The 57,671-nt window shown below is 61.7% G+C and carries 49 protein-coding genes and 1 tRNA gene (2 of these 50 running past the window's edge); 25 read left to right on the top strand and 25 right to left on the bottom strand.

All coding sequences use genetic code 11. The features are described from left to right. A protein-coding gene (locus IU367_RS20935; protein ID WP_274452991.1) for a methyl-accepting chemotaxis protein crosses the window boundary here: on the top strand, positions 1-14 show its 3' portion. 1,840 nt of this gene lie to the left of the window's left edge; only the last 14 of its 1,854 coding nucleotides appear in the window; the start codon falls outside the window, past its left edge; the stop codon is at positions 12-14. A gap of 71 nt (positions 15-85) precedes the next feature. On the opposite strand, the gene mgtE is transcribed toward IU367_RS20935, so the two are convergent. The 6 genes from mgtE to IU367_RS20905 all read right to left on the bottom strand — a co-directional run bounded on the left by mgtE (position 86) and on the right by IU367_RS20905 (position 8,024). Further along, a complete protein-coding gene (gene mgtE / locus IU367_RS20930; RefSeq protein WP_021138458.1) occupies positions 86-1,510 on the bottom strand; it encodes a magnesium transporter in 1,425 nt (474 codons plus the stop codon). A 152-nt stretch (positions 1,511-1,662) separates the two neighbouring features. Next, entirely contained in the window at positions 1,663-3,069 is a 1,407-nt protein-coding gene (gene cysG, locus IU367_RS20925) for a siroheme synthase CysG (RefSeq protein ID WP_274452990.1), read from the bottom strand. A gap of 12 nt (positions 3,070-3,081) precedes the next feature. After that, positions 3,082-3,888 (bottom strand): nitrite transporter NirC, encoded by an 807-nt coding sequence (gene nirC / locus IU367_RS20920; RefSeq protein WP_274452989.1) that lies wholly within the window; start codon positions 3,886-3,888, stop codon positions 3,082-3,084. A 51-nt stretch (positions 3,889-3,939) separates the two neighbouring features. Then, on the bottom strand, positions 3,940-4,257 hold the full coding sequence (gene nirD / locus IU367_RS20915; protein ID WP_274452988.1) for a nitrite reductase small subunit NirD: 318 nt from the start codon (positions 4,255-4,257) through the stop codon (positions 3,940-3,942). After that, entirely contained in the window at positions 4,257-6,803 is a 2,547-nt protein-coding gene (nirB, locus tag IU367_RS20910) for a nitrite reductase large subunit NirB (protein ID WP_274452987.1), read from the bottom strand. The genes nirD and nirB overlap by 1 nt, the downstream gene beginning before the upstream one ends. Before the next feature lie 300 nt (positions 6,804-7,103). Then, entirely contained in the window at positions 7,104-8,024 is a 921-nt protein-coding gene (locus IU367_RS20905; protein ID WP_274452986.1) for a LysR family transcriptional regulator, read from the bottom strand. Positions 8,025-8,220: 196 nt separating this feature from the next. On the opposite strand from IU367_RS20905, the gene IU367_RS20900 reads away from it, so the two are divergent. Further along, positions 8,221-9,663, top strand: coding sequence for an MFS transporter (locus tag IU367_RS20900; protein WP_274452985.1), 1,443 nt, complete (start codon positions 8,221-8,223; stop codon positions 9,661-9,663). A gap of 20 nt (positions 9,664-9,683) precedes the next feature. On the opposite strand, the gene hslU is transcribed toward IU367_RS20900, so the two are convergent. The 4 genes from hslU to argS all read right to left on the bottom strand — a co-directional run bounded on the left by hslU (position 9,684) and on the right by argS (position 14,391). Continuing rightward, the gene (hslU, locus tag IU367_RS20895; RefSeq protein ID WP_043142767.1) at positions 9,684-11,012 is read right to left on the bottom strand and encodes an HslU--HslV peptidase ATPase subunit; all 1,329 of its coding nucleotides are present in this window, start codon (positions 11,010-11,012) and stop codon (positions 9,684-9,686) included. A gap of 54 nt (positions 11,013-11,066) precedes the next feature. Beyond that, positions 11,067-11,615 (bottom strand): ATP-dependent protease subunit HslV, encoded by a 549-nt coding sequence (hslV, locus tag IU367_RS20890; RefSeq protein ID WP_043142765.1) that lies wholly within the window; start codon positions 11,613-11,615, stop codon positions 11,067-11,069. A 187-nt stretch (positions 11,616-11,802) separates the two neighbouring features. Next, positions 11,803-12,642: an SPOR domain-containing protein gene (locus IU367_RS20885; protein ID WP_274452984.1), complete on the bottom strand. Its 840-nt coding sequence runs from the start codon at positions 12,640-12,642 to the stop codon at positions 11,803-11,805. 3 nt (positions 12,643-12,645) lie between these two features. Continuing rightward, positions 12,646-14,391, bottom strand: a complete 1,746-nt coding sequence (argS, locus tag IU367_RS20880) for an arginine--tRNA ligase (protein ID WP_043142759.1) — start codon at positions 14,389-14,391, stop codon at positions 12,646-12,648. A 313-nt stretch (positions 14,392-14,704) separates the two neighbouring features. Between argS and IU367_RS20875 the strand changes: the two genes are divergently transcribed. The 3 genes from IU367_RS20875 (at position 14,705) to IU367_RS20865 (ending at position 16,646) form a co-directional block, all read left to right on the top strand. Next, complete coding sequence (locus IU367_RS20875; protein WP_043142757.1) at positions 14,705-15,271, top strand: LON peptidase substrate-binding domain-containing protein; 567 nt, start codon at positions 14,705-14,707, stop codon at positions 15,269-15,271. A gap of 132 nt (positions 15,272-15,403) precedes the next feature. Continuing rightward, entirely contained in the window at positions 15,404-15,973 is a 570-nt protein-coding gene (locus IU367_RS20870; protein WP_042035936.1) for a sigma-70 family RNA polymerase sigma factor, read from the top strand. Then, positions 15,966-16,646, top strand: coding sequence for a ChrR family anti-sigma-E factor (locus tag IU367_RS20865; protein WP_274452982.1), 681 nt, complete (start codon positions 15,966-15,968; stop codon positions 16,644-16,646). Before IU367_RS20870 ends, IU367_RS20865 begins: the two co-directional genes overlap by 8 nt. Before the next feature lie 61 nt (positions 16,647-16,707). On the opposite strand, the gene bacA is transcribed toward IU367_RS20865, so the two are convergent. From bacA to galE, 6 genes are all read right to left on the bottom strand, one after another. After that, entirely contained in the window at positions 16,708-17,523 is an 816-nt protein-coding gene (gene bacA, locus IU367_RS20860; protein ID WP_098981591.1) for an undecaprenyl-diphosphate phosphatase, read from the bottom strand. Positions 17,524-17,662: 139 nt separating this feature from the next. Next, positions 17,663-18,658: an aldo/keto reductase gene (locus IU367_RS20855; RefSeq protein ID WP_274452981.1), complete on the bottom strand. Its 996-nt coding sequence runs from the start codon at positions 18,656-18,658 to the stop codon at positions 17,663-17,665. Between the two features lie 175 nt (positions 18,659-18,833). Further along, a complete protein-coding gene (galM, locus tag IU367_RS20850) occupies positions 18,834-19,832 on the bottom strand; it encodes a galactose-1-epimerase (protein WP_274452980.1) in 999 nt (332 codons plus the stop codon). A 64-nt stretch (positions 19,833-19,896) separates the two neighbouring features. Beyond that, the gene (galK, locus tag IU367_RS20845) at positions 19,897-21,045 is read right to left on the bottom strand and encodes a galactokinase (protein WP_274452979.1); all 1,149 of its coding nucleotides are present in this window, start codon (positions 21,043-21,045) and stop codon (positions 19,897-19,899) included. Next, a complete protein-coding gene (locus tag IU367_RS20840; RefSeq protein WP_274452978.1) occupies positions 21,042-22,100 on the bottom strand; it encodes a UDP-glucose--hexose-1-phosphate uridylyltransferase in 1,059 nt (352 codons plus the stop codon). The genes galK and IU367_RS20840 overlap by 4 nt, the downstream gene beginning before the upstream one ends. An 82-nt stretch (positions 22,101-22,182) precedes the next feature. Beyond that, entirely contained in the window at positions 22,183-23,196 is a 1,014-nt protein-coding gene (gene galE, locus IU367_RS20835) for a UDP-glucose 4-epimerase GalE (protein WP_241279312.1), read from the bottom strand. 203 nt (positions 23,197-23,399) lie between these two features. Between galE and IU367_RS20830 the strand changes: the two genes are divergently transcribed. From IU367_RS20830 to IU367_RS20805, 6 genes are all read left to right on the top strand, one after another. Then, complete coding sequence (locus tag IU367_RS20830; RefSeq protein ID WP_042870263.1) at positions 23,400-24,404, top strand: substrate-binding domain-containing protein; 1,005 nt, start codon at positions 23,400-23,402, stop codon at positions 24,402-24,404. A gap of 218 nt (positions 24,405-24,622) precedes the next feature. After that, the gene (locus IU367_RS20825; RefSeq protein WP_274452976.1) at positions 24,623-27,688 is read left to right on the top strand and encodes a beta-galactosidase; all 3,066 of its coding nucleotides are present in this window, start codon (positions 24,623-24,625) and stop codon (positions 27,686-27,688) included. Between the two features lie 235 nt (positions 27,689-27,923). Next, the gene (gene mglB / locus IU367_RS20820) at positions 27,924-28,910 is read left to right on the top strand and encodes a galactose/glucose ABC transporter substrate-binding protein MglB (protein WP_043142734.1); all 987 of its coding nucleotides are present in this window, start codon (positions 27,924-27,926) and stop codon (positions 28,908-28,910) included. Positions 28,911-28,964: 54 nt separating this feature from the next. Then, entirely contained in the window at positions 28,965-30,485 is a 1,521-nt protein-coding gene (gene mglA / locus IU367_RS20815; RefSeq protein ID WP_043142972.1) for a galactose/methyl galactoside ABC transporter ATP-binding protein MglA, read from the top strand. 16 nt (positions 30,486-30,501) lie between these two features. Further along, positions 30,502-31,512, top strand: a complete 1,011-nt coding sequence (gene mglC / locus IU367_RS20810; protein WP_042870254.1) for a galactose/methyl galactoside ABC transporter permease MglC — start codon at positions 30,502-30,504, stop codon at positions 31,510-31,512. A 51-nt stretch (positions 31,513-31,563) separates the two neighbouring features. Further along, on the top strand, positions 31,564-33,297 hold the full coding sequence (locus IU367_RS20805) for a methyl-accepting chemotaxis protein (protein ID WP_274452974.1): 1,734 nt from the start codon (positions 31,564-31,566) through the stop codon (positions 33,295-33,297). Between the two features lie 601 nt (positions 33,298-33,898). Here IU367_RS20805 and IU367_RS20800 read toward each other — a convergent pair. The 3 genes from IU367_RS20800 to IU367_RS20790 all read right to left on the bottom strand — a co-directional run bounded on the left by IU367_RS20800 (position 33,899) and on the right by IU367_RS20790 (position 35,193). Further along, on the bottom strand, positions 33,899-34,267 hold the full coding sequence (locus IU367_RS20800; protein ID WP_043142730.1) for a hypothetical protein: 369 nt from the start codon (positions 34,265-34,267) through the stop codon (positions 33,899-33,901). 1 nt (position 34,268) lies between these two features. After that, entirely contained in the window at positions 34,269-34,916 is a 648-nt protein-coding gene (locus IU367_RS20795) for a nucleotide-binding protein (protein ID WP_043142728.1), read from the bottom strand. A gap of 100 nt (positions 34,917-35,016) precedes the next feature. Next, positions 35,017-35,193 carry a hypothetical protein gene (locus IU367_RS20790; RefSeq protein WP_103472280.1) on the bottom strand — a complete coding sequence of 59 codons (177 nt, stop codon included), beginning with the start codon at positions 35,191-35,193 and terminating at the stop codon, positions 35,017-35,019. Between the two features lie 747 nt (positions 35,194-35,940). On the opposite strand from IU367_RS20790, the gene arcA reads away from it, so the two are divergent. The 4 genes from arcA to IU367_RS20770 all read left to right on the top strand — a co-directional run bounded on the left by arcA (position 35,941) and on the right by IU367_RS20770 (position 40,786). Beyond that, a complete protein-coding gene (gene arcA, locus IU367_RS20785) occupies positions 35,941-37,161 on the top strand; it encodes an arginine deiminase (RefSeq protein WP_042870246.1) in 1,221 nt (406 codons plus the stop codon). A gap of 62 nt (positions 37,162-37,223) precedes the next feature. Beyond that, positions 37,224-38,150: a carbamate kinase gene (gene arcC / locus IU367_RS20780; RefSeq protein WP_274452973.1), complete on the top strand. Its 927-nt coding sequence runs from the start codon at positions 37,224-37,226 to the stop codon at positions 38,148-38,150. 102 nt (positions 38,151-38,252) lie between these two features. Then, positions 38,253-39,257 carry an ornithine carbamoyltransferase gene (gene argF / locus IU367_RS20775; RefSeq protein WP_042870242.1) on the top strand — a complete coding sequence of 335 codons (1,005 nt, stop codon included), beginning with the start codon at positions 38,253-38,255 and terminating at the stop codon, positions 39,255-39,257. A 122-nt stretch (positions 39,258-39,379) separates the two neighbouring features. Then, complete coding sequence (locus tag IU367_RS20770) at positions 39,380-40,786, top strand: YfcC family protein (protein ID WP_043142720.1); 1,407 nt, start codon at positions 39,380-39,382, stop codon at positions 40,784-40,786. Between the two features lie 167 nt (positions 40,787-40,953). On the opposite strand, the gene IU367_RS20765 is transcribed toward IU367_RS20770, so the two are convergent. The 4 genes from IU367_RS20765 to IU367_RS20750 all read right to left on the bottom strand — a co-directional run bounded on the left by IU367_RS20765 (position 40,954) and on the right by IU367_RS20750 (position 43,866). After that, positions 40,954-41,445, bottom strand: coding sequence for an arginine repressor (locus IU367_RS20765; protein WP_042870238.1), 492 nt, complete (start codon positions 41,443-41,445; stop codon positions 40,954-40,956). A gap of 201 nt (positions 41,446-41,646) precedes the next feature. Beyond that, the gene (gene pyrI / locus IU367_RS20760; RefSeq protein WP_005318436.1) at positions 41,647-42,111 is read right to left on the bottom strand and encodes an aspartate carbamoyltransferase regulatory subunit; all 465 of its coding nucleotides are present in this window, start codon (positions 42,109-42,111) and stop codon (positions 41,647-41,649) included. Positions 42,112-42,128: 17 nt separating this feature from the next. Then, on the bottom strand, positions 42,129-43,049 hold the full coding sequence (pyrB, locus tag IU367_RS20755; RefSeq protein ID WP_181003674.1) for an aspartate carbamoyltransferase: 921 nt from the start codon (positions 43,047-43,049) through the stop codon (positions 42,129-42,131). A gap of 274 nt (positions 43,050-43,323) precedes the next feature. Then, positions 43,324-43,866, bottom strand: a complete 543-nt coding sequence (locus tag IU367_RS20750) for a hypothetical protein (protein WP_274452972.1) — start codon at positions 43,864-43,866, stop codon at positions 43,324-43,326. 201 nt (positions 43,867-44,067) lie between these two features. On the opposite strand from IU367_RS20750, the gene IU367_RS20745 reads away from it, so the two are divergent. The 3 genes from IU367_RS20745 to IU367_RS20735 all read left to right on the top strand — a co-directional run bounded on the left by IU367_RS20745 (position 44,068) and on the right by IU367_RS20735 (position 47,978). Beyond that, positions 44,068-44,144 (top strand) — tRNA-Trp (locus tag IU367_RS20745). Between the two features lie 318 nt (positions 44,145-44,462). After that, the gene (locus tag IU367_RS20740; protein ID WP_043554166.1) at positions 44,463-45,833 is read left to right on the top strand and encodes a phosphatidylserine decarboxylase family protein; all 1,371 of its coding nucleotides are present in this window, start codon (positions 44,463-44,465) and stop codon (positions 45,831-45,833) included. Between the two features lie 255 nt (positions 45,834-46,088). Continuing rightward, entirely contained in the window at positions 46,089-47,978 is a 1,890-nt protein-coding gene (locus IU367_RS20735; protein WP_274452970.1) for a methyl-accepting chemotaxis protein, read from the top strand. Positions 47,979-48,041: 63 nt separating this feature from the next. Here the strand turns inward: IU367_RS20735 and IU367_RS20730 are convergent, their stop codons facing one another. Beyond that, the gene (locus IU367_RS20730) at positions 48,042-48,554 is read right to left on the bottom strand and encodes a lipocalin family protein (RefSeq protein WP_274452969.1); all 513 of its coding nucleotides are present in this window, start codon (positions 48,552-48,554) and stop codon (positions 48,042-48,044) included. 17 nt (positions 48,555-48,571) lie between these two features. Beyond that, on the bottom strand, positions 48,572-49,474 hold the full coding sequence (locus tag IU367_RS20725; RefSeq protein ID WP_043142706.1) for an AraC family transcriptional regulator: 903 nt from the start codon (positions 49,472-49,474) through the stop codon (positions 48,572-48,574). A 145-nt stretch (positions 49,475-49,619) separates the two neighbouring features. Between IU367_RS20725 and yqhD the strand changes: the two genes are divergently transcribed. The 7 genes from yqhD to IU367_RS20690 all read left to right on the top strand — a co-directional run. Then, positions 49,620-50,783, top strand: coding sequence for an alcohol dehydrogenase (gene yqhD, locus IU367_RS20720; protein ID WP_274452968.1), 1,164 nt, complete (start codon positions 49,620-49,622; stop codon positions 50,781-50,783). Between the two features lie 507 nt (positions 50,784-51,290). Next, positions 51,291-52,814, top strand: coding sequence for a Re/Si-specific NAD(P)(+) transhydrogenase subunit alpha (locus tag IU367_RS20715; protein WP_021139838.1), 1,524 nt, complete (start codon positions 51,291-51,293; stop codon positions 52,812-52,814). A gap of 11 nt (positions 52,815-52,825) precedes the next feature. Next, positions 52,826-54,310 (top strand): Re/Si-specific NAD(P)(+) transhydrogenase subunit beta, encoded by a 1,485-nt coding sequence (pntB, locus tag IU367_RS20710; RefSeq protein WP_059111821.1) that lies wholly within the window; start codon positions 52,826-52,828, stop codon positions 54,308-54,310. Between the two features lie 96 nt (positions 54,311-54,406). After that, a complete protein-coding gene (locus IU367_RS20705; protein ID WP_274452967.1) occupies positions 54,407-55,159 on the top strand; it encodes a substrate-binding periplasmic protein in 753 nt (250 codons plus the stop codon). 185 nt (positions 55,160-55,344) lie between these two features. Continuing rightward, positions 55,345-56,013 (top strand): helix-turn-helix transcriptional regulator, encoded by a 669-nt coding sequence (locus IU367_RS20700; protein WP_016352294.1) that lies wholly within the window; start codon positions 55,345-55,347, stop codon positions 56,011-56,013. Positions 56,014-56,038: 25 nt separating this feature from the next. Continuing rightward, entirely contained in the window at positions 56,039-57,346 is a 1,308-nt protein-coding gene (locus IU367_RS20695; protein ID WP_172955251.1) for an L-cysteine desulfidase family protein, read from the top strand. Between the two features lie 237 nt (positions 57,347-57,583). Continuing rightward, a protein-coding gene (locus IU367_RS20690; protein WP_274452965.1) for an L-cystine transporter crosses the window boundary here: on the top strand, positions 57,584-57,671 show its start. Its footprint extends 1,313 nt past the window's final position; 88 of the gene's 1,401 nt are visible here — the first part of the coding sequence; it begins with the start codon at positions 57,584-57,586; its stop codon lies beyond the right edge, outside the window.

Here is a 57,671-nt window from a genome sequence, read left to right as displayed (position 1 = left end):
AGTACCGGGTCTAGCGGCCAGACCCCTGGAACAGCAAAAAGGGAGCCGTGCAGGCTCCCTTTTTCATCGAGACGACTCGCCCCTACTAGATGAGGAACAGGGTCGCCAGCCCGAGGAAGATGAAGAAGCCGCCGGTGTCCGTGATGGCGGTGATCATCACGCTGGCACCGATCGCCGGATCCCGGCCGAGACGCGACATCGTCATGGGGATGATGACCCCCATCAGGGCGGCGACCAGCAGGTTGATCATCATGGCCAGCGTCATCACGGCGCCCAGCGCCGCATCCTGATAGAGGGCATAGGTGGCCAGCCCCATGGTACCGCCCCACACCAGACCGTTGATCAGTGCCACCCCCAGCTCGCGCCACAGCAGGAAGGAGACGTTGCCCGCCTGTATGTGCTGCAGCGCCAGCGCCCGCACTATCATGGTGATGGTCTGGTTGCCCGTGTTGCCGCCGATCCCCGCGACGATTGGCATCAGGGCCGCCAGCGCCACCAGTTGCGATATGGTGTGCTCGAACAGGCCTATGACCCGGGAGGCCACGAAGGCGGTACAGAGGTTGATGGCGAGCCAGGCCCAGCGGGTCTTGACCGCCTTGTTGACAGGCGCGAATACGTCTTCATCTTCGCTGATCCCCCCCATGCGGCGCAGATCCGTGTCGCTCTCCTCATACACCAGATCCACCACCTCGGCGACTGTGAGGCGGCCCATCAGCTTGCCGCGGCCGTCGATGACGGCGGCGGAGACCAGGTCGTCCCGCTCGAAAGTACGGGCGGCGGCTTCATCGTTGTCCTCCGGATCGAAGGTGACAGGATCCCGCTCCATCACCTCGCCGACCAGGGTCGCCGGCTTGTGCAGCAGCACAGTGGTGAGCGGCAGCTCCCCCTGCAGCCGGTTGCGCCTGTCGATGACGAACAGCTTGTCGGTGTTGACGGGGATCTTGCCGCGCAGGCGCAGGTAGCGCTGCACGGTCGCCAGGCTTACCTCGGCGCGCACCGTGATGAGCTCGAAGTCCATCATGGCGCCGACCGTGTGCTTGCCGTAGCGGATCACCTCCCTTACCTGGTCGCGCTGGGGGGGCGCCATGGAGGTGAGCAGTCGGCCCATCAGGTTGCGGGGCAGGTATTGGCCCAGATAGATCTGATCGTCTATGTCCAGGGTACGCAGGGCGTGCAGCAGCGCCTTGTCGCTCATGCCGCTGATCAGGCTGTCCCACACAGTCTCCGAGGCCTCAACCAGCACCTGGCCATGTTTCTCCGGGTCTACCTGCTGCCAGAGCACGTGGCGCTCATCCGGCGGCAGGGATTCCAGCGCATCGGCGATGTCGGCGGCCGGCAGGCTGTTGACCAGCCGCGTCAGCTCGCTGGTCTGATCTCGCAGCTCGGCATCCTGTACCGTCTGCGGATCCAGCAGGCTGTCGGTGAGGGCATCATCGGCCAGCAGCAGGGTGAGAATGCGCGATCTGTCTTGTTCACGCTGCTTGGCGCTGTTCTTGACGGGGAGAGACATGAAACAGAATTCCTGAATTCGGTTGGCCGGATGACCTTCCCCATAGGATACCAGACTCAAAACAAGAGGTTATGACCATGAATGCGGTAAGTGCGGATAAAAAAACCGCCACCATGGTGGTGACGGTCTCAATGGCGAGGCTGACGGCTGGCTCAGGCCAGTGCGGCGGCCTGCGAGGGGGCACCAGTCTGACCGAACCAGGCGAGCTGGTCGGCCAGGGTGACCACGGATCCCACCATGATGAGAGCCGGACTCTCTACCCCGACGGCCAGCTCAGGCAGCTGGTCGAGCGTGCCGCGGATGACCCGCTGGCTAGGTTGGGTGCCGCGCTCGATCAGCGCCACCGGAGTGGCGCCGCCCTTGCCGTGGGCCATCAGCTGCTCACGGATGGTGGCGCAGCTTGAGAGTCCCATATAGAACACCAGGGTCTGCTTGTCCCGGGCCAGCAGGGGCCAGTCCAGATCCTGGGTGCCGCCCTTGCCGTGGGCGGTGACGAAGCGCACGCTCTGGGCATGATCCCGGTGGGTGAGCGGGATGCCGGCGTAGGCGGCGCAGCCGCTCGCCGCCGTGATCCCCGGCACCACCTGAAAGCCGATACCGCTGCCGACCAGGGTCTCCAGCTCCTCGCCGCCACGGCCGAAGATGAAGGGGTCGCCCCCCTTCAGCCGCACTACCCGCAGCCCCTTGCTGGCTTCCTCCAGCAAGAGTTGGTTGATGCCCTCCTGGGGCACGCAGTGGTTGCCCGCCTGCTTGCCGACGAAGATGCGTTTGGCATCCCGTCTGACCAAGGCCATCACCTCGTCGGAGACCAGACGGTCATGGACCACCACGTCCGCCTGCTGCATCTGGCGCAGGGCGTGCAGGGTGAGCAGACCGGGATCGCCCGGGCCTGCGCCCACCAGGATCACTTCACCCTGGCTGGCCCCCTCCTCGGCAAACAGAGCGTCGGCCAGCTGATTAGCCGAGGCCTGATCCCCTCGGGCCAGCGCCTGACCGAGGCGGTCGGTGCCGAGCAGGCGCTCCCAGAATTGGCGGCGCTCCCCCATGGTGGCGAAGCGAGCCTTGACCCTATCCCGCAGGCCACCGGCGAAGGCCGCCACGGCGCCAAGATGCTGGGGTAATAGCGCCTCCAGCTTCTCGCGCAGCAGGCGGGCCAGCACCGGCGCCTTGCCGCCGGAGGAGATGGCCACCATCAGCGGCGATCTGTCGATGATCGACGGCATGATGAAGCTGGAGCGCTTGGGGTCATCCACCACGTTGGCGAAGATGCCCGCCTGGTTCGCGCTCTGGTACACCAGCGCATTGACATCGCGCCTGTCGGTGGCGGCCACCACCAGCCACTTGCCCGCCAGCTGCGCCGGCTCGAACTCGCCGGCCAGCCAATCGATAGTCCCGGCATCGGCAAGGGCCGCCAGCTCGGGGGCGAGCTCGGGAGACACCACCGTCAGGTGGGCACCGGCGTCCAGCAGCAGGCGCACCTTGCGCTCCGCCACTTCGCCGCCGCCGACCAGCAGCACGGGTTTGTTATCGAGTCGACAGAAGATGGGCAAGTAGTCCATGGGACCTCCGGATCAGGCTGTTTGGGTCTGGCTGACGGTGTTCTCGGTCACGGCAACCGGGCGCTCCGCCTTGGGGGTGGCATACCAGTAGCCCAGACCCATGAAGAGGGCGCCGGAGACGGTATTGCCGAGGGTCACCCACAGCAGGTTGTGGCCTATGCCGCCCAGGGTGTAGGCGTCTGAGTGAGCACCAAACCAGGAGAGGGCGAACAGGGTCATGTTGGCGACCGAGTGCTCGTAGCCGGAGGCGATGAAGGCCAGCAGACACCACCAGATGGCGATGAACTTGGCCGCGCCCTCGGTGCGCAGCGCCATCCAGATGGCGAGGCAGACCAGCCAGTTACACAGTACGCCCTTCATGAACAGGGTCAGGGCCGGCGCCTGGGTCTTGGCCAGCGCCACCTTGTGGGCCAGGCTGCCCGCGTCCGGCAGCAGGCTGCCGCCGTAGGAGTAGATTAGCGCCACCGCGATGGAGCCGAGCAGGTTGCCGGCCCAGGTCTGGGGCAGGATGCGCAGCAGATCCCCCATGGAGATCTTGCCCGCCTTCACCCCGAAGGTGAGGAACATGGTGTGGCCGGTGAACAGCTCTGAGCCGGCGATGATCACCAGGGTCAGGGCGATGCCGAAGGTGGCTCCCATCACCAGCGGACGCACGCTGGCATCCACCAGGTTGCCCAGGGTGAAGATGAGGATGATGCCGAGGCCTACATAGGCCCCCGCCATGGCGGAGCTGAGCCAGAAGCCGAGCTTGTCGCTGCGCTCGAAGCGGTTGATGCGGGCCGCGTTGGCGGCGCACTTGTTGATGCTGTCGGTATACATGTTGATTCTCTTTAGAGGGGCCGCCCGCGGGCAGCCCTGATATTCATGGTGTTAGACGGCGACCCAGACCTGCTGGTCGCGCACTTCGACTGCATAGCTTTGCACGGACATGGCTGCATTTTCGAGGCAGTGGCCGTCGCTCAGACGGAAGTGTTGCTTCTTGAGCGGGCTGGCGACCCAGAGCTCGCCCTCGTGTTCGCAGATGATGCCCCGCGACAACACGTTGGCGGCGAAGAAGGGGTCCCGGTTGTCGATGGCGAACACCTCGGCCGCTTCGCTCGGGCGGAACAGCGCGATCTGGCGACCCTCGATCAGGGCGCAGACGCCGGTGCCCGGAAAAATCTCATTGAGTTGACAGGCTAATTTCATCACTTTGCCTCCACTTCGATCTGATAGACGGGAATGCGCTCGGCCGGGGTGGCCGGTCTGTGCTGGTCGCGTTCGGTGACGAACTGCACGTCCGGGTCACGTTTGCCGCTGTTGATGAAGTGGCTGAAGCGCTTGAGCTGCTCCTCTTCATTCAGGGTGCGGGACCACTCGCACTCGTAGCTGTCGATCAGCACCTGGATGTCGCGTTCCAGGGTGGCATTCAGTCCCAGCTTGTCGTCGACTATCACCTCGCGCAGGTAGTCGACCCCGCCCTCCAGGTTGCCGAGCCAGACCGAGGTGCGCTGCAGTTTGTCGGCGCTGGTGACGTAGAACATCATAAAGCGGTCGATCAGCTTGATGAGGGTCTCGCGGTCGAGGTCAGAAGCCAGCAGGTCGGCGTGGCGCGGTTTCATGCCGCCGTTGCCGCCCACATAGAGGTTCCAGCCCGCGTCCGTGGCTATGATGCCGACGTCCTTGCCTTGGGCTTCCGCACATTCGCGGGTACAGCCGGAGACACCGAACTTCATCTTGTGGGGGGTGCGAATGCCCTTGTAGCGGTTCTCGAGGAAGACCCCGAGGCCGACGCTGTCCTGCACACCGAAGCGGCACCAGGTGCTGCCGACACAGGTCTTGGCCATGCGCAGCGCCTTGGCGTAGGCCTGACCGGTTTCGAAGCCGGCGGCCAGCAATTTGCGCCAGATGGCGGGCAGATCGTCCTTCTGGGCACCAAACAGGCCGATGCGCTGGGCACCGGTGATCTTGGTGTAGAGCTTGTAGTCGCGGGCCACTTCGGCCACCGCCAGCAAGCCTTCCGGGGTCACCTCACCACCGGCCATGCGCGGGATGACGGAGTAGCTGCCGTCCTTCTGCATGTTGCCGAGGAAGATGTCGTTGGTGTCCTGCAGCTGGGTATTGAGCGGGCTCAGCACATAGCCGTTCCAGCAGGAGGCGAGGATGGAGCCGACCGTGGGCTTGCACACCTCGCAGCCATAGCCGTGACCATGTTTGGCCAGCAGCTCGTCGAAGCTCTTGATCCCTTCCACCTTGACCAGGTGGAACAGCTCCTGGCGAGAGTGGGGGAAGTGGGCGCAGAGGTGGTTGTTGACCTCTATGCCCTGCTTCACCAGTTCGGCGTTGAGCACCTGGCTGATGAGGGGCACGCAGCCGCCACAGCCGGTACCGGCCTTGGTGTGCTGCTTGATGGCGGCCAGGGTGGTGTGACCTTCGGCGACCGCATTGGCTATGTCGCCCTTGGAGACGTCGAAGCAGGAGCAGATCTGGGCGGTGGACGGCAGGGCATCCACCCCCAGGGTCGGCTTGGCACCGGCATAGGCGGGCAGGATCAGGGTGTCCGGGTGGGCGGGCAGCGGCATGGCGTTGAGCATCAGCTGCAGCAGGTTGCCGTAGTCATCCACATCGCCAACCAGCACGGCACCGAGCAGGCGGCTGTTGTCTTCGCTCACCACGATACGCTTGTAGACGCCGGCCTGATCGTCCTGGAACACATAGCTGTGGCTGCCGGGCGTGCGGCCATGGGCATCGCCGATGGAGCCGACGGAGACGCCGAGCAGCTTGAGCTTGGCACTCATGTCCGCCCCTTCGAAGCGGCTGTCACCGCCGAGCAGGTGGTCGACCGTGATCTGGGCCATCTTGTAGCCGGGCGCCACCAGGCCGAAGAAGCGGCCCTGCCAGGCGGCGCACTCGCCGATGGCATAGATGTCGGGGTCGGAGGTGAGGCAGTGATCGTCGATCAGCACGCCGCCGCGCTCGGCGATGGCCAGTTCACAGTAACGGCCGAGTGTATCCTGCGGGCGTATGCCGGTGGAGAAGACCACCACGTCCACTTCAAGCTGGCTGCCGTCGGCGAAGGCGAGGCGATGCTGGGCGTCACGACCGCCGTGCATCAGGATCTCGCTGGTGCTCTTGCTGGTGTGAACCTGCACCCCCATGGATTCGATCTTGCGACGCAGCAGCTGGCCACCCTGACCGTCGAGCTGTTCCGCCATCAATACCGGAGCAAACTCCACCACATGGGTCTCGAGACCGAGCGCCTTGAGGGCGCCGGCCGCTTCGAGGCCAAGCAGGCCGCCCCCAATGACAACACCACTCTTGCCGCTCTTGGCGGCGCTGCGGATGGCTTTCAGATCCTCTATGGTGCGATAGACGAAGCATTCGTGGTGCTGACTGCCCGCAATGGGCGGCACCCAGGGGTAGGAGCCGGTGGCCAGCACCAGCTTGTCGTAGCCGACCACAGTGCCCTTGTTGGAATGCACTTCGCGGGCCGCCCTGTCGATTTTTTTCACCGCTTCGCCGAGCAGCAGGCGGATGCCGTGCTTCTCGTAGAAACCGGGTTTGACGAGGGAGAGATCTTCGCTGGTGTGGTGGGAAAAGTAGGAGGAGAGATGGACACGATCGTAGGCGGGACGCGGTTCTGCACCGAAGACGGTGATCTCGAACCGGTCCGGATCGGACCGCTCGATCAACTCTTCGATGAAGCGGTGCCCCACCATGCCGTTCCCTATGACGGCCAGCCTGACTTTGCTCATGATTGCCTCTAGTTTGGAGTAATAAAACATCATTCTGAGGCTAGGCTACCCAGTCGCAGGGGCGGGACGATTGATGCAAATCAAGTGTCTATTTATATATCTCCTCAGGGGTAATTCGATACAATTCAAAGCTATACATAAATAGGTATACCAGTAGTGCATTCTGGGCTTTGGTTGTCATGGAGCAAGGGGGGCAAGAGGGGTGGCTCGTCTGGCCAGGCATGATGAAAGAAAGCACCTCGGCAGAGGTGCTCTCACTGTGCGGCATCCGGGTGGCACGGCGGGTTATGGCGGCGCAGATCAGCGCTCTTTCTGGATGGCCTGATAGGGGGCGCGGGCGCAGGTTTCACGGATGAGGGTGCGCAGCCAGCGGTGGGCCGGATCGGCGTCCAGCCGTGGGTGCCAGAGCAGGGCCAGGGTGATCCCGGGCAAGGGGAAGGGCAGGGGCAGGGTCACCAGATCGGCGTGCAGGGAGGCGCAGTGCAGGGCGGGTACGGTCGCCACCAGATCGCTGCCCCGCACCAGCGCCAGCGCAGTGGCAAAGCCCGGCACCAGAGTGGCGATGGCACGCTCCAGCTTCAGGGCGGCGAGCGCCTCGTCGACGGGGCCGTGCTCCTGCCCGCGCCGCGACACCAGCACATGGCGGGCGGCGGCATAGCGGACCGCGGTCAGGGGCCCCTCGCACAGTGGATGGCCCGGCCGCACCACGGCGACGAAGCGATCCTGGAACAGCGCCTGGGTATGCAGCTCGGGTGCCGTATTGGTGCCGATCACGCCGGTTTCAAAATCCAGCTCACCGCCGCGCAGGGGCTGACTCTCCTTGTCGGGCTTGGCCATGAAATGCAGACGCACCCCGGGCGCCTCGGCGGCGAGCCGCGCCAGCAGGGCGGCCCCGACACTTTCCACGAAACCGTCGCTGGATCTGAGGCGAAAGGTGCGCACCAGGTGAGCCGGATCTATCTCCTGCTGGGGGCGCAGCACGGCTTCGGCCTCCTGCACCAGCTGGCTGACCCGTTCGCGCAGGGCCAGGGCGCGCGGCGTGGGCACCAGCCCCCGGCCCGCCCGTACCAGCAGCGGATCCCCGGTCGTCTCACGCAGGCGGGCCAGCGCCCGGCTCATGGCGGAGGGGCTGAGGCGCAGCCGTCTGGCGGCGCCGGCCACGCTGCCCTCATCGAGCAGCGCATCCAGGGTGATCAGCAGGTTGAAATCAGGGGTGCTCATGGTCGTGCCCTCGCCGGCCTGGTATGCGGGGTGATCAGCCGATGGCGATCATATCTGTGCGTTGACTCATCATACGCGAGAATCCATGGCTTCATATGGCGTGTCGTGCAGCTATAAGCTGCATATCGTGCGTCTTCCGCCGGATCAGCGTCAGGGCTAGCCTTGTGGTCATCCTGGTTCGCTTGAGGTCACATCCATGTCATACCCCAGCATAATTCCCTCTCCCTGGGTTCGCCGTGCCGGCTTGCTGGCGCTCGGTTTGGCCACCCTGTTGCCCATGCTGGCGGGGAGCATGGCCAACATGGCGCTGCCCGCGTTGGGACAGGCGTTTGCCACCCCCTTCGCCAGCCTGCAGTGGGTGCTGGTGGCCTACCTGCTGGGGATCACCTGCCTGACCCTGGTGGCTGGCCGGCTCGGCGACAGGTTTGGCCGGCGCCGCCTGTTGCTGGGGGGCGTGGCGCTGTTTGCGCTGGCATCCCTGCTGTGCGCCCTGGCGCCGACCATAGGCTGGTTGATTGCGGCGCGTGTCCTGCAGGGGGTCGGTGCGGCCTGCATGCTCTCTCTGGCGCTGGCCATGGTGGGGCAGCTTGTACCTGCGGCGCAGCGTGGCCGGGGCATGGGGCTGCTCGGTACCCTCTCGGCCTGCGGCACTGCCCTTGGTCCCTCGTTCGGTGGCCTGCTGATCGGCGGGTTTGGCTGGCAGGTCCCCTTCCTGCTGCTGGTACCCGTCAGCCTGCTGGCGCTGGGTGCCGGCATGGTCGGCCTGCCACCTGAGGGGGCTTTGCCACAAAGAGAGAGGGTGACGCTGGCGAGCCTGTCGATGCTGGTGGTGGCGCTGCTCTGCTACGGGCTGGCACTGACCTCGGGGGGCGCTCTGGCGCTGGGCTGGTGGGCGGGAGCACTGCTTGGCACTGCCTTGTTCGTTCGCCGCGAGCGCCGTGCCCGTTTCCCCCTGCTGCCGCTGGCACTGCTGGCCGACTCCCGGCTCAAGGGTGGCCTGCTCGCCAGTGCGCTGGTGGCCAGCGTCATGGTGCTGACCCTGCTGATCGGCCCCTTCTACCTGCACGGCGTGTTCGAGCTCGACATGGCGACGGTCGGGCTCATGATCTCCGGCGGACCCCTGCTGGCGGCCTTGACGGGCATGCCTGCCGGCTGGCTGGTGGACAGGTTAGGTTCGCGCCGGGTCGCTCGGCTGGGGTTGATGGCCATGATGAGCGCGCTCCTCGGGCTGGCCACCCTGAGCGCCGGATATGGCCCGCTCGGTTATCTGCTGCCCATACTGCTGCTGACCGCCGGCTATGCCCTGTTCCAGACCGCCAACAACAGCGCAGTGGTGGGGGCGGCAACCGAACAGGCGCGGGGATCCGTGGCCGGCTTGCTGACCCTGTCGCGCAATCTGGGCCAGCTGACGGGGGCGGCCGGACTCGGTGGCCTGTTTGCCACCCTGGTGGGAACGCCCAACCTGGCCACGGCCATGCCGGCGGATCTGGTGTTCGGCATGCAGACCAGCTTTGCCCTGAGTGGCCTGCTGATTGGTGGCGCGATCTGGCTGACGGGAAGAGGCCACAGTGGCGCACCGGTCGAAACGATCCAGGAGGGAGCCGAAAACGAAGACGCCTCCGCAAGGGAGGCGTCTTGAATGATAACGATAGGGCGCGCTTACAGGATAAAGCGGCTCAGATCCTCGTCCTCGATCAGCGCCCCGAGGTGGGCGTTGACGTAGTCGGCGTCTATGGTGAAGGTCTCGCCGGACTTCTCGGAGGCGTCATAGGAGATGTCTTCCATCAGTCGCTCCATCACTGTGTGCAGGCGGCGGGCACCTATGTTCTCGGTGCGCTCGTTGACCTGCCAGGCCGCTTCGGCCAGACGGCGGATGCCATCCTTGGTGAACTCGATCTTGACCCCTTCGGTGGCCATCAGCGCCTGGTACTGATCGGTGAGCGAGGCGTTCGGCTCGGTCAGGATGCGCTCGAAGTCATCCGTGGTGAGCGCGGTCAGCTCGACCCGGATCGGCAGGCGACCCTGCAGCTCGGGGATGAGATCCGACGGGCGGGCCACCTGGAAGGCACCGGAGGCAACAAACAGAATGTGGTCTGTCTTGACCATGCCGTGCTTGGTATTGACGGTGCAGCCTTCCACCAGCGGCAGCAGGTCGCGCTGTACCCCTTCGCGGGAGACATCCGGGCCCGAGCTCTCGCCACGCTTGCAGATCTTGTCGATCTCGTCGAGGAAGACGATGCCGTTGTTCTCGACCGCGGCGATCGCCTTCTGCTTCAGCTCTTCCGGATTGACCAGACGGGCCGCTTCCTCTTCGATCAGCGCCTTCATGGCCTCTTTGACCTTGATCTTGCGCTTCTTCTTCTGGTTCTGACCCAGGTTCTGGAACAGCCCCTGCAACTGGCTGGCCATCTCTTCCATGCCCGGCGGGGTCATGATGTCGACGCCCATGGGGCTGGCTGACAGCTCGAGTTCTATCTCCTTGTCATCCAGCTGGCCTTCCCGCAGCTTCTTGCGGAAGATCTGGCGGGTGTTGGAGTTGTCGGCCTTCTCCTCCTCGCCCCAGCTGTTGCGCGGGTTGGGCAGCAGGGCGTCGAGGATGCGCTCCTCGGCGGCTTCCTCGGCGCGGTATTTCATCTTCTCCATCTCGGTCTCGCGCACCAGCTTGATGGCAACGTCGGTCAGATCGCGGATGATGCTGTCCACTTCCTTGCCCACATAGCCCACCTCGGTGAACTTGGTGGCTTCCACCTTGATGAAGGGAGCGTTGGCCAGCTTGGCCAGACGACGGGCGATCTCGGTCTTGCCGACCCCGGTCGGGCCTATCATCAGGATGTTTTTCGGGGTCACCTCGTGGCGCATCTCTTCATCGAGCTGCATCCGGCGCCAGCGATTGCGCAGGGCGACGGCGACGGCACGCTTGGCGTCGGCCTGACCAATGATGTGTCGGTCCAGCTCGTGGACGATTTCTCTCGGGGTCATCTCGGACATGATGGCATTCCTGTATCCGGGGCGGGCAGGGCCCACCCCTTGCAAATGGGGGGCTTACTTGGGCTCGGCTTCTTTCGGATCGTAATTCAGCACTTCGACCGTGTGATGCTGGTTGGTGAAGACGCAGATGTCGCCCGCGATCTTGAGGGACTTCTCGACGATGCTCTTGGCGTCGAGATCCGTGTTCTCCAGCAGGGCGGTGGCGGCGGACTGGGCGAAGTTGCCGCCCGAGCCGATGGCGATCAGATCATGCTCCGGCTGCACCACGTCACCGTTGCCTGTGATGATGAAGGATTTGTTTTCATCGGCGACCGCCAGCAGGGCCTCAAGACGGCGCAGGGCGCGATCGGTGCGCCAGTCTTTGGCCAGCGCCACGGCGGCGCGTTCCAGATTACCCTGATGGGCCTGCAGTTTGGCTTCGAAGCGCTCGAGCAGAGTGAAGGCATCGGCGGTGCCGCCGGCGAAACCTGCCAGCACCTTGCCGTTATAGAGACGATGAACCTTGCGGGCGTTGCCCTTCATGACGGTGTTGCCGAGGGATACCTGGCCATCACCACCTATCACGACTTGGCCGTTGCGGCGGACAGAAACTATGGTAGTCACTTTACTTACCTCGCTTGAGCCGAATAACGGCCTGACTGTGCATGGCAAGAAAGATGGGGATGGGGTTGGCGCTTTTCAACCCTGGCGGATTATCCGCAACGGGTCGACTTCCGTTGGGACGCGTGGCGCAGAAAAGAAAAGGGCCGAGTCTTCAACCCGGCCCTGATCACTCATCCGCTGGCGGCGGTCACCCCTTTTTGGGGATGCAGCCGCTGATGCCGGAGCCTTGCAGCTTGCGGTTGGCCGCATCGACGGCCGCCTTGCCGCTGAAGGGACCCACCATCACCTTGTAGACGGTGCCGTTGGCGCCATTCACCACCTGCAGGCTGGAGGAGAGGCCGGCACCGAAGGCGATACGTGCCTTGAGCGACTCGGCAGAATCCTGCGAGCGCAGGGCGGCGCACTGCATCATGTAGCGACCGCTGTCCGCCGTTGCGGTTTGCGCCGGCTGGGTCGCTGCCTGAGCCCTGGCGGATTCGGCGCGTTCCCGTTCCAGCTCGGCCCGCAGTTCACGCTCCATCCGCTCCCGCTCGGCCTTGCGGTCGATCACCTGCTCCTGGGCACTGGCCACTGGGGCTGGCTTGGCGGGTTGAACCGGTTGCGGCTTGTAAGGCTGCACCTGACCTATGGGCGTACCCGGCTGGGGGATGTCGGTCGGCACCGGCTGCGGCAGTTTCTCCGGCTGCAGGGTCAGGGTCTGGGCAGGGGGCGGTGGCAGCACGCCCGGTTGGGGGGGCGGCTCAGTGATATCGACCTGCTTGTTCTCCAGCCGTTCGATATAGCTCCACTTCTCCTGCGGCAAACCGTTGTTCTGCGCCTTGGGCTTGTTGGCCTTGACCTGTTCTTCAATGGTGGGGGCATCGCTGCCCTTGCCGTTGATCATGTAGAGGAAGCCGCCGAACCCTGCCAGCAGCACCCCGGCCAGCAGTGCCGGGATAACAGGAAAGCGGCGAGGTGCCGCTTTCTTGGTGTTACGACCACCGGCCCGTCTTCTCGGGCTGTTGCCGACGTAATCCCGGGTTGCCATCTATTACATGCGCTCCAGGGTATGGATACCCAGCACGCCCAGACCCAGTTTCAGGACCTTGGCGGTGGCTGCGCACAGCAGCAGACGGCTCTGGCGGGTGGCTTCGTCGACGCCATCCTTGTTGATCGGGCAGGCTTCGTAGAAGGTCATGAAGTTGCCGGACAGCTCGTACAGGTAGGTACAGAGCAGGTGCGGCATACCCTTGTCCGCCACGCCGTTGACCGCATCGGAGAACTGGATCAGCTTCTGGGCCAGCACCTCTTCGGCTTCCTCGTTCAGGGTCACAGTACCGGTCAAGGTCTCGGCATTGACACCGGCCTTGCGGAAGATGGACTGGATCCGGGTGTAGGCGTATTGCAGGTACGGGGCCGTGTTGCCTTCGAACGACAGCATCATGTCCCAGTCGAAGATGTAGTCTGTGGTGCGGTTCTTGGAGAGATCCGCATACTTGACCGCACCCATGGCGATGGCGTGGACCACTTCGGCCTTCTCTGCGGCGGAGAGATCGCTGTTGCGGTTCTCCAGCAGGGCGCTCGCGCGCTCCTCGGCTTCGTTGAGCAGGTCGACCAGCTTGACGGTGCCGCCGGAGCGGGTCTTGTAGGGACGGCCATCCTTGCCCAGCATCATGCCGAAGGCGTGGTGTTCGAGCGGCACGGATTCCGGCACATAGCCCGCCTTGCGGGTGATGGTCCAGGCCTGCATCAGGTGCTGGTGCTGACGGGAGTCGATGAAGTACATCACCCGGTCGGCGCCCAGGGTCTCGTAACGGTACTTGGCACAGGCGATGTCGGTGGTGGTGTAGAGGAAGCCGCCATCGCTCTTCTGGATGATGACGCCCATGGGCTCGCCATCCTTGTTCTTGAATTCGTCCAGGAAGACGACAGTGGCCCCTTCGCTCTCGACCGCCAGCCCGCGGGCTTTCAGGTCATCGACGATTTGCGGCAGCATGTCGTTGTACATGGACTCGCCCATTATGTCCTTGTTGGTCAGAGAGACATTCAGGCGGTCGTAGTTGATCTGGTTTTGCTCCATGGTCATGTCGACCAGCTTCTTCCACATGGTGCGGCAGTATTCATCGCCACCCTGCAGCTTGACCACGTAGTTGCGCGCACGCTCGGCGAAGGCTTCGTCTTCGTCGTAGCAACGCTTGGCCTGGGTGTAGAAGGCTTCGAGATCCTTGAGCGCCATGTCGGAGGCGTGCTCGTTGGCCATCTTCTCCAGATAGGCGATCAGCATGCCGAACTGGGTGCCCCAGTCACCTATATGGTTGGCGCGTACCACCTTGTGGCCGAGGAATTCCAGGGCACGGGCGGCTACGTCACCGAGCACGGTAGAGCGGATGTGGTGCACCGCCATCTCTTTGGCCACGTTCGGCGCCGAGTAGTCCACCACCACTGTCTGCGGGGTCGGCAACTTCACGTTGGCGTTGGCAGAGGTCACCATGGCTTCCACCTGACCGGCCAGCCAGCGCTGGTCGAAGAAGAAGTTGATGAAGCCGGGGCCGGCGATCTCGACCTTGGCGATCAGGTCCGAGGCGGGCAGGTGCTCTATGATGGCAGCGGCCAGCTCACGGGGGTTCTTGCGGGCCGGTTTGGCCAGCAGCATGGCCAGGTTGGTGGCCAGGTCACCGTGAGCCTTCTCCTTGCATCGGTCTACTTGCACCCGGGCTTCCAGGTCCGCCGGCAACACGCCCGCTGACTTGAGATTGGCTACCGTTTGTTCAAGTAGATGATGAATATGCTCTTTCATAACTGACCACCAAGGTTGCGCGTCGAAAAATGACTGATATATAAGGGCGTGAATTTTACCCGCATCGGCCCGAGAAAACTATAGGGACGGCCCGCCGGAGTTGGTCGGGCGGATATTTCACTGCATTTGTCACCAGTATCCAGAATATTCAATGGATTAAATGGTGCTTATCCATTTCTACTGCATATCGAAGCGGCTTGTCCAGGCTATTTTCCCCTGATTGTTAAGGGTTTTTTTATTCCAACTCGGTCTGAATGATCTGCCCGTCCACGGCGGTCGTATCAACAGGTATCTTCCACAGAGGAATATCCTGATGAAACTGGCGCTGTTTCCCCTCTCGGCTCACCTGCTGCCCGGTGGCATCATGCCGCTGCGCATCTTCGAGCCCAGATACCAGCGCATGATCGCCGAGGCGGGAGATCAGGGCTTCGTGCTCTGCATGCTAGACCCCCGCCAGCCCGATGCGCTGCGCAACATGTACCCCATCGCCACCCGGGTGCGGATCATCGATTTCGATCAACTGCCGGACGGTCTGCTGGGCATTACCGTGCTCGGCATGGAGCGGGTCAGGATCGTCGATTTGTGGCAGGAGCCCGACGGGCTGAGGGTCGGCGAGGTGGCACTGCTGCCGCCCTGGCAGACGGGCAGGCTCAATGCCGATCAGCACTCACTGGCCAGGGCGCTGCAGGAGGTGTTCAACGACTACCCGGAATATGCGGCCCTCTACCATGATCCCGACTGGGACGATGCCAGCTGGGTGGCCCAGCGCTGGCTGGAGGTGCTGCCCATTCCCGTGGAACAGAAGCAGTGGTTGCTGGCGGCGGACGACAACCAGCCTGCGCTCTCCCTGCTGAGCGGCCTGCTGGTTGCTAGCCATTGAGTGCCAATTTGCGGCCCGCCTGTGATCCTTTTGCCACGCCCGGCGTAATGGTGATGACCACAACATTCAAGGCATGGCGCAATGGCATATACTGGCCAACCCCAATCGACTCAGCGCAGGATATCGCCCCCCATGGACAATCCAGATGGCGATCTGAAGTCTCTTCTCATCCGGGTCGCCGAGCAGGCCGACAAGGCCGCCTTCGCCCGCCTGTTTCATCACTTCGCGCCGCGCATCCGCAGCTATGGGCTGCGTCACCTCGGCAGCGAGGCCAACGCCATGGAACTGGTGCAGGAGACCATGCTGCTGGTGTGGCAGAAGGCCCGCCTCTACCACCCCGAGAAGGGGGCGCCGACCACCTGGATCTACACCGTCATGCGCAACCAGAGCTTCGACATGCTGCGCCGTCGCCGCGCCAGCAAGGAGGATCTCTGCGCCGAGGAGCTGTGGCCCATGCTGGAGTTCAGGGCGGAAGAGGAGCACCTGAGCGGCGGTGAAGATGCCGTGCTGACCCGCCAGATGGCGCACTACCTCGCCACCCTGCCGGAACCGCAACAGCAGGTGGTGCGCGGCATCTATCTGCAGGAGTTCTCCCAGCAGGAGCTGGCGGAGCGACTCGGCGTGCCGCTCGGTACCATCAAATCCCGCCTCAGACTGGCATTACAGAAATTGAAAGAGCAAGTGGAGCAAGGCCATGATTAAAACCCATCCGACTCACGCCATGTTGCGCGCCTTCGCCGCCGACGAGCTGCCCCTGCCGCTGGCGGTCGGTGTCTCCGCCCACTGCGAGCTCTGCCCCGAGTGTGCTGCCAGTCTGCGAGCCTGCGAAGAGGAACTGGCCCGCCAGTATCTGGAGCCGGCAGAAGATCAGCCGGCAACGATGAGCGAGAGCATGCCGGTGGCACTCGATGCCATGCTGGCCGGCATACTGCAGCAGCCGGTCGCCACTGTGGCGGAACTCAGCCAGTTGGCACCCCCCCAGCCCGAGTTGCAGGTGGCGGGCCAGTCATACCGCTTGCCCAGGGTGCTGGCGCGTCACCATGCCCCCAAGTGGCGTCACATTGGCGCCATTCGTCAGCACAGTCTGCCGCTGGACGAGCTGGGGGCTCGCGCCAGCCTGCTGCACATAGAAGCCGGTGGCCGCATCCCCGAGCACACCCATCAGGGCTATGAGCTGACCCTGCTGCTGGCAGGCACCATCGAAGATGGCGACACCTGCTATCAGGCGGGGGACTTCATCTGGCGCGATGCCAGCCACGCCCACAGTCCGCACACCCCGGACGGCTGCCTCTGCTACACGGTGCAGGATGCGCCGGTACAGTTCACCAAGGGGCTGTCGCGGCTGCTCAACGGCATCAGCCATCGCCTCTATTGAGGACGGGCAACAATAGAAAAAGGGACCGACAGGTCCCTTTTTTCATGGTGTCGCGGCCGGATCAGGCAACGAATACCAGGTAGACGGCGAAGGCCACCACGAAGCGGTAGATGGCAAACGGGATGAAGTCGAGGCGACGGATTAGCGCCAGGAAGGTCTTGATCGCTATCATGGCGACCACGAAGGCGGTGACGAAGCCCACCGCAAACATGGGGAAGTCGGCCATGGAGAGCAGGTCGCGGCTCTTGTAGAGATCCAGTCCACTGGCGGCCACCATCATGGGCACCGCCAGGATGAAGGAGAACTCGGCCGCCGCCTGGCGACTGATCCCCATCAGCATGCCGCCGCTGATGGTGGCGCCTGAGCGCGAGAAGCCGGGCCAGAGCGCCAGACACTGGAACAGGCCTATGCCGAACGCCTGCTGGTAGCTGATATCATCCAGGGTCTCGGAGCGTACCGCCGGGCGAAATTTCTCGGCGATGATCAGCAAGATGCCACCGGCGACCAGGGCATACATCACGGTTTCAGGGCCGAACAGATGGGCCTTGATCCAGCTGTGAATGGCGAGACCTATGAGCACGGCGGGCAGCATGCCGAGGATGATGTGCACCAGGGAGAGGGTGGCGTGATCCTGCGCCGGCTTCTGGCCGAAGTGGATGCCAATCAGGCCGAACAGGCGGCGCCAGAAGACGGCCACGACCGCGAGAATGGAGCCCATCTGGATCACCACTTCGAAGGTGGCAGCCTTGGGGCCTTCGAAGCCCAGCAGGTGGCCGACGATGATCATGTGGCCGGTCGAGGAAACGGGCAGAAACTCGGTCAGGCCCTCTACTATGCCCAGCACGAAGGCGACAAACAGGGCGTAAGACTCTGTCATGGTTCAGATCTCTTGGTTGATTGGTCCGGATGAAGTCGGCCCCGGGCTGAGCCGGGGCGACCAATGATGGAGGAAAATCAGACGGGCAACCAGTGAATATTGGGGCCTCCCCCTGGCAATGGGGGAGGTTGAGAGCGGGTCAGGCCAGGGTGGCTTCTATCTGTCGTTGCAACGCCTCGTCCAGCGGGGGCAGGGCCAGGGCTTCGACCGCGCTCACTATCTGCTGGGGGCTGCTGGCGCCGATCAGGGCGCAACTCACCACGGGATCGCGCAACACCCACTGCAACGCCAGCTGTGACAACTCCTGCTCCCGCTGTTGTGCCAGGGCGTGCAGGGCCTGGATCCTGGCCAGCTTGTCCGCGGTGATCTGCTCCGGCTTGAGGAAGGGGCTGCCGCTGGCGGCGCGAGAGTCCGCCGGTATGCCGGCCAGATAGCGGTTGCTGAGCAGGCCGCCCGCCAGCGGCGAGAAGGCCACCACGCCCACCCCCTGCTCGCGACAGACCGGCAGGGTGTCGGCTTCGATGTCGCGCTGGAACAGGGAGTATTTGAGCTGATTGACCAGACAGGGAGTACCCAGCTCCGCCAGCCGGGTCGCTGCCTGGGCGGCAAGCTGTGCCGGGTAGTTGGATAGGCCGATATAGAGCGCCTTGCCCTGACGCACCATGAGTGCCAGCGCCTGACAGGTCTCCTCCAGCGGGGTGCGGGGATCCGGCCTGTGGTGATAGAAGATGTCCACATAGTCGAGGCCGAGCCGGCGCAGGCTCTGGTGCAGGCTGGCAAACAGGTACTTGGCGCTGCCGCCATCCCCGTAGGGGCCGTCCCACATCACATAGCCCGCCTTGCTGGCGATGATCAGCTCGTCTCTGTAGGGGGCCAGACTGCCCTTGAGCACGCGGCCGAAGGTGGTCTCGGCGGAGCCGGGGGGCGGCCCGTAGTTGTTGGCCAGATCGAAGTGGGTGATGCCCAGATCGAACGCCTGGTGCACCATGGCCTTCACCCTGGCGGGATCGCTTCCCTCGCCGAAGTTGTGCCAGAGCCCGAGACCTATGCTGGGCAGGCGCAGGCCGTGGCGGCCGGCGGGTCGATAGGGCTGGCGCTGATAGCGGTCGGGCGCGGCTAGGTAGTGTTCATCCATAACGACTCCTTGCGTGGACTTGTTTACGAGCTGATGTAATGGGTGAGCCCGAGCCCTCTTCATTCGCTATGTCTGCGTGGGAGAAGAGGGCGCGGGGCCAGAGTGTAGCTGCATGATGACGCCATCTCGGCCTCGCCTGTGGTTGTCAGCGTAGGTCTGCCGGAGGGCGTCGGGGTCAGCTGGCGGCGATAAAGCGATAACGGGTCTGGTGGTGGTAGTAGTGCCCCGGCAGCAGCCAGGGATCACCGAGCTCGGGCCGGTTGGGGCTGTCCGGCAACTGCTGTGCCTCCAGACAGAAGCCGTCGTAATCCTGATGCGGCTGGCCGCTGCGGCTCGGCGTGTTGGCCAGCCAGTTGCCGGTGTAGAACTGCAGCGAAGGCTGGTTGCTGTAGACCTCCATTGCCAGCTGCCGATCGCCGGAGATCACTCGCGCGGCCCAGGTCTGCTCCGGGCCATCATGCTGCGGATGATTGAGCAGGAAGGCGTGATCGTACCCCCTGGCCTGCCGTTGCTGGGGATGGCTCAGCCAATCCTGGCCCATGGGGCGCGGGGCGCGCAGATCGAAGGGGCCCTCCACCGGCGCAATGGCCAGCGGCAGACCGCTCTCATCGGTCGGCAGAAAGCGGTCGGCGTGGAGGCTGATGGTGTGGTCGCGCACATCGCCGCCCCCATCCAGGTTGAAGTAGGCGTGGCTGGTGAGGCTGACCGGGGTCGGCGCATCCGTGCTGGCCCTGAAATCGACCACCAGGTCGTACTGTTCCAGCCGGTACTCCAGAGTCACTCGCAAGTTGCCGGGAAAGCCCTGATCGCCCGCCTTCGACAGCAGGACGAGCTTGACCCTGTCCGCCTCCAGCTCCTTGATCTGCCAGCGCTGGCGATGAAACCCCTCCCGTCCGCCGTGCAGGCAGTGGGGGGCCTGATTGGCATCCAGCGGCCAGTGCCGGCCATCGCGCACCAGTTCGGCGCCGCCGATGCGGTTGGCAAAACGCCCCGCCACCGCACCCAGCCACACCTGCTGCGCAGGATAGGCCTCATCGGCGCAGCCCAGCAGCACCTCGCGGTGCTTACCCGCGACCGGCAGGGTGAGGGAGGTGAGGGTGGCGCCAACATCGAGGCCGCGCAGGCGCAGCCCCTCTTCGTTTTCCAGCTCGAACGGGATCATGGCGTTGCTCATAGCTTGCCTGCACCTGTGTTGCCGATCCGGCAGACGTAGCCGCCGGCCTGCATCATAAATGGGCTCATAGTTTTCCCGCCCCCGCGCTGGCGCGGCAGACATAGCTGTCGGCCTTGAGGCCGAAGCGGGCCGGATACTCGGCGTCGACGGCGGCAATCACCTCGGCGACCTGCGCCGGGCGCAGCAGGGCAACCACGCAGCCGCCGAAGCCGCCGCCCGTCATCCGCACACCGCCTTCGCGGCCAAGCCTGGCCTTGATGATCTCCACCAGACCGTCGATGGGGGGCACGGTAATCTCGAAGTCATCGCGCATGGCGGCGTGGGACTCGGCCATCAGTTCGCCGAGGCGCACCAGATCGCCGGACTCCAGCGCATCGGCGGCGGCCAGGGTGCGGGTATTGTCGCCCACCACGTGGCGAGCGCGGCGGTAGCAGACCTCATCCAGCCCGGCCTTGCCCGCCTCCAGCGTGGCCATGTCGAGGTCGCGCAGTGCCTTGACCCCGTAGTGGCGGGCGGCGGTTTCACACTGCTGACGGCGGGTGTTGTATTCGCTGTCCACCAGACCGCGGCGCACGTTGGAGTTGACGATCAGCACCGCCAGATCGGGGGGCATGGGGATGAGGCGGGTCTGGAGCGAGCGGCAGTCGAGCAGCAGGGCATGATCCTGCTTGCCGCTGGCGGAGATCATCTGATCCATGATGCCGCAGTTGCAGCCGACGAACTGGTTCTCCGCCTGCTGGCCGTTGAGCGCGATCTCGGCCTGGCTGATGTCGAGCCCCAGCGCCTCCTTGAAGGCCTGGCCTATGGCCACCTCCAGCGAAGCGGACGACGACAGGCCTGTGCCCTGCGGCACGTTGCCCGAGACCACCAGGTTGAGGCCGCGCAGCGCATGGCCGCGCACCTGCAGGTATTTCACCACGCCGCGGATGTAGTCGCTCCAGCGCTGATCGGCATGGTGGGTGATGGGCTGGTTCAGATCGAACAGGTCGCGCTGGTTGCCGTAGTCGGCGGCGATCACGTGCACCAGGCTGTCATCGCGCAGGCCGATGGCGACGCAGGTCTCGTAGTCGATGGCGCAGGGCAGCACGAAGCCGTCGTTGTAGTCCGTGTGTTCGCCGATGAGGTTGACGCGACCGGGGGCGCGCACCAGCAGGTCGGGTTGCTGCTCAAACTGCTCTGCAAAAACGGCGCTGACGCGTTGGCTGGGGGTCATAGGGCCTCCTCATTGGCTTGGCTGATCTGGTTGTAGTGAATGGGGCTCAGGGCGCGCAGTCGTTCTGCGGCTTGTTCCGGCGTCAGATCGCGCTGGGTCTCGGCCAGCATCTCGAAGCCCACCATAAATTTGCGCACCGTAGCGGAGCGCAGCAAGGGCGGATAGAAGTGGGCGTGCAGTTGCCAGGCTTCCGGGCAGTCGGAGTGCGGCGGCGCGAAGTGCCAGCCCATGGAGTAGGGGAAGCTGCACTCGAACAGGTTGTCGTAACGGCTGGTGAGCTCCTTGAGCGCCACCGCCAGATCCTGCTGCAGCTCGGGGGTGAGGCCGAGCAGGGAGGGCACATGGGTCTTGGGCAGCAGCAGGGTTTCGAACGGCCAGGCGGCCCAAAAGGGAACGACGGCCAGCCAGTGTGCGGTTTCCACTACGATGCGGGTGCGATCCGCCAGCTCCCGCTCCACATATTCAACCAGCAGCGGGCGGCCGTGCTCGGCCAGCCAGTCGCGCTGGTGCTGCTCTTCGCGGGCGATCTCGTTGGGCAGAAAATCGCTGCCCCACAGCTGGCCGTGAGGGTGGGGGTTGGAGCAGCCCATGACGGCGCCCTTGTTTTCAAACACCTGCACCCATTCCCACTGGGCTGACAGCTCGGCCACCTGTTCCATCCAGGTGGTGATCACCGCCTCTATGGCGGGGAGCGGCAGCTCGGGCAGTGTCTTGCCGTGATCCGGCGAGAAGCAGATGACCCGGCTGGTGCCGCGGGCGGCTTCCAGCTTGAGCAGGGGATCCTGTGCCGCGTCGGTGGCCGGGGTGTCCTGCATCAGGGCGGCGAAGTCGTTGGTGAAGACGAAGGTGCCCTGATAGTCCGGGTTCTGGTCGCCGGTGACGCGCTGGTTGCCCGCGCAGAGGAAGCAATCCGGATCGTGGGATTGGCTCGGCGCCTGACTGACCTTCTCGACCTGGCCTTGCCAGGGGCGCTTGGCCCTGTGGGGGGAGACCAGCACGTATTGACCGGTCAGCGGGTTGAAACGACGGTGGGGGTGATCAACCGGGTTGAACATCATCACTCCTCATTACCTGATGAAATGGATGGATTGGCCGCCTGCTGGGCGGACGAGGGAGGGCGAGTCGCACTGGGCATGTTCACGCCTCGTACCCCTGCGGATTGGCAGACTGCCAGCGCCAGCTGTCGGTGCACATGGTTGCGAGGTCGCGGCTGGCACGCCAGCCCAGCTCGCGCTCGGCCTTGGCGGGATCGGCCCAGCACTCGGCGATGTCGCCTGGGCGCCTGGGTTCGATGCGATAGGGCAGCGGCCGACCGGAAGCGGCTTCGAACGCCGCGACCATCTGCAACACGCTCTGGCCCTGGCCCGTGCCCAGGTTGTAGACGTGTACGCCCCCCTGCCTGGCGCAATGTTGCAGCGCCTTGACGTGCCCCTCGGCGAGATCCATCACGTGGATGTAGTCGCGCACCCCGGTGCCATCGACGGTGGGGTAATCGTTTCCAAAGACGGAGAGAGAGTCGCGGCGGCCGATGGCGACCTGGGTCAAAAACGGCATGAGGTTGTTGGGTATGCCCTGGGGATCTTCCCCCAGGGTGCCTGAGTCGTGGGCGCCGACCGGATTGAAGTAGCGCAGCAGCGTCATGCTCCAGTGGGGCTCGGCCCGCTGCAGATCCTCGAGGATCTCCTCGATGATCAGCTTGGATCGCCCGTAGGGATTGGTGGCGCTGCGCGGGAAATCCTCCCGGATGGGCGTGCTGGCCGGATCGCCATAGACGGTGGCCGACGAGCTGAACACCAGGCTGCTGACCCCGGCGCGTTTCATCGCCTGCAGCAGGGTGAGGGTGCCGCCCAGATTGTTCTCGTAGTATTCGAGGGGGAGACGGGTCGATTCACCGACCGCCTTGAGGGCGGCGAAGTGGATCACGGCGGCTATCTGTTGCTCGCCGAAGATGCGATCCAGCAGGGCCGGATCACGAATGTCCCCCTGATAGAAGAGGGGTTCACGCCCGCTGATGGCGGCGATGCGAGCCAGTACGCCCGCCTTGCTGTTGCAGAGGTTATCCACCACCACGGGTTCCATTCCCGCGGCCTGCAAGGCCAGACAGGTGTGGCTGCCGATGTAGCCGCAGCCGCCGGTGACCAGTACTTTCATCCTCTTCTCCACGCTAAAAAAGCCTGTGAAGGAGTCTAGCCGAGGCTCCGACGGGTAAACTGTGAACTGGTTAACAAATATGTGGAAACGATTACACTTGTTGCTGTGGTCATAAATGCAGCTATGTGGCTTTTTCCCCTGTTATCAGTGACATTGCTCGGTATAATGGCGCCGTCTTGAACCGTGAAATAAGTGAAAACAGCATGAGCACCATCAAGGATGTCGCCCGTTTGGCCAAGGTATCTGTGGCAACGGTTTCACGGGTGATGAACAACTCACCCAAGGCCAGCGCTGCCTCCCGCGAGGTGGTGCAGAAGGCCATGGCCGAGTTGGGCTACACCCCCAACGCCAATGCCCGTGCGCTGGTCAGCAGGACCTGTGACACCATGGGGGTGCTGGTGGGTGACGTGGCGGATCCCTTCTTCGGCGCCCTGATCAAGGGGGTCGCGGCGATTGCGGTGGAACAGGGGTTGCACCTGTTGATGGGTAATGGTTTTCACCGGGCGCAGCAAGAGCGGGAATCCATCGAGCTGCTGATCGGCAAGCGCTGCGAGGCGCTGGTGGTGCACAGCAAGGCACTGAGCGACGAGGAGCTGATCGACTACGCCCAGCGGGTGCCCGGCATGGTGTTGATCAACCGCGACATCCCGGCCCTGAAGGGGCGCTGCATCGCCCTCAACAACCGGCAGGGGGCCGCCACGGCGACCCGTCATCTGCTGGAGCTGGGCCACCGTCACATCGCCTTCCTCAGTTCGGATCACGTCATCGAGGATGCCACCTTGCGGCTGCAGGGTTATCAGGATGCGCTGGCCGAGGCTGGGCTGTTCGCCGATCCCGAGCTGGTGGAGAGCGGCATGCCCAACGAGGAGGGGGGGGAGCGCGCCATGCTCAACCTGCTGGCCAAGGGACAGCCCATCACGGCCGTGGTGGCCTACAACGATGCCATGGCGGCCGGCGCCATCTCTGTGCTGGCCGACAACGGCCTCAAGGTGCCGGAGGAGGTCTCGGTGGTGGGCTTCGATGACATCATCTACGCCAGATACCTGAGACCCAAGCTCTCCACCATGCGCTATCCCATCGAGCTGATGGCGGCCCAGGCGGCCAAGCTGGCATTGCAGCTGGCGGCGGGTGAGTGCGAGTCGGTGCAGAGCCGCATTTACACGCCGACCCTGATCAATCGCCACTCCGTGGCACCTGTGCGGGCCTGACCCCCTCTATTCATGCCTCTTTCCTCCCCCGGATCGCCGTTTTTCAGGCCTGTGATCCGGGGGCTCGGTCTTTTACCTTCATTTAGCTCATTTTTACCCTGTTTTACTTAACAAAATAAGTGTAATCGTTTACATCTGTGTGAGCGAGATCGCCGATCACCGGGCAAAACTCCCCTACACTGCATACGTTTTCGGCGTTCATGCAGGGAGAGAGAAGAATGCTCAGGGAGATAGTGGCCCGTCAGGATTGGCAGACCCAGGCGATTACATCGGTGAATCGTCTGGCTGCCCATACCCCCTTGTTCAGCTGGCGCAGTGAGGCCGACGCCCGTGCCGATCTCGCTTCGCCGTCCCGCCTGCTGCTGGATGGCGAATGGCGCTTTTCCTTCTTCGAGGCGCCCGAGCGGGTGCCCGATGGCTGGCTGACGCAGGATCTGCCGCAGGCGTGTGCCATCAGGGTGCCGGGCAACTGGCAGCTGGATGCCGCCTACCCGGCGTCACGTCCGCTCACGGACGGCCCCATCTACACCAACATCAAGTATCCCTTCCCCTGTGATCCGCCCAGGGTGCCGGCCGCCAATCCGACCGGCTGCTACTCTCGCGAATTCGAGTTGCCTGCTGACTGGCTGGCCGGCGGACAGACCCGCATCATCTTCGACGGGGTCGACAGCGCCTTCTACCTGTTCTGCAATGGCCGCTGGGTGGGTTACTCCCAGGACAGCCGGCTGCCTGCCGAATTCGATCTGAGCCCCTTCCTGCAGGCCGGTGGCAACCGGCTGGCTGTGCTGGTGCTGCGCTGGTCAGATGGCTCCTATCTGGAGGATCAAGACATGTGGCGCCTGAGCGGCATCTTCCGCTCCGTCACTCTGCTGCACAAACCGGCCCGTCATCTGATGGATATCCGGGTTACGCCCGAGCTGGATGCCTGCTATCGGGATGCTCGTCTCAATATCGAGCTGCAGGCCGCCAACGCAGCGGGCCTGTCGGTGGAGGTCAGCCTCTACGACGGCACAGAGCGGGTGGCGACCCTGCGTCAGCGGCTCGGCACGGCAGCCATCGACGAGAAGGGGGCCTATGAGGATCGCGCCGAGTGTTGGCTCGAGGTGGCGGCCCCGCGCAAGTGGAGCGCCGAGACGCCTCACCTCTATCGACTGACCCTGACCCTGCTCGGCGAGCAGGGCGAGCCCATCGAGAGCGAGGCCTATGACGTGGGCTTTCGGGCGGTGGAGATCAAGGGCGGTCTGCTGCGGGTCAACGGCCAGCCCCTGCTGATCCGCGGCGCCAACCGGCACGAACACGATGCAGCCAGGGGCCATGTGGTGACTCTTGCCGCCATTGAGCAGGACCTGCTGCTGATGAAGCGGCACAACTTCAACGCGGTGCGCTGCTCCCATTACCCCAATCACCCCGAGCTTTACCGCCTGTGCGATCGGCTCGGCCTCTATGTGGTGGATGAGGCGAATCTGGAGACCCACGGCATGACCCCCATGGGGCGGTTGGCGCGGGATCCGGCCTGGAGCAACGCCTTCCTGGAGCGGGTCACCCGCATGGTGGCCCGTGACTTCAACCACCCCAGCATCATCATCTGGTCCCTTGGCAACGAGTCGGGCTACGGCCCGGCCCACGATGCCATGTATGGCTGGGCCAGGCAGGCGGATCCGAGCCGTCCGGTACAGTACGAAGGGGGCGGGGCCGATACCCCGGCCACCGACATCATCTGCCCCATGTATGCCCGCACCCATCAGGACCAGCCCTTCCCGGCGGTGCCCAAGTGGGCGCTGGCCAAGTGGATCGGCCTGCCGGGCGAGACCCGGCCACTCATCCTCTGCGAATACGCCCACGCCATGGGTAACAGCCTGGGGGGCTTTGCCCACTACTGGCAGGCATTTCGCGATCATCCCAGGCTGCAGGGTGGCTTCGTGTGGGATTGGGTGGATCAGGGGCTCGACAAGCAGACCGACGATGGCCGCCACTACTGGGCCTATGGCGGTGACTTCGGCGACCAGCCCAATGACCGCCAGTTCTGCTGCAACGGCCTGCTGTTCCCGGATCGGACGCCCCATCCCGCCCTGTTCGAGGCGAAACGGGCCCAGCAACCTTTTGTGCTGACGCTGCAAAGCCAGGCGCCGCTGCGGGTCGAAATTCGCAGCGAGTATCTGTTCCGCAGTACGGACAACGAGTTGCTGCGCTGGCAACTGTGCGAGAACGGCCTTGTGCTGCAACAGGGTGAATGCCCACTCAGCCTGGCGCCCAGGACCAGCGTGGTACTGATCCTGCTGGATACGCTGCCGGCCTTTGCGGCGGGCTCCCTCGCCTGGCTGGATCTGGCCATAGTGCAACCCGCCGCCACGGCCTGGGCCGAGCCCGAGCATGAGGTGGCGCGCCAGCAATTTATGCTGCCAACGCCGATGGCGATACCGGCGGCGTTTAACCCCGCCACGATAAAGGAGCAGCCGGATCATTGGCTTGTCTGTGCGGCTGGCAGCGAGTGGCAACTGGACAAAAGCAGCGGCCGCATCCGCAGTTGGCAGAAACATGGCCGCGAACGGCTGCAGGATGCCATTGCCGATCACTTCTATCGCGCGCCGCTCGACAACGACATAGGCGCCAGCGAGGCGGATCACATAGATCCCAACGCCTGGATTGCCCGCTGGCAAGGCGCCGGCCTCAACGAGCTGGAGCATCGCTGTCTTGGGCTGGAGGTGGATCCCCATCATGGCCGCGTGCTGGTCAGGCACGGTTACTTCGTCCAGGGGACGCTCAAGCTGTCGACCCGCTGGCAGCACAGCTTCGGTGCGGACGGTGCCATGGCGCTCACCATAGCCGTCGAGGTTGCGGCCGGCATGCCGTCGTTGCCCCGCATCGGCGCCCTGCTCTGGCTGGTCGACGAGGTGGCAGAGTTGAGCTGGCTGGGTCTGGGCCCTCACGAGAACTATCCGGATCGTCTGCTCGGTGCCGACTTCGGTCGCTGGCAGTTACCGCTGGCGGACCTGCATACCCCTTATGTATTCCCGACCGACAACGGGCTGCGCTGTGATACCCGTCAACTGCAGCTTGGCGAGAATGCCGTCGAGGGGCAGTTCCATTTCAGCGTCAGCCGCTACAGCCAGCAGCAGCTGGCCCAGGCCCGTCACCAGACAGATCTGGTGGCCGAGGGGGGCCTGCATCTCTGCCTCGATGGCTTCCACATGGGGATTGGGGGCGATGACTCCTGGAGTCAGAGCGTGCGACCGGAATATTGGTTGCAGCCGGGCGGCTACTATTGGAACTGTGTTCTACGCTGAATCTGAGCCATGGTTGGGTCGACTGAGGTGGCGATAAGGCCTCAGTCGAAAATGATTACTCATAACCATATGATATTTAATTGTTTTGTTGCTATGTAACAGAGTGTAAACGTTTTCATTTTGTTGTCAGGATCACAGAACATCACACAACAAACTGATTACATTAGGCTGGCGCCAGTTCAATTGGTGTACAGCATTCCCTACAAAAAACAGATAGAGAGATCGGAGCATAACAATGAAAAAAATCACGACAATTGCCGCCGTGCTGATGAGCCTGATGGCAGGAGCCACTGCCCATGCCGAAACCCGTATCGGGGTGACAGTCTATAAGTACGATGACAACTTCATGGCTGTGGTGCGCAAGGCAATCGAGAAGGAAGCAGCGGCAAACCCGGGTGTGGAGCTGCTGATGAATGACTCCCAGAATGACCAGTCCAAGCAGAACGATCAGATCGACGTGCTGCTGGCCAAAGGGGTGAAGGCCCTGGCGATCAACCTGGTTGACCCGGCGGCGGCCCCTGTCGTGATCGAGAAAGCCCGTGGCGAAGATGTGCCCGTGGTGTTCTACAACAAGGAGCCGAGCGCTGCCGATCTGGCCAGTTATGAGAAGGCTTACTACGTGGGTACCGACTCCAAGGAGTCAGGCATCATCCAGGGTCAGCTGATCGCCAAACACTGGAAAGCCCATCCTGAGTGGGATCTGAACAAGGATGGCGTCATCCAGTTCGTGCTGCTGAAGGGCGAGCCGGGCCACCCGGATGCGGAAGCCCGTACCACCTATGTCATCAAGACCCTGAACGACGGTGGCGTCAAAACCGAACAGCTGCACATGGATACAGGTATGTGGGATACCGCCATGGCCAAGGACAAGATGGACGCCTGGATCTCCGGCCCCAACGCCAGCAAGATCGAAGTGGTCATCGCCAACAATGACGGCATGGCGATGGGTGCCGTTGAATCTCTGAAAGCGCAAGGCAAGACCGCCATCCCGGTGTTCGGCGTCGATGCCCTGCCGGAAGCCCTGGCCATGGTCAAGAGCGGTGCCATGGCGGGTACAGTGCTGAACGATGCGGCCAACCAGGCGAAGGCCACCTTCGAGCTGACCAAGAACCTGGCTGAAGGCAAGCCGGCCGGTGAAGGCACCAAGTGGAACATAGTCGACAAGGTCGTCCGTGTTGCCTACGTCGGTGTGGATAAAGACAACCTGTCCCAATTCGAGTAATTCCCCCCCTCCAGGGCAAGGGAGATCCCCTTGCCCTTTTTTCAACCAGATGTGATGGCTGATATGACAACACAGCAACAATCAGAATGGCTGTTGGAGATGATTGACGTCAGTAAGAGTTTTCCTGGCGTCAAGGCACTCGATAAAGTCAATTTACGGGTCCGTCCTCATTCTGTGCATGCGTTGATGGGCGAGAACGGGGCAGGAAAATCCACGCTGCTCAAATGCCTGTTCGGCATCTATGAGAAGGATGAGGGCAAGATCTTCTTCAAGGGACAGGAGATCAACTTCACCTCCTCCAAAGAGGCGCTGGAGAATGGCGTCTCCATGGTGCACCAGGAGTTGAACCTGGTGTTGCAACGCACTGTAATGGACAACATGTGGCTCGGTCGCTATCCCACCAAGGGCTGGTTCATCGACCACGGCAAGATGTATGACGACACCAAGCACATCTTCGACGAGCTGGATATCGACATAGATCCCAGGGTCAAGGTGGGCACGCTTTCGGTGTCCCAGATGCAGATGATCGAGATCGCCAAGGCGTTCTCCTACGATGCCAAGATCGTCATCATGGATGAGCCGACCTCCTCCCTGACCGAGAAAGAGGTCAATCATCTCTTCAAGATCATCAACAAGCTGAAAGAGAAGGGCTGCGGCATCGTCTATATCTCCCACAAGATGGAAGAGATCTTCCAGCTGTGTGACGAGATCACCATATTGCGGGATGGCCAGTGGGTGGCGACCCAGCCGCTCGAGGGCATGACCATGGATCAGATCATCGGCATGATGGTTGGCCGTGAACTGACCCAGCGCTTCCCGGAAAAAACCAACCAGCCGAAAGAGGTGATCCTCGAGGTGGAGCATCTGACGGCCAAGAACCAGCCCTCCATCCAGGACATCACCTTCGATCTGCACAAGGGGGAGATCCTCGGCATCGCCGGGCTGGTGGGGGCCAAGCGTACCGATATCGTCGAGACCCTGTTCGGCATTCGCGATCGCAACGAGGGCGTCATCAAGCTGCACGGCAAGGTAGTGGCGAATCACACGGCGCACGAGGCCATCCAGAACGGATTCGCGCTGGTGACGGAAGAGCGCCGTTCCACCGGCATCTACTCCCGCCTCGATATCGCCTTCAACTCCCTGATCGCCAACATGGACAGCTACAAGAGTTCCATGGGGCTGCTCAGCAACAACAAGATGAAGAGCGATACCCAGTGGGTCATCGACTCCATGCGTGTCAAGACCCCGACCCAGCAGACCCAGATCGGCTCCCTGTCCGGTGGCAACCAGCAGAAGGTCATTATCGGCCGCTGGCTGCTGACCCAGCCGGAGATCCTGATGCTGGATGAACCGACTCGCGGGATTGACGTGGGTGCCAAGTTCGAGATCTACCAGCTCATCCTGGAGCTGGCCAAGAAGGACAAGGGCATCATCATCATCTCGTCCGAAATGCCCGAGCTGCTGGGGATCACGGATCGCATCATGGTGATGAGCAATGGCCGGGTCGCCGGGATCGTCAATACCAAAGAAACTGACCAGAGCGAGATACTGCGCCTGGCATCTCTGTACCTTTAGAGACAGGAAGACATTTATGGAGTCGGCTAAAAATTTCAATCTGATGCAGGCGCTCAAAGAGAACGGCATCTATGTGGTGTTGCTGGTGCTGCTCATGATCATAGTGATCAAGGAGCCATCCTTCCTGAGCCTCACCAACTTCAGCAACATACTGACCCAGTCCTCGGTGCGGGTCATCATAGCGCTGGGGGTGGCGGGCATCATCATCACTCAGGGCACGGATCTGTCGGCCGGTCGCCAGGTTGGCCTGGCGGCGCTGATTGCGGCCACCATGTTGCAGGCGCTGACCAACGTCAACAAGGTGTTCCCCAGCCTGGGGGAGGTGCCCATTCCTGTGGTGATCCTGCTGGTGTGTGCCGTGGGTGCCCTGATAGGCCTGGTCAACGGTCTGATCGTGGCCTATCTCAATGTGACCCCGTTCATTACCACCCTGGGTACCATGATCATCGTCTACGGCATCAACTCCCTCTATTTTGATTCCGTGGGCGCCTCACCGGTGGCCGGCTTCGATCCTCGCTTCTCGAGCTTCGCGCAGGGCTTCATCAAGCTGGGAGGGTTCAAGCTATCCTATCTCACCTTCTATGCCGCCATCGCCAGCGTCTTTGTCTGGGTGCTGTGGAACAAGACCCGCTTTGGCAAAAACATCTTCGCCATCGGCGGCAACCCCGAGGCGGCCAAGGTCTCCGGCGTCAACGTGGCGGTCAACCTGGTGATGATCTATGCCCTGGCGGGTGTCTTCTACGCCTTCGGCGGCATGCTGGAGGCGGGCCGCATCGGCAGTGCCACCAACAACCTGGGCTTCATGTATGAGCTGGATGCCATCGCGGCCTGCGTGGTGGGCGGTGTCTCCTTCGCCGGTGGCGTGGGTACGGTTGCCGGGGTGATCACGGGCGTGCTCATTTTCACCCTGATCAACTATGGTCTGACCTATATTGGAGTCAGCCCTTACTGGCAGTTCATCATCAAGGGCGGCATCATCATACTGGCGGTGGCCCTGGACTCCATGAAGTACGCCAAGAAGAAATAACGATTGGCAGAGGGGGCTGGCCATGCCGGCCCTCTCTTCTGGAGGGATCCCATGCCATTCAAGGTCAAGATTTACGTCTTGCTGCTGCTGGCCATTCTGGTCACCATCGGCACCGCCTGGCTCAGCGTGAATCACTTCATCAGTGGCTACATTCGCACTCAGGCCACCCAGAACATCAACGAACAGATAGCCCTGGTCAAAGAGAAGCTGGCGGGGGACATCAATCAGAAAATCCTGCTGGCGGCCAACCTCAACTTCGGGGTGACCAACGTCAAGAAGACCCTGGAGGAGACCGGCTTTCACAATATCGTCAAGGTGATCGGCGACATGGCGTTCGACGTGAGCGGCGTCATCAACGACACGGCCAGGGTCGACGCCCTGCGCAAGCTGATCCCTGAGGTGAACAACCGGATCACCGTCAGCCCGCTGCAGCAGCTGGATGGCAAACCCGTCATCTCCATCCTGGTACCGCGTGGTGCCGACTCTGCCTACCTTTATTACCTCGACATGAGCGAGTTCAAGAACCTGCTGGAGAAGGTGAGCGGGGAGGGGCGCTACTTCTCCCTTGCCGACGGTCAGAGCAATGTGCTCTACAGCAGCAAGCCGCAGGGTGAGAGCGAATCACGCCCCAACCAGCTGGATATTCGCGGCAGCAGCTGGACGCTGACCGGCTACATAGACCTCGACTACATCCGCACCATGACCCAGGCGCTCAATGGCCAGATCGTCATGGCCCTGCTGGCGGTCGCCGTGCTGGTATTGCTGCTGGCCATGCTGGCGCTCAATGTCGCCTATCGTCCCATCCTCTCGCTGCGGGATCTGGTGCTGGAGCTGTCTCGTGGCAGTGGCGATCTGACCCGCCGTCTGACGGTGACCAGTACGGATGATCTGGGCCAGATCTCGGCCGGCATCAACCGTTTCATCGAGCGTCTGCAGGAGATGATGGGGGAGGTGCGGCAGGCCAGTGGCCAGCTCAACAACGGTATCGAGGGGTTGGCCAGCCAGACCGGGGCTGCGCAATCCCTGCTGGCGGATCATGTGCGTGAGACCGAGCAGGTAGTGACCGCCATCAACGAGATGAGCCGCACCGCGGTTTCCGTCTCGGAGAGTGCCGCCAGCACGGCCCAGCTGACCGGCCAGAGCCAGCAGCTGGCAAGCCAGTCCCGCCAGGTGGTGGATCAGGCCATGGCCAGCGTGATGGCGCTGGTGGACGAGGTGGAGGAAACAGCCCGTTCCATCGAAGCCATGCAGCAGGATGTGCAGCAGATTGGCTCAGTGCTCGGGGTGATCGGCAGCATTGCCGAACAGACCAACCTGCTGGCGCTCAATGCCGCCATAGAGGCGGCTCGCGCCGGTGAGCAGGGACGCGGCTTCGCTGTGGTGGCGGACGAAGTACGCTCGCTGGCGGCTCGCACCCAGAAGAGCACCGCCGAGATCCAGACCATGCTGGCCAGTCTGCAGCGAGGTACCCGCACAGTGGTGGAGGCCATGAGCAACACCAAGCAGAGCTGTCAGGGGGCCGCCGAGAATACCACCAAGGTCAACGAGTCGCTGGACCTGATGGCAGGCGAGGTGGTGGAGATCAACGATCTCATCAGCCACATCGCCACGGCGGCCGAACAGCAGAGTGCGGTAGCGGAAGAGATAAATCGCAACATGAGCGCCATCGCCGAGGTGATCCGTCAGCTGACGCACAATGGAGAAGAGACAGTGACCAGCTCGGCTTCGATGCAGCAGACCTATCACAGACTGAGGGAGATAGTGGGGCACTTCCGGCTGGAATAACGGCATCTGGAGGTGTGGCCCAGGTAAAAAAGGCCAAAAAGATGGGGGCGACTTGCGTCGCCCCCGATAGTCTTATCGCTCATGTCCTTGAACGAAGTTGCTCCCTGCAATCCCTGACTATACCTCTTCCTTTAGGTTTCCCCTTCCCAATCCTTTGGGGTGTCCTTTAGCCATCATGGCCTGACGAGTCATCCATTCCCGTCGCACTTTCTCCGTCCTGGGAGGTGTCCTTTACCACATCCTGTGGTGAGTCCATTTGCCCAACCCTGGCAGCCAGTCTTCCTGACCGACTTCATTGCGTCCGTGCATGAGTAACTATAAGGATTTCGCAGGGGACGACAACGGCAGCATGAAAAACGTTTTTACGCATCTCGTTACGCAAGAAACTTGTTGTGATTTTTATGATTTAAAATCATATGGTTGAGTCTTAAATGTTCAGGTTTTTGGATCCTATCTTCCGACTATCGCGGGATCTTTTTCGGCGTCTGGCTCACAGGGGGGATGGCGAATGTCTCACACGTCGTTTAACTCGGGTTCAGAAAGGGGGAAGAGGCAGATGTGTGGTCGCCGAAAAGGTGAGAATGACTACCAATATGGTGGGTCAGCTGTGCTCCTGCAGCCGTTCATAGATGGTTTGACGCTCTTCCGGGCTCAGTGAAGAGAAATAGTGGGTGAACAGGCGCAGCAACAGGGATTTGTTCATGCCGTCCTGCTGGGTCAGGCTGCCAAGCTCGTCGATGGCGGCCGTGCTCAGGGAGAAGGTGGCTTTTTTATAGCTGGGCTTCAGGTAGTCGCCGCTTTCGATAAAGGCGAGTGCCGTCAGGGCTTCCTCTCTATGAAGGTTCAGCTCAAGGCTGACCACCTTGGGTTTGCCCTTGGCATAGAAGTCCGCATCCTCGATGAACTCGTCTATGGTGAACTTCTTCTGATGATGCAGATTGTGTTTCTTCTTCAGGTCGGCAAGGCCCATCTCACACCTCCAGCTCCAAAAACTCCTTGGCGATGGCCCGGATCTCCTCGGCCGACTTGCCATCGGGTTCGATCTCCATGACGGAAAGGCCCTTCTCCTCGCTGTCGTCATAGACATTGCGACCATAGGTGATGGCGTTCAGCACATCGACCCCGAACGAGGCGCATACCTCCTTGGCCTCCAGGATCCGTTTTACCTGGTTGGGCAGGGCCGGGCACTGGGTCAGCACCACGGCGGCCTTGAGGGTGGGATTGACCATCTTGCAGGTGGTGATGAGATCTTCCATGTGTGGCAGGGTCTTGAGATCGCGGCGTTTGGGCCGCAGCGGGATCAGGCCATGGGTGGCTACCGCCATGGTGGAGCGCAGCGCCCGGTTGTCTTGGCCGCCACAGTCGACGATGACATAGTCATAGCGGTTCTTCAGGCTGAGCAGGTCGTTGCGAATATTGCCGTAGAGCTGAACGCAGTTTATCTGGGGCAGATCCGGGTTGTCGTTGCGCTCCTGGATCCAGTCCGAGGTGGTGCGTTGCGGGTCACAATCGACCAGCAGCACTTCGCCATGAAACCGGGTTCTGAGGTAGACCGCCAGATTCTGGGCCAGACAACTCTTGCCGCTCCCTCCCTTCTCTCCACCGACCAACAGGATCATGACTATCTCCTATCCCTATGAAAAATAGCTGCCTTGAGTATAGGAGGGGGTTGAAGCATGACAAGCCAAGAGGAGGTGACCTCCTCTTGGGCTCTCACTTTCAGTAGTGCTGGCTGCCGCCGTACCACTGGCACACGTACTCGGGGACCAGCATCTGGGGAGCCTGGTCGACATGGCAGACCACCATGGGTATGGCGGGCGCTCCCTCAGCGCTGACCAGCGATGGGGTCATGGGCAGGATCAGGGCGGCGAACAGGAACAGTGACTTGATCTTCATGGCTATCTCCTTGGTGACAGAACACGGCGTGATCTGGATCACTTTCTGAGTTAAGCCGAGCCGGCCCGTGACGCAAGGTTATGAAATAAATTCAACGAATGAAAAAAGTTTGAAAAGAGGGTGTAGCGGGGTCGCTGAGAAATACATGACCAAGATGCGGGCTTTGTGCATATCCATATAACAGGCATGTTGCTGACAACTTGTGCCGTGAGCCTGTGGCGGCGGCTTTGGCACAATGCCATGATCTGGGACAAGAAGCAGATTATTCAGCGCCTCGCCTGCTTATGACTATTTATCTCGGTGCCCATCCCTTAAAAACCAGTGAAAAATTCAGTTTAATGCATATTAAATTCAGGTGACGAATTTATGTTTTATATCACTTTGAAAATAATGGTTTTTTGTTTTTTGTTATATCCCTTAGTAGATATAGGTCGTGAATGAAATAGGATGAAATATGAAATAAAAGCGTGGATTAATGCGTGTTAATGCATGGTGTCTGAATGAGAGATTGTCAGTTCTGTTATCCTCATCAAAGAATAAACCGTGATTTTATTCAGTTCAGAGTGAATGTGATCAATGTCTAAGTTTATCGTAATTGGCAGGTCTAACCTCGGTCTCGAAAGGCAAGGGCAGGATAGAACACAAGCTGAGTACCCTACATAAAGAATATCCCGCCTTAGCCACGAGCATGAATAGAAGGAATCTATTCAATCACTCGCAGGGACCACTGCTAGACGGAATATAATCATGAGCAAATTTTATGTAGGTTCTGAAGTTGGCCAATTGCGCCGTGTCATGTTGCACCGCCCCAACCTCAGTCTGAAGCGTCTGACCCCTTCCAACTGCCAGGACCTGTTGTTTGATGATGTCCTGTCGGTTGAACGCGCCGGTCAGGAGCACGACAAATTCGCTCAGGTACTGCGCGATCAGAATGTCGAAGTTTTCCTGCTGACCAACCTGCTGGCTGAGACTCTGGATGTGCCGGAAGCCAAAACCTGGCTGCTGCAACATCAGGTCTCCGATTATCGCCTCGGTTCTTCCCTTGCCAACGACGTGCGCTGCTTCCTGGCTGACATGCCGCACCGCGAACTGGCCCGCATTCTCTCCGGTGGCCTGACCTACTCAGAGATGCCTTACAGCGGCGTCAACATGGTAGTGGGCATGCACGCCCCGACCGACTTCATCATAGAGCCGCTGCCCAATCATCTCTTTACCCGTGACACCTCCTGCTGGGTCTATGGTGGCGTCTCCATCAACCCCATGGCCAAGGCCGCCCGTCGCCGCGAGACCAACCATGTGAAGGCCATCTACCGCTGGCACCCGCAGTTTGCCGGTCAGGACTTCATCAAGTACTTCGGTGACGAGGATCGTGACTACGACAACTCCACCATCGAAGGGGGTGACGTCCTGGTCATCGGCCGTGGCGCCGTGCTCATCGGCATGTCCGAGCGCACCACGCCGCAAGGGGTCGAGCACCTGGCGCGCAGCCTGTTCAAACACGGTCAGGCCAAACAGGTCATCGCCATGCAACTGCCGAAACACCGCAGCTGCATGCACCTGGATACCGTCATGACCCACATGGACATAGACACCTTCTCCGTCTATCCGGAAGTCATCCGCAAGGATGTGAACTGCTGGAGTCTGACTCCGGGCGGTGCCACCGGCATGAACATCAAGGAAGAGGGTTACTTCGTGACCGCCATCGAGAAGGCGCTGGGTGTGGATCAGCTCAAGCTCATCACCACAGGTGGTGACACCTTCGAAGCCGAACGCGAACAGTGGAACGATGCCAACAACGTGCTGACGGTGCGTCCTGGCGTGGTCGTGGGTTATGAGCGCAACACCTACACCAACGAGAAATATGACAAGGCCGGCATCACAGTTCTCTCCATCCCGGGTGAAGAACTGGGTCGTGGCCGCGGCGGCGCCCGCTGCATGAGCTGCCCGATGGAACGTGACGGCATCTAACAAGACGGCGTGGCGCCGGCAGAGGCTGGCGCCACAGATACCAAGACTCGAGATCAACACTCATGAAAAAACCAACTGTCGTCGTCGCCCTGGGTGGCAATGCCCTGCTCCGTCGTGGTGAGCCCCTTGAAGCGGATATCCAGCGCAAGAATATCGCCACCGCCGCCAAGACCATCGCCCTGATCGCTCAGGAGTACAACGTGGTGCTGGTGCATGGCAACGGCCCGCAAGTCGGCCTGCTGGCCCTGCAAAACAGCGCCTATACCAAGGTCGCGCCCTATCCCCTGGATGTGCTGGGTGCCGAGTCCCAGGGCATGATCGGCTACATGCTGATCCAGGAGCTCAAAAACCTGATGCCGAGCCGCAACGTCACCGCGCTGCTGACCCAGGTGCAGGTCGATCCCAAGGATCCGGCATTTGCCAGTCCGACCAAATTTATCGGACCCGTCTATGACGAAGCCGAAGCCCGCATCCTGGCCGAAGAGAAGCACTGGGTGGTCAAGGCCGACGGCAAGTTCTTCCGCCGCGTGGTGCCGTCTCCGCTGCCCCAGCGCATCGTTGAAGGCGATGCCATCGAAACCCTGATCGCCCAGGGACACCTTATCATCTGTACCGGTGGTGGTGGCATTCCCGTGACCTGGGATGGCCAGTGCCTGACCGGTATCGAAGCCGTCATCGACAAGGACATGTCTGCCGCCTACCTGGCCAAGCAGATCAAGGCCGATGCCCTGCTGATCCTGACCGACGCCGATGCCGTCTACCTGGATTGGGGCAAACCGACCCAGCACCCGCTACGAGTCACCAGCCCGGCCGAACTGGCTGGCGTCAAGTTCGACGCAGGCTCCATGGGGCCCAAAGTCGAAGCGTCCTGCGAATTCGTCAAGGCGACCGGCGGCATGGTCGGGATCGGTTCTCTGGAAGATGGCCTGGCCATCCTCAAGGGTGAAGCCGGCACCAATATCGTTGCCACCCGCACCGTGAATGCCTAGTCAACAACACTGCCCGAATGGGGCCTGAACAAGTTTGTACTGTGTATGCGTAGTCAATAACACTGCCCAAATTGGTCTGAACAAATATAGAGAGAACTCATCATGGCTTTTAATCTGCGTAACCGTAACTTCCTGAAACTGCTGGACTTCACCCCGCGCGAAATCCAATACATGATCGACCTGGCCATCGACCTGAAGAAAGCCAAGTACGGTGGCTATGAGCGCAAGCACCTGACCGGCAAAAACATCGCCCTGATCTTCGAGAAGACCTCCACCCGTACCCGTTGTGCGTTTGAAGTGGCGGCCTTCGACCAGGGCGCCCAGGTTTCCTACCTCGGCCCAAGCGGTTCCCAGATCGGTCACAAGGAGTCCATGAAGGACACAGCACGTGTACTGGGCCGCATGTATGACGGCATCGAATACCGTGGCTACGGCCAGGAAATCGTGGAAGAGCTGGGTGCCTATGCCGGTGTCCCTGTCTGGAACGGCCTGACCAACGAATTCCACCCGACCCAGATCCTGGCCGACTTCATGACCATGCTGGAGCACGGCAAGGGCAAACGTCTGGATCAAATCAAGTTCGCCTACCTGGGTGATGCCCGCAACAACATGGGCAACTCCCTGATGGTCGGCGCCGCCAAGATGGGCATGGACATCCGCCTGGTCGCACCGAAAGCCTTCTGGCCGGAAGAAGCACTGGTTGCCAAGTGCCGCCTGATCGCCGAAGAGACAGGCGCTCGCATCACCCTGACCGAGGATGTGAAAGAGGGCGTGCTGGGTACCGACTTCCTCTACACAGACGTCTGGGTTTCCATGGGCGAAGCGAAAGAAGCCTGGGATCAACGGGTGAAACTGATGACCCCGTACCAGATCAACATGGATGTCATCAACGCCACCAAGAACCCGGATGTGAAGTTCATGCACTGCCTGCCGGCGTTCCACAACGATGAAACTACCATGGGCAAGGAAGTGGCTGACAAATATGGGATGAAAGGTCTGGAAGTGACCGAGGACGTGTTCGAATCCGAGCACAGCATCGTGTTTGACGAGGCCGAAAACCGGATGCACACCATCAAGGCAGTGATGGTTGCTACGCTGGGCGACTAAGGTCGCAGTAGTGGTGCCGGGGGGCGACCCCCGGCTTTTCGACCATGTGACGGCGGCATAATACCTCTAACCCTACGACCCGCAGCTTGCATGGATACCACACCACAGAAGGAAGCTGGACCATGACCAAATTCAAGTTCCCATCAGCCTACACCATACTGTTTGTGCTGATCGCCTTGGTGGCCGCCCTGAGCTGGGTAGTGCCAGCCGGCAAATACGACATGATCATGAACGACGCCCTCGGCAAGGAAGTGCCGGTGGCCGGAACCTACAAGCTGGTAGAGGGGAATCCCCAGGGGATAGTCGACGTGCTGCTGGCACCCATCGACGGTCTCTACAACCATGACACCTATCAGGCTGGCGCCATCGACGTCTCCCTGTTCATCCTGATCATCGGTGGTTTTCTTGGCATTGTGACCAAGACAGGTGCCATCGATGCCGGGATAGAGCGCGTTACCGACCGCCTGCGCGGCCGTGAAGAGTGGATGATCCCGATCCTGATGGCGCTGTTCGCCGCAGGCGGTACCATCTACGGCATGGCTGAAGAGTCGCTGCCTTTCTATACCCTGCTGGTCCCCGTGATGATGGCCGCCCGCTTCGACCCCGTGGTTGCCGCCGCGACCGTGTTGCTGGGCGCAGGTATCGGTACTCTGGGCTCTACCATCAACCCGTTTGCGACCGTGATCGCCGCCAACGCCGCCGGCATCTCCTTCACCGACGGTATCTGGCTGCGCGTCGCCATGCTGATTGCCGGCTGGCTGCTGTGCGTGGCCTATGTCATGCGCTATGCCAAGATGGTGCGCAACGACCCCAGCAAGTCCCTGGTGGCTGACAAGTGGGAAGAGAACCGTGCCCACTTCCTCGGCAACAAGAGCGACCAGATGCTGGAGTTCACTCTGACTCGCAAGATAGTGCTGGGTATCTTCGTCGCCGCCTTCGCCGTGATGATCTACGGGGTGGCCGTGCTCGGCTGGTGGATGGCGCAGATCTCCGGCGTCTTCCTGGCCGCCGCCATCATAGTCGGCGTCATCTCCCGCATGAGCGAGGAGGAGCTGACCTCCAACTTCATCGACGGTGCCCGTGACCTGCTCGGTGTGGCCCTCATCATAGGTATCGCTCGCGGTATCGTAGTGGTGATGGACAACGGCATGATCACTCACACCATTTTGCACAGCGCAGAAGGGATAGTGACCGGCCTCTCCACCGTAGTGTTCATCAACGTGATGTTCGTGCTGGAGCTGGTGCTCTCCTTCCTGGTGCCATCCTCCTCCGGTCTGGCCGTGCTGACCATGCCGATCATGGCGCCCCTTGCCGACTTCGCCAACGTGGGTCGCGAGCTGGTGGTGACTGCTTATCAGTCCGCCTCCGGCCTGGTGAACCTGGTGACCCCGACCTCCGCCGTCGTAATGGGCGGCCTGGCCATCGCCAAGGTGCCCTATGTACGCTGGCTGAAGTGGGTGGCACCGCTGCTCGGCATCCTGACAGTGCTGATCGTAGCCTGCCTGAGCCTGGGTGCCGTGCTGGCATAACAGGTGAAAGACGACATGAAACGGGAGCCAGTGGCTCCCGTTTTTTATGGCCGAGAAACAAGACAGGACGGGGAGTCCGGCGCTCCCCTTACATGAGCCCGCAATCAGGTGGGCAAGACAACAAAAAGGCGACCCCGGGGTCGCCTTGTGCATTCAGGGGGAAAACGTCAGCGCGCCTGTTCCAGGGTACGCACCACGGCCGCGTGGGCCAGGCGGGTGCGGCTGATGTGGCGCGGCGCGACCAGAACCACATCGTTGCCCGCGACGGCGCCCATGATCTCGGGATTGGCGTTGCGATCCAGCAGGCGGGCCACCACAGTCGCGGCGCCCGGGGTGGTGTGGATCAACACCATCTGCTGGTTGTGCACCACCTCGCGCACCATGTCGTGGATGGAACGGGTGCTGCCGGCGGGCTCCAGCTGCTCGTCCACCAAGGTGTAGACCTTCTTGCCGTTGGCATTCTGGGCCTTGGCCACGCCGAGGCGGCGCAGCAGACGGGAGATGGTGGACTGGCTGATGTCGGCAAAGCCGCGCTCCGCCAGCTCGCGGCGGATCTCCTCCTGGGTGCTGTAGCAGTGCTGGCCGATGATCTGGCGACAGGCATCCAGCTGGGCCAGATCGGGCTCTTGTTCAACGGGACGACTGAGGGTTTTGACCACGGCGATTTCCTTTGACTGTGACCGAAGGCTATCGCTCGAAATCTGCCACCAATGCCTTTTAATAGCTAAAAGTTCTGATGGAAAGGAGTGAGGCAGGGAATGAGCGATGTTTAGCCTTTATAGGATGGCAAATTATAGCTAAACGGAAAATCTGTGATGTGACAGGGGTCAAAAATGGGCCCCACAGGGCCCATTCAGATATCAGTAACGTTCGCTGACTATGTCCTGGGTGAAGGACTTCTCGCAGTATTTGCACTTCATGCGCACCACGCCTTTCACCTCCCGCACCCGGAAGTAGCTGTCCACCGGCTCGTTGTGGGAGATGCAGTTGGAGTTGGGGCAGTGGAACACGCCCGTGATGAACTCCGGCAGTTCCAGCTGGTGCTTCTTCACCACGGCGAAGTCTTCGATGATGTTGACGGTTGCCTTGGGGGCAAACAGGGCCAGCTGGTTGGCCTGTTCCGCGGTCAGGCGGGTGTTCTCTATCTTGATGAGATCCTTCTTGCCCAGCGCGCCGGATTTCAGGTTGAAACCGACGGTGATCCGCTCCTGGGTCTCGATCAGCTGGAACAGCTTGAGGATCTTGATGCCCTGGCCGGCGGGGACGTGGTCGATGACGGAGCCGTGACGGATGGCTTCGACTTGCAGTTGATTCTTCTCGGACATGATGTTCCCCTTTTCCCTTAGACGGTTTCGTTCAGTACCAGAGCCAGCAGTGCCTGGCGTGCGTAGACCCCGTTTTCCGCCTGCTGGAAGTAGTAGGCGTGGGGAGTCTTGTCGACCGCGACCTCGATCTCGTCGACGCGGGGCAGGGGGTGCAGGATCTTCATGGTGGGCTTGGCCCCTTCCAGGGTGGCCAGCTCCAGCACGAACTTGGCGGCCATGTGCTTGTATTCGGTCTCGTCGAAGCGCTCTTTCTGGACCCGGGTCATGTAGAGGATGTCGAGCTCAGGCATCACCTCTTCCATGGTCTCGTGCACGCTGAACTGGATGCCCTTCTCTTCCAGCTCCTCGCAGATATAGTCCGGCATCGCCAGCGCTTCCGGCGAGATGAAGAAGAAGCGGCAGTTGAACAGGCTGAGGGCCTGGGCCAGGGAGTGGACGGTGCGGCCGTACTTGAGGTCACCGACGAAGGCGACGTTGAGGCCGTCCAGCTTGCCTTGCGTCTCATGGATGGAGAAGAGGTCGAGCAGGGTCTGGGTCGGATGCTGGTTGGAACCGTCACCGCCGTTGATGACAGGCACCCGGGAGAACTCGGAGGCGAGGCGGGCGGCACCCTCTTTCGGGTGACGCATCACCACGGCATCCGAGTAGGAGCCGATGATCTTGATGGAGTCGGCCAGGGTCTCGCCCTTCTTGGCGCTGGTGTTGCCACCGTCGGCGAAGCCGATGATGTTGCCACCCAGGCGCTGAACCGCGGTCTCGAACGAGAGGCGGGTGCGGGTGGACGCTTCGAAGAAGCAGCTGGCAACCAGCTTGTCTTTCAACAGGCGGGTGTCGGGCTCGGCCTTCAACCGCTGTGCGGTTGCGACCACCAGTTCCATGTCGGGCCGGGTCAGGTCCGAAATGGAGATGACATGTTTCTTATAGAGTGGATTGGTCATCGTCTGCATTCCCTTTGACATCAATGAAGGTTTTTCGGGCACAAAAAAAAGCCCCTGAAACAGGGGCTTTTTTTAAAAATAACTGGGGATCTGTGGGTCGGGAACCGGAAACAACGGGGCCGCTCTGGTGCGCTCCACCCGTCTGCAAGGCTGTTTTCTGAATCAAAAACTGCATCGTCTCGTCTCGACCTTTTTCAAAACCGGACAGATTATAGAGTCGCATTTTGAATTGTCAAAAATTTATTTCAAAGGCAAGATTTGCACGGGAAAACGTTTAAGTGTCGTGAACGGGTCGGCAAACCCACACGCTGTGTTCCGTTTGCAGGGGCAGGGCATCTTCGGCCATGCAGCGCAGATAGGCGAGTCTGTGGTGCCCTTCCAGCAGGCAATAGGGTTGCGGCAGCGGCTGTCCGTCCGGGTAGCGGCTATCCGGTGCGGGGGCCAGCACTATGATGGGTTCGGACCAGGTGCCCTGGGTCAGCATGTATTCGCCGAGCCAGGATCGACGCACGTAACGATTGTGGCGCAGCATCTCGCCCCAGCGCTCGATCACCTCCATATGGCGGGAGCTGACCTGGGTCACGATCTGCTCCGTGGGCCAGGCTTCGCACTCGAACTGGTGACGGGCCAGGTCGATAAAGCTCCAGTTGGACTCAAAACCGCGCCAATGGCGATAAATCCACTGGGAAAGCACGCTGTGGGGAATGAAGGGCACTCGCGGCGCGACCCGGTCGAGATAGTCGGGCAGGGACTCCGTCTTGCGTTCATCCCTGAAGTTGAGCGGTGCCAGTTGTTGGAGCAAGCGGTAATTGAGCATGAGTAGCCTCCCGGATCCAGACTTAACCCTACCCCCATTTATGTGGCTTTCCTACCCTGACAAGGCTGTAAATACAGCAAGTTACCCCGTCAGGCTGCGAAAATTGCCGCGAGTTGCTCGTCATTTGTGCAATCGAATCGAAAGTGAGAAAAAAGCCTTTACCTTTGAACCCGGCTTTGTATAATTCGCCTCGTTTGTTGCAGGGGCGTAGTTCCAATTGGTAGAACAGCGGTCTCCAAAACCGATGGTTGCGGGTTCGAGTCCTGCCGCCCCTGCCATTTTCAGAAAAGCCAGCTCATTGAGCTGGCTTTTCGCATTTCTGCGTTCCCGGTTTTCCTCCCGTCACACCTGCTCCTATGGTTGCCGTTTTACGGCGGCGTCAGCCCGTTCCCGGCGCCTCTTTCCCTTCAGATCCCGCACCGCCCCTGACCGCTAGTCGTTATTGCGCCAATTTGCCCTGTCGTTTCTGGCAATCGTGCTTCACGGGCTCGTGTGCTACACCACATGGGCGGTGTCATTGCGTGTTGATGGCAAACCGGTAGCCAATGCTCAAGCCGTGGATTGTGGGCGTGAACATCATTTGAGGAGATAGACTCATGAACAAGGCAGTTGAAACCCGACTGAACAAGTCTCGCCCCGGCGGCTGGGTGCCACAGGATAGTGCCCATATCGAGCGCTGGATCCGGCGGATCAGGCACTATGTCGCCAACCAGCCGAGCGCGCTTGTGCCGCCCATCGCCGAGCTGCGGGATCTGGTCAACGCCGACCCTTCGCTGCACGCCCAGGCCGAAGCCATGTTCAAGGAGGCCTGGCGCCACAAGCACCTGACCCCGCTCGGTCAGGTCGAGGTGCGATCCTTCGAGGAGTTTCTGGGGCTGCTCAACGGCATCATGACCACGGCCCCCGAGGCGTATCAGGACATTCCGACGCACGAGCCCTCCGGCCTCATAGGTTTTCCCATCAATGCGCTGCTCGACTGGCCCATGGCGACCCAGTCCGGTTATCACTTCTTCGCCAACGCCCTGATCAACCAGCAGTTCAAGAAGATCCTCGATTACTGGGCGTTGTTTCTGCAAAGCCCGGCTTCACGCTACGTGTTGAACGAGCCGGTCAGCCGGCTGGATCATGAGACACTGGTGGTGCCCTGGCTCGGCAAGGTGGCCAAGGCCGAAATGGTCAAGGTGGCGACCGGCGCCCTGGGTGAGGGCCCCAATCCCACGCCAGCCAGCTTTGAGCAGATCTTCCAGTGCGATCCGGCGGCCGAGTATCATGGCTTCGGCAGTTGGGATGGGTTCTTCACCCGCACCTTCCGCCCCGGTGTGCGGCCTGTCTCGGCGCCGGCGGATGACAACGTCATCGTCAACGCCTGCGAATCGGCGCCGCTGCAGGTGAGAAAAGAGGTGAGCAGCAGCGATCAGTTCTGGCTCAAGGGTCAGCCCTATTCGCTGGACAACATGCTCGACTTCGATGATCTGGCGCCTCGCTTCGACGGCGGCACAGTGTATCAGGCCTTCCTCAGCGCCCTCAGCTATCACCGTTGGCACAGCCCGGTGAGCGGCACCATTCGCAAGGTGCGCGTGGTCAACGGCACCTACTATCTGGAGAACCAGTTCGAGGGCTTTGTCGACCCGCAGGGGGCGGATCCCAGCGCCCCCAACAACTCGCAGCCCTTCCTCACCTCGGTGGCAACCCGGGCGCTGATCTTCATCGAAGCCGACAATCCCAAAATCGGGCTGATGTGCGTGGTGCCTGTGGGCATGGCCGAGGTATCGAGCTGCGACATCACTGTGCGGGCGGGGGACAGGGTGAAGAAGGGGGATCAGCTCGGCATGTTCCACTTCGGCGGCTCGACCCACTGCTTGCTGTTCCGCCCCGGGGTCAAGCTGGAGTTCGACTTTTACGGCCAGACCCCGAGCCTGGATGCCGGCAACATGCGGCTCAACACCGCCATAGCCCGGGTGCGCTAGCGCATTTTTCTGCGGGTTGAATGCACGCTGGCCACCTACTGGAGGTGGCCTTTTTTACACCTGCTGAGGGGGCATCGGCCGGGGTTTTGCGGGGATTTTCCCATGCCGGATGGCAAGGGGCATTGCCAGGTTTCACTTACTGATTCATTTAAAATCAACGGATTGAAATTCATGGATCGGGATTTTCTGTCGATATAGTCCACACAGGGCGTGCAGCTTTGTTTGACGCCATTGAGACAGCCATAAGGATATCCCATGAATCTCTCCCTTCGCGGCAAGTTGTTGGCCACCAGTCTTGGCGTGGTCCTGATCACGGTCTGCCTGCTGGGCATGACCGCCTTCTATACCCTGAAAAACCAGACCCTGAGCGCCATCGACAGCGAGGCGCGCAACTATGCCAGCGCCTACGCGGAGGGGATAGGCAAATGGATGCAGGACAGGCGCGAGAGCCTGACCGCCCAGGTCGAGGTCATCGCCAGCCACCCGACCTCCGAACTGGTGCCCCATCTGCAGCAGACCCTGCGCTCCGGCGGCTTCGGGCTGGCTTACTACGGCTCGGAGGAGGGGGTGATGACCCGCAACGATCCCTCCCTCAACAAGGGCAACTATGACCCGCGCGAGCGGCCCTGGTATCAGGACGCGGTCAAGGCGGGCAAGCTCATCATCACCGAACCCTATGTCAGCGTGACCATGCAGCAACTGGTGGTGACCCTGGCCGAGCCCGTGATGCAGCAGGGCCGGCTGGCCGGGGTGGTCGGTGCCAACCTGGCGCTGGAACAGCTCATCAAGGATGTGCTGGCGATGCGGGTACAGGGGGATGGCTATGCCATGCTGCTGGACAAGGGTGGCCTCATAGTCGCCCACCCGGACAAGGCGCTGGCGCTCAAGAAGAGCCAGGATCTGGCACCTGAGCTGGATGCCGGCCGACTGGTGAGCATGAGCCAGCAGGGCGGCCTGCAGCTGGTGCAGATCGGCGGACGGGATGCCCAGATGCTGGTGCTGCCCATTCCCAACACCGACTGGCTGCTGGCCATGGTGATGCATGAGGATGTGCTGATGGCGCCGCTGCAGAGCCTGCTGTGGGAGCTGTCACTCATCAGTGCCGGCCTGATCCTGGTATTTGGCCTGGTGCTGACCAGCACCTTCAAGTTTCTGTTCCAGGATCTGGGGCGGGTGGCCGGGGCCTTGCACGACATAGCCCACGGCGAGGGGGATCTCACGGTCCACATCAATACCCGCAGCAAGGACGAGGTGGGCCAGCTGGCTGAGAGTTTCAACCAGTTCGTGGCGCGGCTGCACGGCATCGTCAGCCGCCTGCGTGACGTGACCCTGGAGCTGACGGCCCAGTCCCGCACCCAGGCGGCCGGTGCCCAGGCCCGCAGCCAGCGGGTGCGCCAGCAGCAGGACGAGATCGTCATGGTGGCGACCGCGGTGACCGAGATGGCCTCCGCCACCCAGGAGATTGCCGGCAACGCCGAGTTCGCGGCCACCACCTCCGGCGATGCGGTCAAGCTGGCCGTCGCCGGTCAGTCCCAGGTCGGCCAGAGCCAGCGCAGTATCACAGGGCTGGCGGACGAGGTGGCCGATGCCAGCCAGATCATTGTGGAGCTGGATGCCCACGCCCAGAAGATCAGCGGCATTCTGGCCACCATCAGCGGCATCGCCGAGCAGACCAACCTGCTGGCGCTCAACGCTGCCATCGAGGCGGCTCGGGCCGGTGAGCAGGGGCGCGGCTTTGCCGTGGTGGCGGACGAGGTGCGGGTGCTGTCGCGCCGTACTCACGACTCCACCGACGAGATCCAGCAGATGATAGAGACGCTGCAGCAGACCACTCGTCGCGCCGTAGGGGGCATGGAAACCAGTCGTCAGCTGGCGGGTACCAGCGTGGAGGATGCGGAAGCCGCCAATCTGAGCCTGGGGCAGATCAACGAGGCGATCGGCGCCATCAGCGATATGGCGACCCAGATAGCGGCGGCGGCGGAGGAGCAGACCTCGGTCACCAGCGAGATCAGCCGCAACACCGAGAACATACGCCACGTCTCCCAGGAGCTGGCCGAGCAGGCCAATCAGGAGGCGGCCCAGGCCGCCGAGCTGAAGGCGCTGACCGAGCGGCTGGAGCAGGAGATAGGCCGCTTCCGGCTCTGATCATCCCGCCACTCCATCAACAGAAAGGGCAGCCCGCGGGCTGCCCTTTGCCATTTATGGCGCTTATCCCGGCTGTTTGACCCAAATCAGCTGGTCGGTGGCAAAACCCAGCCCTTTGGCCTTGGCGATCAGCACATCCACCTTGGCTTTCGGCGGCTTGGGGGAGCGGGAGAGGATCCAGAGGTAGTCGTGGTTGTAGCTGGTCACCAGGGAGAGCTGGTAGTCAGGGTCCAGATCGATGACGTTGTAGCCGCCGTAGAAGGGGCCGAAGAAGCTCACCTTGAGCCGCGCCTCGTCCGGCTTGTCGACGAAGTAGGCCTTGCCCTCGGCCTCGCGCCAGCTGCCATCGCTCTGTTTGCCGCGATTGATCACCCTGACGCCGCCATCGTCACGCAGGCTGTAGCTGGCGCTGACCTCTTCCAGCCCCCGCTCGAAGCTGTGGTCCAGGCGGGCTATCTCGTACCAGGTGCCGAGGTAGCGATCGAGCTGGAAGCCGGTGACGGGGCGTATGCCCTCGGCCACGCCGGTACAGGCCGTCAGCAGCAGGGCGGTGAGCAGGCAAAGCAGTGCACGCATGAGTCATTCCTCTCTGGTTATCCTTCGATGATGCGCAGCTGGCCATCCCGAAAGCGGGAGGCCTGATCCGTCGGCGTACTGCCGAAGAAGCGCTTGTACTCCCGGCTGAACTGGGAGTTGCTCTCGTAACCGACCCTGGCCGCCGCGGCACCGGCCTTGATGCCGTCGTGCAGCATCATGATGCGCGCCTTGTGCAGGCGAAACGACTTGATGTACTGCAGCGGCGAGGTGGCCGTGACCGCCTTGAAGTGGTGGTGAAAGGCGGAGACGCTCATGTTCACCTCCCGCGCCAGCTCCTCCATGGTGAGGTTGTCGGCGAAGCGCGACTCTATCATACGCAGCACACGGGCGATCTGGCCCACATGGTTGTGACGGTTGGCCAGCGCCTGCAGCGCCGGGCCGCCGCCCTCGTGCAGGGCGTAGAACAGCATCTCCCGCACCGTCTGCGGTCCCAGCACCCGGGCGTGGTGGGGCTTGTCCATCAGGTCGATCAACCGCTCTGCGGCGCAGAACATGGCCTCCGATAGGGGCACCGAATGCACGCCGCTCTTCTGCGGGGCCGGGGCGGGCAGGGCGTCGCCCAGCTCCAGCAAGAGTGCCTGCAGGGTGACCAGATCGATCTCGAGAGAGAAGCCGATGAGAGGCTGCTCGGGGGAGGCGAAACACTCGCACTCGCACGGCAGCGGCAGCGTCATCAGCAGGTAGTGGTTGGGGTCGTAGCGAAACACCTGATCCGCCAGATAGCCCACCTTGTGCCCCTGCAAGATCACTATCATGCGTGGCTGGTAGAGCACAGGGGTGCGGCCGTGGTACTCGGTGGTGTAGATAAGGTTCACCTGCTCCACCGGAGAGGGGGTGATGCCGGGGGCTGTGACGTGACGGGTCAGCTTGGCGGCGAGGTCGGCGTAGCGGCTCTGCATTGTCTCTCTTTTGTTGTGGTTCTGGCCGCTTTGTAGAAATAGGCAAGAATCAAGCAGGATGTTGCCTTGATGGTAGAGGCTGTCTGGAGAAAAATGCAATCACATTTCGCGGCCAGACCGCTCGGAACATGAAAAGGCAATGTCGATGAACAATTTTACCCTGCATACCCCGACCAAGATCCTGTTCGGCAAGGGCCAGGTTGCCCAGCTGCGCGAACAGCTGCCCCCCGATGCCCGCATTCTGATCACCTATGGCGGTGGCAGCGTGGTGCGCACCGGTCTGCTGGCGCAGATCCGCAGCGAGCTGGCTGGCATGACACTGTTCGAGTTCGGCGGCATCGAGCCCAACCCCACCTATGAAACCCTGATGGGGGCGGTGGCGCTGGCACGCGCCGAGCGCATCGACTTCCTGCTGGCCGTGGGCGGCGGCTCAGTGCTCGATGGTACCAAGTTTATCGCCGCCGCTGCCCATTACGATGAGGCCCGGGATCCCTGGCACATACTCGAGACCGTTGGTAACGAGGTGCGCTCCGCCATTCCGCTCGGCGCCGTGCTGACCCTGCCGGCCACCGGTTCCGAGATGAACATGGGTGCCGTGGTGACCCGCCGCAGCACGGGTGACAAGGTGCACTTCTTCTCGCCCTTCGTGATGCCGCGCTTCGCCGTGCTGGATCCCGTGCTCACATACACGCTGCCGGCTCGTCAGGTGGCGAACGGTGTGGTGGATGCCTTCATCCATATCCTGGAGCAGTACCTCACCTACCCGGTCAATGCCAAGGTGCAGGATCGCTTCGCCGAAGGCCTGTTGTTGACCCTTGTCGAAGAGGGCCCCAAGGCGCTGGTGGAACCGGAAAACTACGAGGTGCGCGCCAACATAATGTGGAGTGCCACCATGGCCCTCAACGGTCTGATCGGTGCCGGTGTGCCCCAGGACTGGGCTACCCACATGCTGGGTCACGAGCTGACCGCCCTGCATGGCCTGGACCACGCCCAGACTTTGGCTGTGGTGCTGCCCGCCCTGTTGCAGGCCAAGCGCCAGCAGAAGCATGCCAAGTTGCTGCAATACGCAGAGCGGGTGTGGGATCTGCGCAGCGGCAGCGAGAGCGACCGTATCGACGGGGCCATTGCCGCCACCCGTGACTTCTTCGAGCAGATGGGCGTCAAGACTCGCCTGCGGGACTATGGTCTGAGCGAGTTGGGCATCGACACTCTGATCGGCAAGCTGGCGGAGCACGGCATGACCGCCATTGGCGAGCATGGCGATATCGATCTGGTGCAGAGCCAGCATATTTATGAAGCCGCCTGGTAACAGCACAGGGGCAAAACGTCGGGATCGAAACGATTAATTCAGAGGGGTCGGGGCCTGCCATTTGGCGGGTGGCCGGCCCCTTGTCTGTTACAAAACAGTTACTTTTCCTGTTTTCGCCCCGATATCTGTGATCGGAGCAGATTTCGTAAGAACAAAAAGCGCTAAGATAGAGGGCCGGTAAAACATTTTTTTTGACTGGTTGGATCACTTTTTCCAGTGCTTTTTACTGGTATAAGTCGCTAATTTGGTTTGTTTTTTTAAATCCAGGTCCGGGATGGGCTGAATTCTGTACGCGCGCCATCGGGACTGCGGTTGTAATAAAACTCCAAAATTTGATACTAATCACCTTCGCGCCTGAGAAGCGGGGGCCTGACCATGACAGGAGGTTGAGGTAAAGCCTACTGATTTTCATAACAAAGGGCCCGTGACCTGCACTTTGGTCATGTCTTGTTTCGCCAGAAATGCGACACTGGGCAGCGATTGTTTATTAACCATCAGGGAATAGTCATGCAGATTGGAATACCGAGAGAGAGTCTCGCCGGTGAGACCCGGGTCGCAGCGACCCCGGCCACCGTTGAGCAGCTGAAAAAGCTCGGCTTCGAGGTCGCCATCGAGGCCGGTGCCGGCCAGCTGGCCAGCTTCGATGATGCCGCCTTCGAGGCTGCCGGTGCCAGCGTGGTACCGAGCGTCTGGCAAGCCGACCTTATCTTCAAGGTCAACGCGCCGACCGATGCCGAGATCGCACAAATTAAAGATGGTGCCACCCTGGTGAGCTTCATCTGGCCTGCCCAGAACCCTGAGCTGGTCAAGAAGCTGTCCGAGCGCAACATCAATGTGATGGCGATGGACATGGTGCCGCGGATCTCCCGTGCCCAGTCCCTCGATGCCCTCTCCTCCATGGCCAACATAGGCGGTTATCGCGCCGTGGTCGAAGCTGCGCACCAGTTTGGTCGCTTCTTCACCGGCCAGATCACTGCCGCCGGTAAAGTCCCGCCCGCCAAGGTATTGGTGATCGGTGCCGGTGTGGCCGGTTTGGCTGCCATAGGTACTGCCGGTTCCCTCGGCGCCATCGTCCGTGCGTTCGATACCCGTCTGGAAGTTGCCGAGCAGATCGAATCCATGGGGGGTGAATTCCTCAAGCTGGACTTCGGCAGCGAAGATGGTGCCTCCAGCGATGGTTATGCCAAGGTCATGTCCGATGAGTTCATCGCAGCCGAGATGGCGCTGTTTGCCCAGCAGGCCAAGGAAGTGGACATCATCATCACTACCGCCCTGATCCCGGGTCGTCCGGCTCCCAAGCTGATCACCAAGGAGATGGTCGACAGCATGAAGCCGGGTTCCGTGATCGTGGATCTGGCTGCAGCAACCGGCGGCAACTGTGAATACACCAAGCCGACCGAGTTGTTCGTGACCCCCAACGGCGTCAAGGTGATCGGTTACACCGACCTGCCGGGTCGTCTGCCTGCCCAATCCTCCCAGCTTTACGGTACCAACCTGGTCAACCTGATGAAGCTGATGTGCAAGGAGAAGGACGGCCAGGTTGCCATCGACTTCGAAGACGTGGTCCAGCGCAACATGACGGTGATCCAGGCCGGTGAAGTGACCTTCCCGCCGCCCGCCATCTCCGTCTCTGCCGCGCCGCAGAAGCCCGCAGCTGCCCCGATCAAGAAGGCCGAAGCGAAGCAGCCCTCCAACAAGAAGTTCGTGTTCGGTGCCCTTGGCATCGCCGCCTTCGGTTGGGTGGCAGCTGTGGCACCTGCCGCCTTCCTGTCTCACTTCACCGTATTCATCCTGGCCTGCGTGGTCGGTTACTACGTGGTGTGGAACGTCTCCCACTCCCTGCATACGCCGCTGATGTCGGTCACCAATGCCATCTCCGGCATTATCGTGGTCGGTGCCCTGCTGCAAATTGGTCAGGGTTCTACGCTCGTCACCGCGCTCTCGTTTGTCGCCGTGCTGATTGCCAGTATCAACATCTTTGGTGGCTTTACAGTCACCCAGCGCATGCTGAAGATGTTCCGTAAGGATTAAGGGGGTTTAACGTGTCTCAAGGACTGGTAACAGCATCCTATATCGTTGCCGCCGTGCTCTTCATCCTCAGTCTCGCGGGACTGTCGAAGCAAGAAACGGCCAAGCATGGCAACTTGTTCGGTATCGCGGGTATGGCCATCGCCCTGCTCGCTACCGTATTCAACCCGGAAACCAGTGGCGTGCACTGGATCATCCTGGCCATGGTGATCGGCGGTGCCATCGGCGTGCGTCTGGCCCTCAAGGTCGAGATGACAGAGATGCCCGAGCTGGTAGCCGTGCTGCACAGCTTCGTGGGCATGGCGGCCGTGCTGGTGGGCTTCAACAGCTTCATCGACTTGCACCCGTCTGCGCCGGCCGAGGTGGTGGTGTCCGTCGGTTCCAACCTGGATGCGACGCTGGCTGCTGCCCGGGCGGCGTTCGAGCAGGCGGCCAGTGTCGCCCAGGTCGAGCACCTCTCCGGCGCCATGCTGAACATCCATCTGGTGGAAGTGTTCCTGGGCGTCTTCATCGGTGCCGTGACCTTCACTGGTTCCGTGGTGGCGTTTGGCAAACTGCGTGGCCTGATCTCTTCCAAGCCGCTGATGCTGCCCCATCGCCACAAGCTGAACCTGCTGGCCGTGCTGGCCTCTCTGGCGCTGATGGTCTACTTCGTCAATGCCGGTGGTTCTACCTTCGCCCTGTTGGTGATGACCCTGATCGCCTTCGCCTTCGGCTGGCATCTGGTTGCCAGCATAGGTGGCGCCGACATGCCGGTCGTGGTCTCCATGCTCAACTCCTACTCGGGTTGGGCGGCGGCAGCGGCGGGCTTCATGCTCTCCAATGACCTGCTGATCGTGGTGGGTGCCCTGGTAGGTTCCTCCGGTGCCATCCTCTCTTACATCATGTGCAAGGCGATGAACCGCTCCTTCATCTCCGTTATCGCCGGTGGCTTCGGCTCCGACGGCGTGGCCTCCACGGCCGACCAGGAGATGGGCGAATACCGCGAAACCAGCGCCGAGGAAGTGGCTGATCTGCTGAAGAACGCCAGCTCCGTCATCATTACCCCGGGCTACGGCATGGCGGTGGCGCAGGCCCAGTATCCGGTGGCTGAAATCACCCAGAAGCTGCGTGATCGCGGCATCAAGGTGCGTTTCGGTATCCACCCGGTTGCCGGTCGTCTGCCAGGCCACATGAACGTGCTGCTGGCGGAAGCCAAGGTCCCGTACGATATCGTGCTGGAAATGGACGAGATCAACGACGACTTCAACGATACCGATGTGGTATTGGTGATCGGTGCCAACGACACCGTCAACCCGGCTGCGATGGAAGATCCGGGCAGCCCGATCGCCGGCATGCCGGTGCTGGAAGTGTGGAAGGCGCAGAACGTCATCGGCTTCAAGCGCTCCATGAACACTGGCTATGCCGGTGTCCAGAACCCGCTGTTCTTCAAAGAGAACACCCAGATGCTGTTTGGCGATGCCAAGGCCAGCGTCGAGGCCATCCTGAAAGCGCTGTAAGCGTCGGTCAGGAGAGACAAAAGGAGGCTTCGGCCTCCTTTTTTATTACTCACTTTTTGGTATATCCTCAGCCAATGCATGGATGGAGATCACGGCATGATGTGGCGTAAAGGATGGATCCTGCTCTGCCTCTGGTGGGGATGGACGGTACAGGCGAACGAACAGCCGAGCCTGACTCTGTTGACCGAGTTGTGGCCGCCCTATGTGATGCGGCTGGACGATGGCAGCCTGGGGGGCGCCGATCTGGAGCTGGCCCGCACCGTGCTCACGCGGATGGGTTATCGCACCACGGTCAAGGTGCTGCCCTGGAAGCGGGTGTTGCAGGAGGCCAGGTTGCAGCAGGGGGATGGCATAGTCGATGCCTTCTTCGAGGAGCGGCGACTGGAGTGGCTGCACTACCCGGATGAACCCCTCTCCCAGAGCGGTGAAGTGATCTTCTTCCCCCTGGACAAACCCGTGGATTACCAGAGCCTGGCCAGCCTCAAGGGGCTACGCGTCGGCACCCAGACCGACTATGCCTATGGCGAAGCCTTCCTCACCGCCGCCGGGTTCACCCGGGTTCCCATGACGGGGGAGAGCAACATGATCAAGCAGTTGCACCTGATGATGGCAGGGCGGCTCGATGCCGTTGTGATGAACCAGATGGTGGGCCGCTACCTGGTCAGGGGGCAGGGGCTGCAGGATCAGATCGGCCATAGCGACAAGACGGTGACCGACAGCAACCGCAACTTCCTCGCCTTCACCCACAAGCCCGGCCACGAGAAGCTGGCCTATCAGTTCTCCCTCGCCCTCAAGGCCTTCAAGCAGACCCCAGAGTACCAGGCCCTGTTGACCCGCTACGGACTCTGAGTCGGGACGTTCAGGTTCCGTCTGTTGAGCCCTGCGACCCGTTCAGACCCTGCCGTTGTGCGCCAGTTCACAATCTGTGGCGCTTTGCCGCCAGTTGGGCATAATGCCTGCGAAAAAGCGATGCGGCTCAACTTTATTTGAGTCCCTTTGCTTTAGAGTTACCCCAAGTTGACTGGATGACCCCTATGATGCAGGCCACCCCATTACGCCAAGCCAGTGCGCTGACCGATGAAGAGCGCCACCTGATCGCCAGCTTCGAACCCGCCGTGGAGGCGCTCTCCGCCTTGTTCGGCCCGGGTTGTGAAGTGGTGTTGCACGCTTTCGACAGCCTGCACGCCTCCGTCATCAAGATCGCCAACGGCCATATCACAGGCCGGGAGGAGGGGGCGCCCGTCACCGACTTCGCCCTCAACAAGCTGCAGAGCGCGGCGGGCAGTCAGTGGAGCAGCTACTTCTCCCGCACTCGCGAGGGGGCGTTGCTCAAGTCCTCCTCCATCACCATCAGCAACCGGGAGGGCAAACCCGTCGGCATGCTGTGCGTGAACTTCAGCCTGGATACGCCGCTCTGCGCCCTGCTCGATACCTTCTCGTTGCCCGCCGCGCCGGCGCCGCTCAACAATGAGACCTTCGCCAGCTCGGTGGACGATCTGGTGGCCCAGGTGATCGACAAGGTGGATCAGGATGCCAGTCTCGGCAGCAGCGTGCGCAACAAGGCGATCGTGCACCGGCTCTACGACATGGGCATCTTCGAGATCAAGGATGCCGCCCAGCTGGTGGCCGAGATGCTCGGCATCTCCCGTCATACCGTCTATCTGCATATCCGCAACCGCAAAGCGGATCTGACCGAACAATAAGAGCCCGCCCGTGGGCGACATGAACATGAGAAACATCGCAATGAAAGCACAATGGACCGACTTTATTACCCTGCTCAAGCGTGAAGTGGTGCCGGCCCTGGGCTGCACCGAGCCCATGTCGGTGGCGCTGGCGGCGGCCAACTGCCGCAAGCTGCTGGGGCAGGACCCGACCCGCGTCAGCGTCTGGGTCAGCGGCAACCTGTTCAAGAACGGCATGGGGGTCGGCGTGCCCGGCACCGGCATGATAGGGCTGCCGGTAGCGGCGGCGGTCGGTTTCACCGGGGGCAACCCGGATGCGGGGCTGGAGGTGCTCAAGACTCTCACGCCAGATCAGGTCGAAGCCGCCAAGGCGCTGCTGCCCATCATCAAGGTGGACGTGAAGGATGTGGCTGACGTGCTCTATGCCGAGGTCTTGGCGGAGGTGGAGGGCCACAGCGCCCGGGTGGTGATCTGTACCGACCACACCCGCATCGTCTTGATGGAGCTGGACGGCGAGGTGCTGATGGAGCAGGCCAGCGCCCCCGGCGTGCAGATCCAGCCCGCCAAGTCCGGCAAGCCCGCCATGACGCTGCGCGAGATAGTGGCGTTTGCGCTTGAGGTGCCGCTGGCGGAGATCGACTTCATTCGCGCCGCGGCCACCATGAACCAGGCGCTGGCGGATGAAGGGCTGCAGGGTTATGGCTTGCAGATCGGCAAGATCCTGACCGAGCAGGTGGAACGCAAGCTGCTCTCCGACGATCTGATGACGCTGGCCATGCGGCTCTCCTCGGCGGCCTCCGATGCGCGCATGGACGGCGCCATGCTGCCCGCCATGTCCAACTCCGGCTCCGGCAATCAGGGCATAGCCGCCACCATGCCGGTGGTCGCCGCCGCCCGCTTCCTCAAGGCGAGCGACGAGCAGCTGACCCGGGCGCTGGTGATGAGCCATCTGGTGGCCATCTACATCAAGACCCATCAGAACAAGCTGTCGGCCCTCTGCGCCGCCAGCACGGCTGCCATGGGGTCGGGGGCCGCCATCACCTGGCTGCTGGGCGGCCAGTTCGAGCAAATTAGTCACTGCATCAACAACATGATCGGTGACGTTTCCGGTATCATTTGCGACGGCGCGGGCAGTGCCTGTTCCATGAAGGTCTCTACCTCCACCTCGGCGGCGGTCAAATCGTCGCTGATGGCCATCAACAATCTGCACGTACCCCAGAGCGAAGGCATAGTCTCCGACGATGTGGACCAGACCATAGCCAACCTGGGCCGCCTCTCCAAACTGGGGATGCTGGATACAGATATCGAGATCATCAACATCATGCGGGCCAAACAACAGGGCAAGGCCCAGTGATGCAAGGGGTGGCGCAAGCCACCCTCTGTTTTTTTGTCTGTTGACGCCGCCCCGGCCACGGGGCGTCCGATGCGGTCGATGTCAGGGTTGCGCCTGCCAGGCGCGGCCCGGTTTTGTGTCACCCCGGTTGCACCGGGGGGCAAGTCGCCACGATGCGGCACGTTTCAGGGAGGAGTGTGCACTGGACACTCGTCCGTATACCTCGGGCCCGGCCCGATTATTTTGGGGAATATCGTCATGACTCTTAGCGTTATAGGTAATCTGGCCATCCTGGTCATGTTGCTGCTGTTTCTCTATCGGTTGCAGCAAACCCACGTCAGCTTCA

The organism is Aeromonas bestiarum (assembly GCF_028751155.1).
Lineage (GTDB): Bacteria > Pseudomonadota > Gammaproteobacteria > Enterobacterales > Aeromonadaceae > Aeromonas > Aeromonas bestiarum.
Note: the sequence above shows the minus strand (reverse complement) of the source record. Positions and strands in the feature narration are given on the sequence as shown.

Excerpts from the sequence above, each read along its gene's own strand:
- IU367_RS20700 (WP_016352294.1), top strand. The coding sequence starts at position 55,345 with ATGATGCAGGCCACCCCATTACGCCAAGCCAGTGCGCTGACCGATGAA.
- yqhD (WP_274452968.1), top strand. The coding sequence starts at position 49,620 with ATGAACAATTTTACCCTGCATACCCCGACCAAGATCCTGTTCGGCAAG.
- nirD (WP_274452988.1), bottom strand. The coding sequence starts at position 4,257 with ATGAAATTAGCCTGTCAACTCAATGAGATTTTTCCGGGCACCGGCGTC.
- IU367_RS20870 (WP_042035936.1), top strand. The coding sequence starts at position 15,404 with ATGGACAATCCAGATGGCGATCTGAAGTCTCTTCTCATCCGGGTCGCC.
- mglB (WP_043142734.1), top strand. The coding sequence starts at position 27,924 with ATGAAAAAAATCACGACAATTGCCGCCGTGCTGATGAGCCTGATGGCA.
- IU367_RS20905 (WP_274452986.1), bottom strand. The coding sequence starts at position 8,024 with ATGAGCACCCCTGATTTCAACCTGCTGATCACCCTGGATGCGCTGCTC.
- hslU (WP_043142767.1), bottom strand. The coding sequence starts at position 11,012 with ATGTCCGAGATGACCCCGAGAGAAATCGTCCACGAGCTGGACCGACAC.
- IU367_RS20790 (WP_103472280.1), bottom strand. The coding sequence starts at position 35,193 with ATGAAGATCAAGTCACTGTTCCTGTTCGCCGCCCTGATCCTGCCCATG.
- IU367_RS20855 (WP_274452981.1), bottom strand. The coding sequence starts at position 18,658 with ATGGATGAACACTACCTAGCCGCGCCCGACCGCTATCAGCGCCAGCCC.
- nirB (WP_274452987.1), bottom strand. The coding sequence starts at position 6,803 with ATGAGCAAAGTCAGGCTGGCCGTCATAGGGAACGGCATGGTGGGGCAC.
- nirC (WP_274452989.1), bottom strand. The coding sequence starts at position 3,888 with ATGTATACCGACAGCATCAACAAGTGCGCCGCCAACGCGGCCCGCATC.
- arcA (WP_042870246.1), top strand. The coding sequence starts at position 35,941 with ATGAGCAAATTTTATGTAGGTTCTGAAGTTGGCCAATTGCGCCGTGTC.
- IU367_RS20800 (WP_043142730.1), bottom strand. The coding sequence starts at position 34,267 with ATGGGCCTTGCCGACCTGAAGAAGAAACACAATCTGCATCATCAGAAG.
- IU367_RS20825 (WP_274452976.1), top strand. The coding sequence starts at position 24,623 with ATGCTCAGGGAGATAGTGGCCCGTCAGGATTGGCAGACCCAGGCGATT.
- IU367_RS20730 (WP_274452969.1), bottom strand. The coding sequence starts at position 48,554 with ATGCGTGCACTGCTTTGCCTGCTCACCGCCCTGCTGCTGACGGCCTGT.
- IU367_RS20885 (WP_274452984.1), bottom strand. The coding sequence starts at position 12,642 with ATGGCAACCCGGGATTACGTCGGCAACAGCCCGAGAAGACGGGCCGGT.
- argF (WP_042870242.1), top strand. The coding sequence starts at position 38,253 with ATGGCTTTTAATCTGCGTAACCGTAACTTCCTGAAACTGCTGGACTTC.
- galM (WP_274452980.1), bottom strand. The coding sequence starts at position 19,832 with ATGAGCAACGCCATGATCCCGTTCGAGCTGGAAAACGAAGAGGGGCTG.
- IU367_RS20805 (WP_274452974.1), top strand. The coding sequence starts at position 31,564 with ATGCCATTCAAGGTCAAGATTTACGTCTTGCTGCTGCTGGCCATTCTG.
- cysG (WP_274452990.1), bottom strand. The coding sequence starts at position 3,069 with ATGGACTACTTGCCCATCTTCTGTCGACTCGATAACAAACCCGTGCTG.
- IU367_RS20875 (WP_043142757.1), top strand. The coding sequence starts at position 14,705 with ATGAAACTGGCGCTGTTTCCCCTCTCGGCTCACCTGCTGCCCGGTGGC.
- galE (WP_241279312.1), bottom strand. The coding sequence starts at position 23,196 with ATGAAAGTACTGGTCACCGGCGGCTGCGGCTACATCGGCAGCCACACC.
- arcC (WP_274452973.1), top strand. The coding sequence starts at position 37,224 with ATGAAAAAACCAACTGTCGTCGTCGCCCTGGGTGGCAATGCCCTGCTC.
- mgtE (WP_021138458.1), bottom strand. The coding sequence starts at position 1,510 with ATGTCTCTCCCCGTCAAGAACAGCGCCAAGCAGCGTGAACAAGACAGA.
- bacA (WP_098981591.1), bottom strand. The coding sequence starts at position 17,523 with ATGACAGAGTCTTACGCCCTGTTTGTCGCCTTCGTGCTGGGCATAGTA.
- IU367_RS20830 (WP_042870263.1), top strand. The coding sequence starts at position 23,400 with ATGAGCACCATCAAGGATGTCGCCCGTTTGGCCAAGGTATCTGTGGCA.
- IU367_RS20695 (WP_172955251.1), top strand. The coding sequence starts at position 56,039 with ATGAGAAACATCGCAATGAAAGCACAATGGACCGACTTTATTACCCTG.
- mglA (WP_043142972.1), top strand. The coding sequence starts at position 28,965 with ATGGCTGATATGACAACACAGCAACAATCAGAATGGCTGTTGGAGATG.
- mglC (WP_042870254.1), top strand. The coding sequence starts at position 30,502 with ATGGAGTCGGCTAAAAATTTCAATCTGATGCAGGCGCTCAAAGAGAAC.
- IU367_RS20900 (WP_274452985.1), top strand. The coding sequence starts at position 8,221 with ATGTCATACCCCAGCATAATTCCCTCTCCCTGGGTTCGCCGTGCCGGC.
- pyrI (WP_005318436.1), bottom strand. The coding sequence starts at position 42,111 with ATGTCCGAGAAGAATCAACTGCAAGTCGAAGCCATCCGTCACGGCTCC.
- IU367_RS20725 (WP_043142706.1), bottom strand. The coding sequence starts at position 49,474 with ATGCAGAGCCGCTACGCCGACCTCGCCGCCAAGCTGACCCGTCACGTC.
- IU367_RS20840 (WP_274452978.1), bottom strand. The coding sequence starts at position 22,100 with ATGTTCAACCCGGTTGATCACCCCCACCGTCGTTTCAACCCGCTGACC.
- argS (WP_043142759.1), bottom strand. The coding sequence starts at position 14,391 with ATGAAAGAGCATATTCATCATCTACTTGAACAAACGGTAGCCAATCTC.
- IU367_RS20715 (WP_021139838.1), top strand. The coding sequence starts at position 51,291 with ATGCAGATTGGAATACCGAGAGAGAGTCTCGCCGGTGAGACCCGGGTC.
- IU367_RS20750 (WP_274452972.1), bottom strand. The coding sequence starts at position 43,866 with ATGCTCAATTACCGCTTGCTCCAACAACTGGCACCGCTCAACTTCAGG.
- IU367_RS20740 (WP_043554166.1), top strand. The coding sequence starts at position 44,463 with ATGAACAAGGCAGTTGAAACCCGACTGAACAAGTCTCGCCCCGGCGGC.
- IU367_RS20735 (WP_274452970.1), top strand. The coding sequence starts at position 46,089 with ATGAATCTCTCCCTTCGCGGCAAGTTGTTGGCCACCAGTCTTGGCGTG.
- IU367_RS20770 (WP_043142720.1), top strand. The coding sequence starts at position 39,380 with ATGACCAAATTCAAGTTCCCATCAGCCTACACCATACTGTTTGTGCTG.
- pyrB (WP_181003674.1), bottom strand. The coding sequence starts at position 43,049 with ATGACCAATCCACTCTATAAGAAACATGTCATCTCCATTTCGGACCTG.
- galK (WP_274452979.1), bottom strand. The coding sequence starts at position 21,045 with ATGACCCCCAGCCAACGCGTCAGCGCCGTTTTTGCAGAGCAGTTTGAG.
- IU367_RS20795 (WP_043142728.1), bottom strand. The coding sequence starts at position 34,916 with ATGATCCTGTTGGTCGGTGGAGAGAAGGGAGGGAGCGGCAAGAGTTGT.
- IU367_RS20865 (WP_274452982.1), top strand. The coding sequence starts at position 15,966 with ATGATTAAAACCCATCCGACTCACGCCATGTTGCGCGCCTTCGCCGCC.
- IU367_RS20705 (WP_274452967.1), top strand. The coding sequence starts at position 54,407 with ATGATGTGGCGTAAAGGATGGATCCTGCTCTGCCTCTGGTGGGGATGG.